Consider the following 51,236-nt stretch of genomic DNA (forward strand, 5'->3'; position numbering starts at 1 on the left):
TGTCGTGGTCGTTCGGCGCGTCGTCAGTGGTTTTGTCCCTGCGGCGCTGGTCAGCCGCTCGGCGAAGGGATCTGGGGTGCTTTCCAGGCTTTTCGCCGTGAACGGAGGACGCAGCGAGTCGGGTGATGTTGGAACATTGCGCGCGATGCTGAGGGCGTTTGACTGCGACGCGAACGGGGATACGGTTCCCCGGGAAGGATCGGCGAACGAAGAGTTGGGGACGGGGGACGCAGTGGTCGCGACGGTCACCAGCCGCTCCGGAGTTGCCGTGGCGGGGCTCGACGAACGGATCGCGACGATACAGATCACAATCACCGCGAATGCCGCCGCGCCCGAATAGAGCATGGGAACCATCGCCAGTCCGCCGATTTTTCGTTCTTTCAGGTTCCAGCTTGCGATCCGCTCGGAGAAACCCCCGCCGCTGGATGTCGCGCTTGTCGTGGCTGCTCTTTCAGAGATGTCGGCGACACGGCCCATGACATTCCCCAGACCGGTTCCCGCGAGCGCCGGCGGAATCCACCGGAACCCGGCGGGCGGCGGGGTCGCCATGGCGCGGACTCCGCGCCGGAGCATCTCCAGCTTCGCGGCGTCGGCGGCGCTATTGGGGTTCATCTCCAGAACCGCCTCAATATGCGCGATCGCCTTCTCATCGTTGCCCTTCTTCTCATAAAGAGTGCCAAGAAGCGAATGTGCGGTGGCGCCGTTCGGATTGATCGTCAGGGCCGCTTCTGCCGCCAGAACGGCGGCGTCCAGATTCCCGACGTCGTTGTGCCAGAACGCCATGTCGAGCAGCTTCGTGAGGCGCTCCTGGCGAATGGGATCGTCGACGCCCGCGAAGTCCTGAGGACTGGGCGTGAGACTGATCGAGGAGACGGGCGCGATAAACGAGCCGCATTCCTTGCAATATTTACTGTCCGCGCTGTTATCAGCGCCGCACTGGCTGCAAAACACGGTCTTAACCTCTTGGGAAAAAGAGAAAAGTGTCTAACTTTTTACGTCTAAAGGATAGCACGCCGGACGTCTTTTGTCAAGCAATAGACCAGGCAAAACCACCCGTTTACGATGGGGCCAGCTTCTGAAATTCCCCGCTGGGGTAGCCAACGACGATCCCCTTATCCTTCAATTCCCGCACCGCCTGCGCCGCCCAATGACCGGGTGGGACGTCTGGGAATGGCTTTGGTTTTGCGAGCGTCGCCAGCTCATTTTTTGCATCTTCCGGATGCTCGCCGAGCTGACGAATCTCGGGAGAAAACGCGTCGACCAGCCGACTGAGCGCCGTGATTGCTTCGGGATGTGAACTCAGTTTTTGCGCCGTCTCCAGTCGGAATTTGATGAAGAAAGGCTCCGACTTTGGACCCGCGTTTGCCGGATGCCGGTGTTTCAGCAGGAACGGGAAAAATCTCACGATCGATTGACCGACTTGAAGCCGGGTCATGATCGGTCTGCCGCCCGTAAAAGCGCCTGAAGGAGCTACTACGATAAGGCCGACGTTCTCCAGAACTTCTTCACTGGCGTATATGGGATCATTCATCAGCACGATCGGCGAATTATCGCTCGCCGACTGCTGCTCTGCGTGAGTCGCGCCTGCCGGCCATCCAACAAGTGCGGCAAGACAAATGGCGGTAGAGATCGGGCGTAGTAAACGACAAGGGGGCATGGGAATGGTCCTCACGATCAGGCTCCGTTCGCATTGGATGATGAATTAGAGACGGAGCGGGGAAGGAAGCTTCACTCACCGGGCGGCAAGTTTCAAAACGATTGCGGCCCGCCGAATAATTCGGCGGGCCGCATTTCTATGTAATCTAATCGCCGGGCGATTAGCGGTAGCGGGCGCGATACTGGCCGTTGCGGTGATACCGCGAGCGCCAGTTGTTCTCCTGGCTCTGCTTTTTGCGCTCATCCTCGTACTTTTTCGCCGAGTAGGCCGCGCCGGCCGCGCCGAGTACGGTCATGGTCGTGTTGTGCTTGGTCGCGCCGTAGATGCCAAGAGCGCCGGCCGCAATGGCGATATTGCGCCAGTTATTCTTGTTCTTCTGCGAGTCCGCGAACGCTGCGGTCGGGACCAGGGACGTGGCCGCCATGGTCGCCAAAGCGGCAATGGTCGTTACTTTTGTTATGTTACGCATCGTTATAAGCTCCCTTGATGTGTTTTTCAAATTAATCCGCTTTGCAGCGGCTCTTATGTATTTATGGACGGGGCGAGCCTCCGAAATGTTCCCGGTGGACCCCAGACAAAAAAAGCCCCCTCGGTCTGTAGCCGAGGGGGCAAGTGTGTCGAGAAAGATTTGCATGAATTCTATACCCGCTCGGTTACATGGTTAAACATGGGGTGGTGGGCCACTACTGATTGAACTTATTCATCGCGGGCTCGATCCCGTCTTTGATCCAGGTCTCGGCGGCGGCGGCGGCGCGGTCGATGGTTTCTTCGACGTCGCGCTGCTCACCTTTGCCGAACTTGCCCAGGACGAAGTCGATCTGCACGGAGGCGTCGCGCGGGGCGCCGACGCCGAAGCGGAGGCGGGGGAATTCCTGGGAGTGGAGGTGAGCGATCAGGGATTTCAGACCGTTGTGACCGCCCGCCGATCCGCCCGCGCGCAGGCGCAGCTTACCGACGGGGAGGGCGATGTCGTCCGTAATCACTAAGATGTCCGTAAGAGCCAGGGGCCGCTGCCGCAGAAACTGCGCGACGGATTCGCCGCTGAGGTTCATGAACGTTTGCGGCTTCAGTAAGAAGATGCGTGTGTCGGCGATCCGTCCGTCACCGATCAGTCCGCGATAATCGCGCTTCGCCACCGTAATATTGTTCACGCGCGCGAGGTGGTCGATGACGTCGAAGCCGATGTTGTGCCGTGTGCCGTCGTAGTCTTTGCCCGGGTTGCCCAGGCCGATGATCAATTTTGTCGGGATATCCATTTCGAGAGTGATTATACCCGAGGTGTACACCTGGCCTTCGCGTAGTCCCTCCCCGTATATGACCCACCCCCGGCCTTCGGCCGCCCCCTCCCGCGACGGGAGTGGGTATTCAGACTGACACCGTAAACGGCTTTCGTCCGAGAATCCCTTTCCAACCCTTCCCTGCTTCAAGGGAGTGGTGGCGCGAAGCGCCGGGGTGGGTTACGCAAGGGGCGTGGAGGCCCCGCGTGGGTCATATGCGGGGGATGAGGGCTTCTCTCAATACCCCAGCGTCACCGTCTTATAAGTCCCGCCGCTGTCTTCAGCGATATGCCTGAGTAAGTCGGCGGCCTCGAAGTCGCTGACGCCGCCCTTGCCGGGGTTGTATCCCGCCAGTCCCACCGTGAAAATCCGGGCGCCGTTTTTGTTGCGCTTTTGGATATCTCGGCGCAGCTTCCCGGTGTTGGTCTCCTTGACGCTCGGAACGCCGTCGGAGATGAGAAAGACGACGTTGACGTCGGGCATGGCGAGCGCGGCGCGCATGGCGTCCTGGACATTGGTGCCGCGCAGAGGCGTTAAGCCGCCGACGAAGTTTCTGGCGCGGGCGATGTTGGCGGGCGTGGCGTCGAGCAGGCCGTCATGGAACTTTTCGACGCTGTCGGAGAAAGCCAGGACGTCGAAGGATTCGCCGGGGCGCAGACCAGCGATCGCCGTATTCAGCTCTTCCTGGACTTTGTCGATGCGTGAGGTCATGCTGCCGGAGACATCGAGCACATAGACGATATGCCGGGGGCCGCTGCCGCCTCCGCCGCCGGGAACGCCGAAGGGGCCGGTGGGCGGACCGTCGTCCGTTCCCACGTCCCCAGATCCTGAATCCTTGCCCTGTCCTGTTCCCTCACCTTTACCTGCCCCGTCTCCCACGCCATGGGCCTGATCGCCCGAACCGTTTTCCGGAGACGGGGTGGGCGAGGCGGCAACATTGTCATGGCCTTCCGTGCTTCCCGATTGCGGTGTGGTTTGTGGAGATGGGGCGGGCGTCGTCAGAACATGCGGGCGTGGTTTGCCCTGGACTTTGCGAATGACAGGCGCTTTGCGGGCGGGCGCGGCGCCGCCAGAGTGGCCGCCGCGCGTGGGGTGGGGCGGCAGGTGCTCAAAGATTTTGGTGATGTGCTGGACGGCGGGCTTCGGGCGCGGCGTCGGGTGCGTCACTTTTGGCGTCGGCGTTGGCGAGGGGACGGCGTGAGGCGTCGGCGGCGTGGGAAGCGCCGCGATGCGCGTGGGTTTGGGTTTTGGCGGCGCGGGGCGCGGGCGTTCCACGATTTGCACCTCGACCGGCTTGCGCGAAGGCGCGGCGGTGCTGGGCGTGCGTGTGAGCCACCAGGCAAGGACACCGAGAACCAGGACGTGCGCCAGGACCGAGACGCCGATGAAAACAGCGTAGCGTCTCCAAGGATTGTTCAATAATCTTCCCCCATAACATGGAATAAGACGGCGATGGGGGCCGTACGGTTCCCGGTGTCTTTGCTTGACTCGGTCGGAGCCCACGGCTATAATAAGGCGTCATCGCTATTCATAAGGAACTTATATTATGTCCGATTCGCCATCCGCCGCCGCCAATGTCGCCGCGCTGATTCTCGCCGCCGGGAAGAGCACCCGGATGAAGTCGAAGACGCCCAAGGCGCTGCACCCGCTGCTGGGCAAGCCGCTGCTGCGCTTCGCGCTGGAGGCCGCCCAGGCGGCCGGCGCGCAACGGACCGTCATTGTTGTCGGCCACCAAAGCGAGATGGTCATGAACTCGCTGGGCGACGATTTTGAATACGTCCTGCAAGCCGAGCAAAAGGGCACGGGGCACGCCGTTCAGATGGCCGAAAAGGCGCTGGAAGACTGGGACGGCCCGGTGCTTGTGATGCCCGGCGATGCGCCCCTGGTGTCCGCCCGTCTTTTGGAATCGCTTCTGGAGCACCATTCCAAGATGCAGGCCGCCGCGACCCTGCTGACCGCCGTTCTGGAAGACGCCGGCGCCTACGGCCGCATCGTTCGCGATCCCGTTACCCAGCAAGTGACGGCGATTGTCGAGGCGAAAGACGCTACTCAAGAGCAGCTGACCATCGGGGAGATCGGCACGTCCGTCTACGTCTTCGATCCTCGCAAGCTCTTCTCCGCGCTTCGTCAAATCAGTCCCAATAACGCGCAGGGCGAATACTATCTTACCGACGCCATTGCGCTGCTCGCGCGACAGGGCGAAGTCGTGGAAGCCGTCATCTCGCCGGATCCAGATATCGTGCGCGGCGTCAACACCCGTGTCGAACTGATGGAGCTGTCGACGATCCTGCGCGAGCGCATCCACCGCGCCCTGCAATTGTCCGGCGTCACCATCGTCGATCCGCTGACGACGCACATCGACGCCGATGTCAAGATCGGCCAGGATACGACGATCCATCCGTTCACCATTCTGTCCGGCGTGACCGATATTGGCGAAGACTGCGAAATCGGTCCCGGCGCGCGAATCAGTGACTCCAAATTGGGGAATAATGTCTCCGTGCGCGATTCTTACATCGTCGCCAGCGAGATCGGCGACGGCACACGCGTCGGCCCTTACGCCAACTTAAGACCCGGTAACGTGGTCGGCAAGAACGTCAAGATCGGCGATTTCGTTGAGCTGAAGCAGGCGACGCTCGCGGATAACGTCTCCGCCGGGCACTTCGCCTATTTGGGCGACGCCGAAGTCGGCGAGCGCACGAACATCGGCGCTGGAACGATTACCTGTAACTACGACGGCAAGAAAAAGCACCGCACCATTATCGGCGCCGACGCCTTCGTCGGCACGCATTCGACATTGGTGGCGCCCGTGACTATCGGCGACGGCGCCTACACGGCGGCTGGCTCGACGATTACGGAAGACGTCCCCGCCCAAGCTCTTGCTATCGGGCGCGGCCGGCAAGTGAATAAAGAGGGGTGGGCGGCGGAGAAGTAAAGAGGCCCTCACCCCCAGCCCCCTCTCCCAATTCTGGGAGAGGGGGAGCTTGAATAAGAGTGAGATTTTGTTCTGATCTGAAACTCAAAAACTCTGACTCCCCTTCTCCCAGAATTGGGAGAAGGGGCCGGGGGATGAGGGCCGCATAATCGCAAGATACGGGCTTCGGTCCGCGACGGGAAGGATCCATCACGATGACTGTAGGCTCCGAAACGCTGCGTGTTTTCACCGGCAACGCCAATCCGATGCTGGCTCGCCGCATCGCTCAGTATCTTGACATGCCGCTTGGCAAGCTCCTGATCACGCGATTCGCCGATGGGGAGATCCGGGTCAAGATCGAGGAAAGCGCACGCGGGATGGATGTCTTCATCGTCCAGCCGACCTGTGCCCCAACCAACGACAGTCTCATGGAGCTGCTGATTTTGGTGGACGCGTTTCGGCGCGCGTCCGCCAAGCGCATTACGCTCGTGATTCCCTACTACGGTTACTCACGCCAGGACAAAAAGGTCGCCCCACGCGAACCCGTCACTGCCCGTCTTGTGGCGGATCTCATTACCACCGCCGGCGCCAACCGCGTGCTGGCCGTCGATCTGCACGCCGGCCAGATCCAGGGCTTCTTCCAGCTTCCCCTCGATCATCTCTACGCTGGCCCTCTGGTCGCCTCCTACTTCGCCGAAAAAGGTCTGATCGACGGCGATACCGTCGTGGTCTCGCCTGATGTCGGCGGCGTCAGCCGCGCGCGGGGCATGGCGGAGATGCTCCATGCCCAGATTGCGATCATCATCAAACGCCGTCCCGAACCGAATAAAGTCGAAGTGATGGAGATCATCGGCGATGTCACCGGTAAGACCTGTATCATGGTTGATGACATGATCGACACCGGCGGCAGCCTCGTCACCGGCGCCAACGCCCTGCTCGCCCGCGGCGCCCGCCGCGTCTTCGCCTGCTGCACCCATCCCGTTCTCTCTGGCGCCGCCCCCGACAATATTCAGAACTCCGGCGTCGAAGAACTCGTGGTCACCGACACCATCCCCGTCAGCGACGAAAAACGCGAGCGCTGCCCCAAAATCACCGTCCTCAGCGTCGCTCCCCTGCTCGCCAGCGCCATCTGCCGTATCCATAAAGACGACAGCGTCAGCGAGCTATTCCAATCCTTTTGGTAGTTGTTATAACTATCAATTACTTTTAATATTAGCATTATTTTCAGTGTCGGGTCTCTAAGACTGCAAGGTGGGTGATTTATGCAAGCAACATCTTCTCGGATCTGCGAAGCATCACAGCGTTTACGGCGACAATGATCGAAGATGCGGACATCAGCAGAGCTGAGACCTCGGGACGAAGCGACCAGCCCCAGCCCCAGGCGTGGTAAAAGACGCCTGCCGCCACAGGAATCGCGGAGAGGTTGTAGATGCTGGCCCACACCAGGTTCTGCTTCATTTTTCGGACGGTCGCCTTTGAGATGACGATGGCGTTCAGAATATCGAGCGGGTCAGACTTCATGAGCACGATCTTGGCCGCTTCAATGGCTACGTCCGTGCCCGCGCCGATGGCGATGCCGATATCCGCCTGGGCGAGAGCGGGGGCGTCATTGACGCCGTCCCCCACCATTGCAACAAACTTCCCTTCCCTTTGAAGTTCCTTGATGTAACCCGCTTTGTTTTCAGGGAGCACTTCGGCAAAGACGCGCTCGATTCCCACTTCCTTCCCCACGGCTTCGGCCACGACTTTATTGTCGCCGCTGATCAGCGCGGTCTGGATACCCAGCTTCTTCAGTTCCGCCACGGCTCGTTTTGCTGATAGCTTGATCGGATCGCTCACCCCCACTACCGCCACCGCTTGGTTATCCACGGCAAGCAGAATGACCGTTTGACCAGCCGCCATGAACTTGTCTAGGCTTGGCTGGATCGGTGCGAGATCAATATTTGATTCCATGAGCAGGCGGCGGTTGCCCACAAGTACATATTGCCCCTCCACTACGGCTTTCATCCCGTGTCCCGCGACGTTTTCGGAACCCGTCACCTGTTCATTCCATGGGAGCCCGCGCCTTTTGGCTTCATCGAGAATCGCAGCGGCAAGAGGATGGCTGGAACTGCGTTCGACCGCCGCGAGAAGGCGCAGTGCTTCTTCCTCCGTTGTTCCCTCCGCCACCGCGACATTCATGACACGCGGCTTCCCTTCGGTCAATGTTCCTGTTTTATCCAGCGCGACTGCCGTGATACGCGATGCGCCTTCCAGCGTCGCCGCGTCCTTGATCAGGATATTGTGCTTTGCCGCAAGTCCCGTTCCGACTGCCACCGCCGTTGGCGTGGCAAGTCCCAAAGCGTCAGGACACGCGATCACGACCGCCGAGATGGAGAACGTCAGTGCGGTCAAGAACGATGCGCCTGCTCCCCATCTCCAGGCAACGAAAGTGATGACGCCCGCGCCGACCGCCAGCACCACCAGATAGGCCGCCGCCTTGTCCGCCAGACGCTGGCCAGGCGCTTTGGAATTTTGCGCCATCTCCACGAGCTTGGCAATGCGCGCCAGTGTTGTTTCCTCGCCGACGCCCGTGGCTGTAAACCTGACCGATCCCACGCCGTTGATCGATCCCGCCACCACCTTGTCGCCAGGTTTCTTTTCCACGGGCAGACTTTCGCCCGTGACCAGCGCCTCATCGACGGACGTTTCGCCGTCCGTGATCTCACCGTCCACGGGAACACGGTCCCCTGGACGCAAAGTAAGCACGTCCCCTTGCACGACTTCCGATGTCGCAACTTCGGTTTCTTCTCCGTCACGGATCACGCGCGCTTTGGGCGGAACCAGTTTGAAGAGCGCCTGCAATGCGTCGGACGTACCTTTACGGGATTTCATCTCCATCCAGTGGCCGAACAGCACAAACGTCACCAGCATTGCCGCCGCTTCGTAGAAAAGGTCGGAAGAACCGATAATCGTCAGATACACGGACGCAAGGTAAGCCGCCAGTACGCCGACTGCGATCAGCACGGACATATCCAGCTTGCGGGACCGCAGCGCATAAAACGCGCCTGAGATAAACATCGAGCCGCACCAGAACACCACAGGCGTCGTCAGCAGCAGAAGCGCCCACGACCTGGTTGCCGCCGAGAGGCTGATCGATATTCCAAACATCTTGCCCATGGGAGAAAGTAAGATAATGGCTGTCGAGAGCACCAGTGCGATCCAGAATTTACGGCGGATGTCCACCTCCATGCCTGCGGCCATTGCGGGATCGCTCATGTCATGGGCCATACCGCTATGCGCGATGGCTTCCATATCGTGACCGTGAGAGGGCGCCATGTCGGACATGCCTTTGCGATCCCTCTGTGGCGTCGAGTGGGAGTGACGTTCGTGGGGATCGTGTTGTGTCGCGCTTTCTTGGACCGCTTTGGGTGTTTTCATTGACATGTCAGGTTCGTCTCCCATCGTTCTGGATATTGGCGGTGCTCATCTCGTAACGACAAAGCTGCAAGTCGAACATTCGTTCAACTCGCAGCTTATTGCCCAATTTCGGTTAGTTCACATGCGCCCCATGGGAAACTACATTTTGACGCCAGTCGTAGAGCCATGTGTTTCCAAATGCGTATGAAGCCCTCCATGAAGGACTTCATGCGCACGCGATACCTCGTTCGCGTTTCCGTGAACGACGACCAGAAACTCGCCTGCCTGCAGTCGTTCTTGATACTTGAGCGCTTGATCTTTTGGAATACCAAGCGCGATAAGGCCATTGATCAGCGCCCCCACGCCCGCGCCGCCGATGGCTCCCGCGATCATCCCAGACAGCGGCCCCATCACCATAAATGCGCCAAGCGCGGGCACGATGAAGAATCCCATGGCCCCCAGCATCAGCCCGAAGATGCCGCCGAACCAAGCGCCGTCGCCTGCTCCCGCAATGGCCGCGTCCGCTGGCCGATAGAATCCTTGAACATCCTCGTGAGACTCAAAGTTGCGTCCGATGATCGAAATTGTTTCCACGGGCAGGCCATCGGCGGCAAGGCGGCGCACCGCCTCCTCCGCGTCGATGTGGCTGCGATAGATCGCCACCACGGATTGGCTGGAGGCGACAGAGTTCGTTTCAGGCAGAGTGCTGGTCATGATGAACTACTCCTCAGCGCTACTTTTTTGTCTTGGTTGGGCTGGACATCATGGTCATGTCGCAATGATAGTTTTGTCCCATCATGGACATCGTCCCGCTCATCTTCATAGGCTTGTGCATCTTCATGCTGTGCATGCCCGTCATGCTGTGGCCCCCCATCCCCTTGGACTTGCCCATAGGCGTCATATCGCACTTCATCATACAGGGCTGGCCGTTCATCATGACATGACCGCTCATATTCATCGGTCCCATCATGCCCTCCGACTTCATCTCGCCCATTGCACTTTTCCCTGGCGCGGGTTTCGTCTGACCGCCCTGGGCGTGGACAACAGCGGCGAGAGCGAGACTTGCTCCTAATAAGCCGACGATAGTCTTGGATTTGGTTGTAGACATTTCTGAACTCCTAATAGTGCGCGCGAACAGAATGTTGTTCGTATTTGATTATAGAAGTTCTCTCGAAAGCGTACATCCCCTAAGTGGCGGATTGTGTTAGCGACAATAGAACTTGTTGAGGGACTCGCTCCATCGAACGATGATATCGGTCAATATCACATTCTCTCAGCCTCGGCGAACTTTCTTCAAACGAAGCGAATTTGAGTAACCTGTGCAGCAACGTTGTAAAACTTCAGATAGGACGAAAGACCTTGGCGGGCCTCGCGCGGCGTTTAGCAATTGGGCCGTCAAAAATTGGCTCGTGAACCGCTCTCTTAAAATGGCTGCCCTGACCTGAGTGGTTGATCTCAGGCACAGCGCTTTTTAATGACGTTGCCGCGCAGTAAATACGGATAAATCTTGTGGTCTGGACTACAGGGTTTGGACAGATTCGGCAGGGAGGACAGATTCGCGGAACAGTAACACACGGATCAAGCGGATTGATATTTTGTCTTGACAGTGAAGAAAGTCCGTGTTATAATCAAGATATATCGTTACCAAAGTGCTGGAGAAGCTCAAAACGATCCGACGAATGGATATTCTAGTCCTTCGTTCGATCAATTCAGCTATATGGACGACCGGCTGATCATACCGACGTCCCATACTAACAGGCAGACCTATTTGACAAACAGACGCACTATTTGGGCAGAAAGGAGCCAATGACAGGGATTGTTTCAATTGCGCCAAAAGCTATAATGCCAAAATTCGATACTCTTCAGGCGGACCATCCTCCCATCCATTTCCGGGAAATGGCGGTGGCGGCCTGGCGGGGCAATTCTTGCTGGAGAGGCCCAGACCATCGCCTAAGAAACGCCAATAGCAATTTGGCGGCAATGGATACATTTTATGTTGACAGAGAATAAAGGCAGTGATATAATCATTGATATATCGTCATCAGGGATAAAACTACCATTGTATGCCTGACTTTTTTGCTCTAATAGCAGAACTATTCACTGATCTTGACCGTTATTTCAGAATTCCCGTAAACAGGGAGTTCTTCTTGCCTGCCAATATTTTGACAGAAACGCACGAAGGAGAAACCGATGAAGAAGTCTATCGTTTGCGTCCGCAACGGCTTTACCTTGATCGAGCTGCTAGTTGTTATTGCTATCATTGCAATACTTTCAGCCATTCTGTTCCCTGTCTTCGCTAAGGCGCGGGAAAAGGCGCGTCAAATCGCATGTCTCTCCAACCAAAAGCAGCTTGCTCTAGGCTATATGCAATATTTGCAGGACTACGACGAAACATACATCTTCTGCCAGCGCTGGGGAGGCGCCGGGACCGGCTGGGCAGGACGTATCTATCCTTATGTCAAGAGCGCGGACGTTTATACCTGTCCAGACGACAGCAAACAGCGCAACCCTTGGTTGACCGCGAAGGTTTCCTACGCCGAAAACTCCATCATCTCATCGGACACGCCCTGGTGGACATGGACGAGCACCCCCGACGGCGGATATACAAATACAAGTACGGCTACCTTGGCGACACTGACTTCTCCGGCGAGCACCGTTCTTATCTATGAAGCTGTCGGCGGCTTGGGCGGAAACGCCAGCTATGCGGAACCGACTTCGAGCCTGGATCCGTCGAATTTCACCTCGATCAACGCCGCTCATGTCAACGACCCGAATGAGACGGACAGCCTTGCCGGCGTCGGGGCAAACTCGACCTGGCAGATCCCAGTCGCGGCGGATCGACACGGCGGCTACGCCGTGTCCGGCTCCTCACTCGTTGGAGGTGCGAACTTCGTTCTGGCCGACGGGCATGCAAAATTCCTCCGAGTTTGTCCGGAGAACGCCGGGCAGGGAGGGGTCGTGTCGGTTGGCGATCCTCAAGGCGCATCGGGAGCCACCTGCGTGTCCGCCGAAAAACTCGGCGGAACAGGATACGTTGCGACATTCTGTCGACAGTAGTACAGAGACTGATAAGTTCCGCTTGGATATCTGCTTGCTGCAGATATCCAAGCGGCGAAAATATGATGTCCAACGGTTTGTGTATCAGAACCGATCACTGCGTTACAGGCGGCCCATGAGAATCCATAAAATACTCTTTCCCATTGTTTTTGCATGCTGCCTTGCGTTCGTCTCGGGATGCAATCGATCTGCGCCGCCAGTATCCGCAAGCGAACGTCAAAAGATCACGGAACAGCAGCGGCAGGCAGCGATCGATAAACAGGTAAGCCAGGTCAATTCAAGCAATCTCGCGCCTGAAGAAAAACAGCGTATCATCAATCAAGTACGGGCGTCTGGCGGACAATAACATGTGAAAGACACAGGCTCAAGGGTCGTTATCAACGGGGAGGATACTCATGCTCAATAGATCACGACGACAAGGGATTTTTGCGTGAAGAAGTCTTTTTTTCGTCAGGCGACGCCCTCCCTCGCAGGCGTATTCCTGGCCGCGCTTTCCATCACAAGTCCTTTCCGCAGCCAGCCGGTCCAGGCCGATCAGGCGCGGAACCCCATTATCTGGGCGGACGCGCCGGACCCGGCGGTTATACGCGTGGGCAACGTGTACTATATGAGCAGCACCACGATGCACCTGAGTCCTGGACTTCCCATCATGAAGTCCAGCGATCTGGTGAATTGGCGCATCGTCAGCTACGCGTATGACACGCTCGCCGACAATGACGCCCTGACGCTTCAAAACGGAAAAAACGCCTACGGCGCAGGGTCCTGGGCCAGCAGCCTCCGCTACCATGACGGCGTGTTCTACGTCTCGACGTTTTCCTCCACAACGGGAAAAACCTACATCTATAAGACGAAGAACATCGAGAAAGGGCCGTGGACGGCGTCCTCGTTCAGTCCCGCGCTGCATGATCACTCGCTGTTCTTCGATGACGACGGGCGCGTGTATATGATCCACGGCGCTGGGAATATTCGGCTGACCGAACTGACCGCGGACGCCTCGGCGATCAAGCCAGGGGGAATAGATCAGGTGATTGTTCCGAACGCCACGCTCGCAGCCGGTCCCAACGCCGGCCTGCCGGCGGAAGGGTCACAGATGCGCAAGATCCATGGGAAATATTACCTGTCCAATATCGCCTGGCCGCGGGGCGGAATGCGCACGCAGCTCATCTTCCGCGCGGACAAGGTCACGGGTCCATATGAAGGCAGGATCGCTCTGAAAGACGAAGGCGTGGCGCAAGGCGGTCTCATCGACACGACGCAAGGAAATTGGTACGCGCTTCTCTTTCAGGATCACGGCGCGGTGGGCCGCACCCCTTACCTTGTGCCGGTGACATGGGAGGATGACTGGCCCGTGATGGGCGTCGGCGGCAAGGCGGCAAAAGCATTGAACCTCCCTCACAATACGATGGGAGCCGGCGGAGCGCAGGGACTCGTGGCTTCCGATGAGTTCAACCGAAAGCCTGCTCAGCCTGTCCTTCCGCTCGCCTGGCAATGGAACCACAACCCGGATAACCGCTGTTGGTCCCTCTCCCAGCGGCCTGGCTTTCTGCGGCTCACTACCGGCAGCATCGCCCCAGACTTCCTTTCGGCGCGCAATTCTCTCACCCAGCGAACCTTTGGCCCCGAATCCTCAGGCGCGGTCTCGATTGACGTGAGCGGCATGAAAGACGGAGACTTCGCGGGCCTGGCGGCATTGCAGAAGATATACGGCTTCGTTGGTGTTAAAATGGTAGGGGACGCCAAATCAATCGTCATGGTCAGCGCCGAGTCCGACTCTCCGGAGGAGAAGCAAAGCGTGCCGCTGACCCAGAAAACCGTCTGGCTGAAGATGGAGTGTGATTACAACAACCGTACGGATAAGACGTATTTCTCTTACAGTCTTGATGCAAAAAAATGGACGCCGATCGGAAAGCCCTTGCAGATGGTTTACACTCTCCCGCATTTCATGGGCTACCGCTTTGCGCTGTTCAACTACGCGACCAACACCACGGGCGGCTTCGTGGATTTCGACTACTTCCATGTGAGCGACAAGATTGCCGCCGTAAACTGAGACCGTAGCTCCGCATTGATAGAAAGGTCTTGTGATGATCGCTCCCCTGAAGATTTCTCGCGCAGGCTTAGGCGTTCCCATCGGCATACTGACGGCGCTTCTTCTGACCACGGGCGCATCGGCGCGGCCCGACAAATCCCCCACGCTCAAGGGGGCCTACAAAGGCCAATTTTATGTCGGCGTCGCCATTAATCGCGCCATCGCGACCGGTGAAACGATGGGATTCGGCAATCGGACGATGGAGCTGATGAAGCAGGATATCGCTCTGACTAAGGAACAATTCAATCAGATCTCTCCGGAAAACGACTTGAAATGGTCCCTCATCCATCCGCGAGAAGGCGCCGACGGCTATGATTTCCGCGCGGCCGACGCCTACGTGAACTTTGGCCTGAAAAATCACATGGTTATCGTCGGCCATACGCTTGTCTGGCATGGACAAACACCCAACTGGGTGTTCGCTGGAACGGCGCCGGAGGCCGATACTCCTGTCCAAACACCCGCTGCTCCGGCCAGAGGTTTCGGTTTCCGTGGGCCGCGCACAACACGCGCGGAGCTGCTCCAGAGGATGCGTGATCACATCCATACAGTTGTCGGCCGATACAAAGGCAAAATCAAGGTTTGGGATGTCGTGAACGAAGCCATCTCCGACGGCGGACCGAATGTCCTGCGGGACTCGCTCTGGGTGCAGATTATCGGGCCGGACTTCATCGACAAAGCCTTTGAATACGCTCACGAAGCCGATCCCGACGCGATACTTCGCTACAACGACTACGGGTTGGAAAACCCGGAAAAACGCCAGAAGCTCATCACGTTGATCAAGGGTTTACAGGCTCGGAAAGTCCCGGTGATGGCGATCGGCACGCAAACGCACGTCAGTGTTTCCTCCCCCAGCGTCGAAGAAGAAGACCGGACGCTGACGGATTTAGAAACGCTGGGTTTACCCATTCACATTACGGAACTCGACGTTAACAGTGCGGAGGGCGGCCAGCGCAGCAACGGGGCGGACGTCGCCAATAACGCCGCGACCACTCAGGGCGGCCTTGTCAATGACGCGGATCAGCGCCTCGCACATCAGTACGCCAATCTCTTCCAAGTATTCCTCAAGCACAAGAAGGCGGTGAAAGTTGTCACCCTGTGGGGGATCAACGATGGTGTTTCCTGGCGCTCCGAAGGCAAACCGCTGTTGTTTGACGGCAACGATCAGCCAAAACCCGCCTTTGACGCGGTCATCCAAGCCGCCAAGAGCAAGTAGCCAAAGGTTATGACCATGAAAACAGTGTTCTTTGTATTAGCCGCATTGCTCTTTTTGAACGTAAGCGCCTCTGCCCAGGATAAGAATTTCTATATTTTCCTGTCCTTTGGGCAGTCGAATATGGAGGGGTATCCAGGCATTGAAGAGCAAGATATGGGCCCCGTGAACGAGCGCTTCCAAGTCTTAACTGCGGTGGATTTCCCCGATCAGCACCGAGAAAAGGGACATTGGTATACGGCCATTCCCCCATTGTCGCGGCCTGGGACGGGCATTGGCCCCTCGGACTACTTCGGCCGGACGATGGCGGCTCACCTTCCAGACAGAATTAAGATCGGCGTGATCAACGTTTCTGTCGCCGGAAGTAAAATTGAACTGTTCGATAAAGACCACTACTCGTCTTATGTGGAGACGGCTCCATCATGGATGAAGAATATCATCGCGTCTTATGGAGGCAATCCCTATCAGCGTCTTGTGGAGATGGCGAAATTGGCTCAAAAGGACGGCGTCATCAAAGGGATGCTCCTGCATCAGGGCGAATCGAACACGAATGACAAAGAATGGCCGAACAAGGTGAAAGTCGTGTATGACAACCTGATCGAAGACTTAAATCTCAAACCTGAAGAGACGCCTCTGCTGGCCGGCGAACTCGTCGGCGCGGACCAAAACGGCGCTTGCGCGAGCATGAACGCCATCATTGACGATTTGCCGAAGACGATCCCCAATTCGTACTCGATTTCATCGGCGGGCTGCGCCGGCCGCCCCGACCATTTACACTTCACTCCGGCCGGCTACCGAGAGCTGGGAGAGCGATATGGAACAAAAATGCTTTCCGTGCTGAAGTTAAATACAGAGGCGTACGGAAAGGAATGATGCGATTGCTTTCGCTCTTGAGCTAGGTAACGATATATCTTTCCGGTATAATGTCTTTTATTCCAAACTACTTGAGCGCTGCGAAGTGGCCGGCGCGGAAGGATATCCGCTATGAAACAAACCGTTCTGTCCGCGATTGGCTTCTTTTGTCTGCTAACGGCGTCCGCGCCCCACTTGAGCGCGCAGCCGCAGGTCGGTGAATCTCTGACACAACCTACGATGAAAGAAACGACGGAATACCGGGATTTATCCTATGTGTCCAACGGTCATCCGAGACAAAAGCTGGATCTCTATCTCCCCCTCCACGCCAAGCATCCCCCTCTGATCGTGATGATTCACGGCGGGGCGTTCCTGTTCGGCGACAAGGGCGATGAAAACGTTGGGAAGTTCATCCATGCGGGATACGGCGTCGCATCAATCAACTATCGTCTGAGCAGCGACGCGATTTTACCCGCGCAAATTGAAGACTGTAAGGCTGCCGTACGCTGGCTGCGCGCAAACGCGGATCATTACGGTTACGATCCTCAGAGGTTCGGCGCCTACGGCGAATCGGCCGGCGGCAACATGGCCGCGATGCTGGGCGTTACCGGCGACATCAAAACCTACGACGTTGGCGAGAACCGATCGGTTTCAAGCCGCGTCCAGGCAGTGGTCGACTACTTCGGACCTACGGACTACCTCCAGATGGATGCTCACGGCCTGCCGGGAGGCTGGAACAACGACGCCCCCGACTCCCCGGCGTCCCGTCTGATCGGCGGGCCGATCCAGGAGAACAAAGACAAAACGAAGAAGGCGAACCCGATTACATATATCTCGCCGAAAGCTTCCCCATTCTTTATCGCGCATGGCGACGCCGATAACATCGTTCCTCATCATCAAAGTGAACTGCTGCTGGCGGCCCTGCAAAAGGCGGGGGGCAGCGCCACACTTTACACGGTGCGCGGCGCGGGCCACGGGTTCCAGGACGCTGAAGCCGACAAGCTCGCGATCGCGTTCTTCGGCAAATATTTGCATCCCGACAGCAGTCTTTAACGATGCGAGGAATATTCCCGCAGCCATGGAAATCATGACAAAAAATCTGACCAGCAAAGGCGCCATCAAGATGAAGGGTTTTGCACAGATGGGTATCGCACTCTCTCTCCTTTCAGCAAGCGGAGTTTACGCCGCGGCCGGCGATCTCTCGACATCCGCGCCCAGCGTGACCAACGTGCGCGAGGCAGAGTACCCCCGCGTCCATCCCGATTTGCGCGTCACGTTCCGCATTAAGGCTCCCGACGCCGCGAAGGTCGAATTCGACCTCGGCAAGCCCTATGCCGCGACCCGCTCCGAGGACGGCTTCTGGACGGCGACCACCGAGCCTCAGGTCCCCGGATTCCACTATTACAGCCTCATGATCGACGGCGTGGCCGTGTGCGATCCGGCCAGTGAAACGTTCTTCGGGGTCGGCAGGCAGTTCAGCGGCGTCGAAATCCCGGAAAAGGGCGTCGATTTCTATCTCCCGAAGGACATTGCCCATGGGGAAGTGAGAGAGCGCCAATACTATTCCAAGACGACACAGGAATGGCGCCGCGTCTTCATTTACACGCCGCCGCAATATGACGCCGATCGAGAAACACACTACCCCGTGCTCTATCTTCAGCATGGCGGAGGCGAGGATGAGCGGGGATGGCCGAACCAGGGACGCGTGAGCGTTATTATGGACAACCTCATCGCCGAGGGAAAGACGAAGCCCATGCTCGTGGTCATGGAGAAGGGCTATGCGCGGAAGCCGGGCGACCCCGCCGTTCCGCTCAAGCCCCCTGCCGAGCTCGCGCCCGGCGCCAAACCTGCGGCGCCCATCCCCCCGGACTTCAGCCGCATGTTCAGCGCCTTTGAGGACGTAATGGTCGATGACCTGATCCCGATGATCGATACGAACTACCGGACCCTTCCGGGACGCGATCATCGGGCGATCGCAGGCCTCTCGATGGGCGGCATGCAGGCGTTCCAGATCGGCCTGGATCATGCCGATACGTTCGGCTATATCGGCGGCTTCAGCGGGGGAGGCGGCGGATTCGGCGGCGCGCCATTCGACGCCAAAACCTATCACCGCGGGGTGATGGCGGACGCCGCTGCGTTTAATAACAGGATGCATCTGGTCTGGCTCGGGATCGGGACTGCGGAACCAACGCGGATGTACGACAGCGTCAAGAACTACCATCAGGCTCTGGAAAAGGCCGGCATCCGAAATGTCTATTACGAATCCCCGGGAACGTCACACGAGTGGCTGACCTGGCGTCGCTGCCTGCACGAGTTCGCCCCCCTTTTGTTTCAGAACAATCCGGAAGGGGCTGGCGCAGCCGCTCCAAACCGCGCGCAGAGGTCGCCCATCACCCTCGCCCCGGATGATAAGCCGGCCTTCCCGCCGGCGCCGGCCGGTTTCGATGTCAAACGGGACGATATCCCTCACGGCAAAACCGAAATGGTCGAGTACCAATCGAGTACTGTCGGCGTCAAACGTCACATGCTCGTCTACACGCCCCCGGGTTATTCCAAGGATAAGAAGTACCCCGTGCTGTATCTGCTGCATGGGATCGGTGGCGACGAGATGGAGTGGAAGCGCAACGGCGCTCCGGACACGATTCTGGACAATCTGTACGCCGACGGTAAGGCGCAGCCGATGGTCGTCGTCTTCCCTAACGGCCGCGCGCAGCCCAACGACCGCGCCGAGGGCGATGTCATGAAGTCCGCGCCGGCGTTCGCGGCCTTCGAATCCGATCTGCTGAAAGACGTCATCCCCTACATGGAGTCGCACTACTCCGTGCGGAATGATCGCGAGCACCGCGCCCTGGCGGGTCTTTCGATGGGAGGCGGCCAATCCCTGAACTTCGGTCTTGCCCATATCGATACGTTTGCCTGGATCGGCGGCTTCTCATCGGCCCCCAACACGCAATCGCCAGAGGCCCTGCTGCCCGACCCCAAGGCCGCCGGCAAGCTAAAATTGCTCTGGATCTCATGCGGCGATCAGGATGGATTGATCAACATCAGCCAGGGCGTGCACCGGTACTTGAAGGCCCACAATACGCCTCACATCTGGCATGTCGATTCTGGTCATCATGACTTCACCGTATGGAAAAATGACCTTTATTTATTCTCTCAGCGGATTTTCCGATGATGCGTTGATCGATCAAGGCAATCAGTAACAGCATTCAACTATCGTCACCCAGGAAACCAGACTTGCCTGCGGGAAGCTGGAAACGGAGACCGATCGTTCATGATACTTTCCCACCATCGCACAGGCATTTGGGCGTTCGCGCTTCTTTTCAACGCTTGGACTCTGTCGGCCGCTGCGGATACCGGCAGCCTGACAATCAAAGTCAACCAGCCGGGAGCGAAGATCAGTCCCCATTTCTACGGTCTGATGACCGAAGAGATCAACCATTCCTATGACGGCGGGCTTTATGGAGAGCTGCTTCAGAACCGCGCGTTTCAGGATAACGCCGCCGCGCCCGCCCACTGGTCAGCGGTGACATCCGGCGAAAGCGCGGCCACGATCTCCCTGGACCGCACGGCGCCGGTTAACCCGTCGCTCGGCGCCAGCCTGCGCCTGGATATCGCGTCGGCGTCCGACAAAAATCCGGCCGGCGTGGCGAACGAAGGCTACTGGGGCGTTCCGGTCAATCCGAAGACTTCCTACAAAGTTTCTTTCTACGCACGCTCGTCGCCAGGCTTCTCCGGGCCGCTCACGGTCGGGATCGAGAGCGCGGATGGGAAAACGACCTATGCGCGCGCCAAGATCACCGGAGTATCATCGCAATGGAAGCAATACACGGCGACGCTGAAGACCGGTCCGGAAGCGCCGGCGACCACGGCGGGGCGGTTCGTCATCGTCGCAAATCGACCGGGAACCATCTGGTTCAGTCTCGTTTCCCTCTTTCCGCCGACTTATAAAAGCCGGACGAACGGCAACCGCATTGATCTGATGGAAAAGCTGGCGGCGATGAACCCAGGCTTCCTGCGCATGCCTGGCGGAAACTACCTGGAAGGCGGAACGATCGCCGAGCGGTTCGATTGGAAGAAGACGATCGGTCCGGTGGAGGGGCGCGCGGGACACCAGGGGCCATGGGGATATCGCTCCACGGACGGCATGGGGCTGCTGGAATTTCTGAACTGGTGTGAAGATCTGAACATGCAGCCGGTCCTGGCGGTCTACGGCGGCTATTCGCTCGGCGGTGAGTATGTGAAGCCTGGTCCTGATCTGGAGCCGTTTGTCCAGGACGCGCTCGACGAAATCGAGTACGTTACTGGAGATAAGAGCACGAAGTGGGGAGCCGAACGCGTGCGCAATGGCCACCCGGCTCCATTCGCGCTGACCTATGTCGAGATCGGCAACGAGGATGGTTTCGACAGATCCCGCAGTTATGACGGGCGCTTCACGCAATTTTACGACGCGATCAAGGCGAAATATCCGAAGATCAAACTGATGGCGACCGACAACGTCAAAACCCGCACGCCGGACTTAATCGACCATCATTACTACCGATCGGCAACGGAAATGGCGCGGGATGCGGCGCATTACGACAGCTACAGCCGCACCGCCCCCAAAGTCTTCGTGGGCGAATGGGCGTCGATCGAGGGCAGTCCCACCCCGACTTTCCACGCCGCGCTCGGCGACGCCGCCTGGCTGACGGGGCTAGAGCGCAACGCCGATGTTGTCGAGATGGAATGCTACGCGCCGCTCCTGGTGAACGTCAACCCCAACGGCCGCCAATGGAGCACGAATCTGATCGGGTATGACGCCCTGACCAGCTTCGGCTCACCATCATATTACGTCCAGGCGATGTTCGGCGCTAACCGGGGAGACGTCGTCCTTCCGGTCGAGGTCCAGGTTGCGGAGACACATGAGGAACTGCCGCCGCCCAGCGGCAAGATCGGGGTCGGCTCCTGGCGCACGCAAGCCGAGTTCAAAGACGTCCAGGTGACGCAAGGCGGCCGAACGCTCTACCAGAAGGACTTTGCTGGCGGCGCCGCCGACTGGCGAGCCGGCCGGGGCGAGTGGAAAACGAGCGGCGGCGTCCTCCGGCAGTCAAGCGGCGATGACAACTGTCAGATGGTGGCGGGCGACGCTTCCTGGACGGATTACACATACCGATTAAAGGCGCGCAAGATCAGCGGAGACGAAGGTTTCGCGATCATGTTCCACTGCAAGGACGCCGATTCTTACCTCTGGTGGAATGTCGGCGGCTGGGGAAACACGCGGACCGCGCTGCAGGAATCGAACGCGGGAGCGATGTATGAGATCGGCAAATCGTCGCCGGTAACCGTGGAGACAGGGCGCTGGTACGATGTTCGGATCGAGCTCCAAGGAAGCCATATCCGATGCTACCTGGATGACAAGCTCGTCCAGGAGATGGACGACACCCCTCCGCCCATCCCGCCGTTATACGCCGCCGCCAGCCGCGATCTCAAATCGGGCGACATCATCGTCAAAGCCGTCAACATCACCGGCGCTCCACAGCGGCTGACCGTCACTCTCCAGGGCGTCTCACAGATCCGCCCCAGCGCGGAATCCTGGGTGCTGACGGGACAGAAAGAGGATGTGAATTCGATCGCATCACCAACGAAGGCGGCGCCTGTCCGCAAGACAATCGAGGGAATCGGCTCCACATTCACCCATGAATTCCCGGCGAGTTCGGTGACGGTGCTGCGGATCAAAGCAAAGGATTAGTTCGAGCTAAGCGCCATGAAATCATTTCCTTTCGGAAACGCCACACTCTGTATTCTGCTGCTCACCCTTCTGTCGGGGCTATGGATCGCCGTCCAGCCGGCTCCGCAAAGGCCCGTGACGCTGACTTACTGGGTCTTCGCGCGGCCGCACTACGATGCGTACCGCCGGGTGATTCCTCAATTCGAGCGAGATCATCCCGGCGTGACCGTGGATCTTCAGCTGGTCTCCAACAGCGCGCTGGCGACGCGCTTACAAGCAGCTTTTCAAGCGGATCTCGACGTTCCCGACCTGTGCGAACTGGAGATCGGCAGCGCGGGAACCATGTTTCGCGGGCCGCTCAAGGATGTCGGCTTCATCAACCTGAAACCGCGTTTGGAGCAGAGCGGCCTCTATGACCGTATCGTACGCGCACGCTTCGCTCCCTACACGAGCCGAGGGGAGATCTTCGGCATGCCGCACGACGTCCATCCCGTGCAGATCGCGTACCGCCGGGACCTCTTTGAAAAGTACGGCGTCGATCCCGGCAAAATCCAAACCTGGGACGACTTTATCGCGGCGGGACGCAAAATCACGATCCCGGGCAAGCAGTATATGATTGAGCTGTCGGACAGCGACAGCGTCAGCCTGGAGTCGTTTCTGCTGCAGCGCGGCGGCGGTTATTTTGATTCCGCCGGCAACGTGATTCTGGACAATGAGGCCGCTGTGAAGACAATGGAGTTCTATGTTCCGCTGGTCGCGGGACCTCATAAGATCGGCAACACCGTGGGAGACATGTATGGCGCTCAGTTCGGCAAGGCGCTGGAGGATGGATACGAGATGAGCTTCCTTTGTCCCGACTGGCGCAGCCGAATGGTCGAGGATAATTATGGACGGCTGTCGGGAAAAATGGCGCTGATGCCGCTGCCGGCTGTCGCGCTCGGTGGGACGCGCACCACCACCTGGGGAGGAACCATGGTCGGAATCACAAAGCGTTGTCATAATCCGGATCTCGCCTGGGCGCTTGTCCAGTACCTCTATACCGACAAAGCGCAGCTGGCGCAGCGTTTCTCGGATACAAATATCCTTCCGCCACTGGAAGCCGCCTGGAAACAGCCCGCGTTTCAGCGGCCCAATCCATTCTGGAGCGGTCAGAGGCTGGGCGCTTCGTATGTCGAGCTCGCGCCGCAAGTTCCGCCGCGCTTTACCGCTCCTGAAATCGATACCGCGCAGGCAAAGCTGAGCGAGGCGCTGGTCACTTGCGCGGCTTACTATAATCGGCATGGCGGCGACTCGGGATTCGACCCATTCGTACGCTCGACCCTGCGTCAGTGCGCCGACCGTGTTCGCGCCGTCAAAGCGAGGAACCCCTATTGAGCGCAACGATCAACCCCGCGCCTTCAAAAGCGCCGCCGGACGCCAAAACGCCGTCGAGGACAACGATCCACCGCCCGAAGGCCAGCTGGTTCTCCGCACAGTACAAATTGGCGCCCTACGTCTTTGTCTCGCCGTTTATTCTGCTCTTCGCGATCTTTGGCGTCTATCCGATCGTGAAGAGCATACTGCTCGCGTTTTATGCGACCAATGGACCCAAGAATCAGGTCTTTGTGGGGCTCAGCAATTTCCATTATATGTTCCATGACCCGGATTTCTGGACGGCGGTCACCAACACGGGGACGTTTGCGCTGTGGTCCGTGTTTCTGCAGCTGCCGCTGTCGCTGGGACTGGCGCTCCTGCTCAACCAGAAATGGCTGCGCGGTCAGAACTTTCTGAGGCTGGCGTTTTTTTCTCCCAACCTGCTGGGCCAGGTGTTCGTCGGCGTCCTGTTCTCTCAGCTCTTCATGGTGCATTACGGCCTGGTGAACCGCATCCTGAACGCTCTGGCGCCCGGCGTCTTTTCGCTCGACACCAAGTGGCTCAGCGATCCGACATATGTAATGCCCGCGATCGTCCTGACCTCGCTCTGGCTGTACTGCGGCTTTAACATGATCTACTTTCTCGCCGGGCTGCAGGCGGTGGACCGCGAGCTTTATGAAGCGGCGCTGGTGGACGGCGCGGGACCATGGCGCCAGTTTCTGCATATCACCCTGCCAGGCATCAAGCCGATTGCGGTGTTTGTGCTGGTCACCAGCACGATCGGTTCTTTCCAGCTATTTGAACTGCCCTATCTCCTGCTGGGCGGCGCTGGCCCGAAGAACTCCGGTCTCACGGTCGTGATGTATCTTTATCAAAATGGATTTCAGACGGGCGATCTGGGATACGCGTCCGCCGTTGGCTGGACACTGGCGATCGGTGTGCTGTTCATCAGCCTCATTCAGATGAGGATTACCGGAGCGTGGAAAGGAACGAAGGGATGAGCAAATCGATAGGATCGAATTTCGCCCGCGTGATGATCGCAATGCTGCTGATCGTATGCGCGTTGATCACCCTGACCCCAATTGTTTGGCTGGTGGCGGCGACACTGAAGAATCCGGACGACATCTTTCACTACACGTTTTTCCCGCCGATCCGCGCGCTGACTCTGGACAACTTTCGCGATCTGTTCCATCTGACGCATTTTGGACGCTTCATGGTGAACAGCGTATTCACGACTGGCGCGACGGTCCTGGTGCAGCTCTTCTTTTCTTCCCTGGCCGGTTTTGCGCTTGCCAAGTACGAGTTCAAGGGAAAATCCGCCGTGACGGGCCTGATGCTGGCCACGCTGATGCTGCCCGCCTCCGTGACAATGGCGCCGCTCTACGACTTACTGTATCATATGCATATGGTCGATCAATACGCCGGTATCATCGTGCCTGGCGCAGTGAGCGTATTCGGCATCTTTCTGTTCCGCCAGGCGATCGTGCAAGTGCCGGACGAACTCCTGCAGGCGGCGCGCCTCGACGGCTGTTCGGAGTTTCGCATCTACTGGGATATCGTCATGCCGGTCTCCCGGCCGATGATCGGGGCGTTTTGCCTCATGAGCTTCATGGGCGCCTGGAACAGTTTCTTATGGCCGCAGATTATCCTGCACCACGACAATCTGTTTACCGTACCGATCGGCCTCAACCAGTTACTCGGCGTATATAGCTCCAAGTATGGAATGCTGATGGCCGGAACACTGGTGGGCGTACTCCCGGTGGCGGCCCTATTTATGCTCCTGCAAAAAGAGTTCGTGGCGGGACTGACCAGCGGAGCGGTGAAGGGATAATTCCCGACACAGGCCAACTTCCATCGATGAGCGCACCAGCCGCATCTTAGGCGAACACCACCTTCTCCCCAGCGGTCCCGCCCTTCGTCATCTGGCGGGACCGCCCAATGAGAACAGTTCAAGTTCTCAGACTTCTCAAAAATAAAGCAAGAAGTTGGACGATTGTGCAAAAGATCACGGACATCGTGCATTGTGCGTCTTCGCGCTATATTTGTATAATAATGCATCAATTCGAAAGAAAGACGGCGCCACGAAAAATTGATGACCTGCTTTAGAGAGCGATAATCCCATGAACCGTTATTTAAAATCTCTTGTCGTCGCCGTTGTTCTTTCCACGCAAGGAATTCCAACTTGTTTTGCGGACAACCCAGTCGTACAGACCAGTTTTACCGCCGACCCTGCTCCAATGGTGTACAAAAACACCGTCTACCTCTACACAAGCCATGATGAAGACGACGCCAAAGGGTGGTCGTTCAAGATGTTTGATTGGAAATGCTATACGACAACAGACATGGCGAACTGGACAGATCATGGAACGATCGCTTCTCTGGGTACATTCAAATGGGCGGGCTACAACGCGTGGGCTCCTCAGTGCATCCCCAGGAACGGTAAGTTCTACCTGTACTGCCCAGTGGGAATGCAGAACGGAGATATGGTGATCGGAGTCGCGGTTTCCGATACTCCTTATGGTCCGTTTACTGATCCTCTCGGCAAACCGCTCGTCTCAGACATGAAAAGTATCATCGACCCCACGGTGTTCATCGACGATGACGGCCAGTCCTATTTATACTGGGGCAATCCCGATCCCTATTACGTGAAGCTAAACGCGGACATGATCTCCTTCTCGGACTCCCCGGTCAAGGTGGACACGAGACCAGCGAATTATCAGGAAGGCCCCTGGGTTTATAAGCGCAAAGGCCACTACTATTTGGCCTACGCCTCAACCTGCTGTCCCGAAGGCATCGGATACGCCATGAGCGACAGCCCCATCGGCCCATGGACATACAAGGGAATAGTCATGGACCCGAACCGATTGTCTTCGGGAAACCATCCGGGGATCATCGATTACAAAGGAAATTCGTATGTGTTTGGATTCAATTACGCCCTGAACAACGCGCTGACGCCCGAACACAACGAACGGCGTTCGGTTTGCGTCGAAAAGTTTGCCTATAACCCGGATGGAACCATTCCCAACGTTCCGTGGTGGAGCGCGGCCGGGCCGCCTCAGATTGGCGTGCTGAACCCATATGTCCGGAATGAGGCGGAAACGATCTGCTGGGAATCGGGCGTGAAAACAGAAGCTTGCAGCGAAGGCGGTATGGATGTCTGCAATATCGGAACAGGAAGCTATATCAAAGTCAAAGGCGTCGATTTCGGCGCCGGCGCAAAAGCGTTCGACGCCAGAGTAGCCTCGGCGGCCGAAGGGGGGAATATTGAGATCCGCCTCGACAGCCCCGCCGGAGATCTGGTGGGCGTCTGCGCCGTTTCCAAGACCGGAGGCTGGCAGACCTGGAGCACAAAGTCCTGTGCGATTGCCAAAGCCAAAGGAGTGCATGACCTCTACTTCCGATTTACGGGCGGGGCCGGTCCTCTTGTCAATATCAACTGGTGGAAATTCCAACGCTAGAAGCCGGACCAGTCAGTGATCGCTTCGAGGGTAATCATACGCGATCCTTGGGTAACGACTATAGTCCAAATGGATACCGTTGATGCGGTCCGTCCTCATCACCTTCAATATCATGCACAGGAAAGAGCATATATTGACTTACTGCCGATCCGATAACGTACAGGCGTTCAGTTGATTAGTTCAATTAACTGGTCATAAGAAGCACCGCAGCGCAGAACGTTGAGCTTGCCCGTTGTTGAATCGACAGTAAGTCAATACGATAACGGATTTGTCCATATTTTATGCGATTTCGTGAATTGAATTTTCTGATACCGTTCCTCTATAATTGTGATTAGCACACCGCGCGCCTCGAATCCATAAATTTGTTCTGCTGGCGATAGCTTTTCTTGGCGGGAGCGTCTTGTTATGATAGAGAGGGTTTCATTAGTGTTGACAAGCGCATTTTCAAATCGGCTCCGGCAAACTTTAGGAGCCATCTCAATCCTTGTGTCGATATCGTCGGCGTCCGCTTGGGCGGCATCGCCGGTCTCCGTGGCCAGTCCCAACGGCAAAATCCATATTGAAATAGAGACGGACGCCAATGGCCGGCTCCTGTGGTCCGTTCGTCGCCAAAGTCGCACAGTGCTGTCGCCAGCGCACCTGGGCCTTACAATCGATGGTAAGGACTTGGGGGAGAACGTTACACTGGGAAAACCGCGCATCCGTGTCATAAACCAGACATATCCCATATTTGGAAACCATTCCAAGGCTGCCGATCATTCCCAGGAAGCCATCGTTCCCGCCGAAAGCGGCGGGGTGAAATATGAAGTACAGGTGCGGGCGTTCAATGATGGGGCAGCGGTCCGATTGCATGCCGGTCTCGATGACGCGTCCCACACCATCTCAGGAGAGACAATCGCTTTAGCGCCTCCCCAAAACGCTTCTTACTGGTGGGCGGGTTATGATTACAGCTATGAGAGCGCGTACCAACCCGGCCCATTGGCCTCCCTCCCCTCGCAAGCTCCTGTGTCTCCCCCGTTGACGTTGAAGGATCGTGATCTTTATATCTCTCTGACGGACGCCGACAATGAATCCTTTCCAGACATGGCGCTTTCACGTGACGGCGATGTTTTCAAAACCTGCTTTCCAGCTTCCCCCAATGGTTGGCGACAGAATGGACCTGTCACCACTCCCTGGTCTGTCGCCATTATCTCTCAGGACCTCAATGGGCTGGTCAACAGCGACATCGTAACCAATCTCTGTCCTCCCCCATCACCCGAACTCGCACGAGCGAATTGGATTCGTCCTGGAAAATCGCTATGGCAGTGGTGGAGCATCGGCGCTCCTCACCTGGACGATCAGAAACAGTGGGTCGATGCAGCCAAGACGTTGGGTTTTGAGTATTATATGATCGATGAGGGCTGGTCATCGTGGAGCGCCCCCGGAAAGGACGCATGGCAGTGCCTCAAAGAGGTGATCGACTACGGTAAGTCACAAGGCGTGAGATGCCTGGTGTGGGTAAACTCCGGAGACATCTGGGCCGCTGGGGCGCGGCGCGCCTACCTGGAGAAGATTGCCGCCACCGGCGCCGCCGGCATCAAGATCGACTTTTTTCCGCCATGCACAGCAGAAGTCACGCGCTGGTATGAAGACGCTCTCAAGGATACGGCCGATCTCCATTTGCTGTGCAACTTTCATGGAGCCGTCAAGCCTACTGGCCTCCGGCGCACTTGGCCGCACGAATTGACACGGGAAGCGGTCCGTGGCCTTGAGTACCAGATGACTCGATACCGCCGCGTGCTTCCCGCCGAACATGATGAGATCCTTCCGTTCACCCGGTTCGTCGCCGGTCCGGCGGACTACACGCCCACCACATTCGACCCGCACGAACTGGTCAGCGGTTACACCTGGGGACATATGCTGGCCCAGTCCGTTGTCATGACATCGCCGCTTCTGCATTTTGGCGGCGGCTACAAAGACTTCATCGGCAATCCGGCGGAGAACTTCCTGCGTCATTTGCCGAGCACATGGGATGAAACGATTGTGCTGCCTGGAAGCGAAATCGGCAAAATCGCAGGATTTGCGCGTCGGCGCGGCCGAGACTGGTACATCGGCGTGCTCAACGGAGCGGACGCCGCTACGATGAAGGTGGACCTTGCGTTCCTGGGCAAAGGCCGCTGGCGTGCGGAGGTTTTTGGCGACGACTCCGCCGCCACGGCGGCTTTTCGCAGGGAAAGCAAATCAGTCACATCCAAAGATGCGATCACTGCCTTAATGAGCCCGCGCGGCGGCGCCGTCGTTTGGATTACGAAGCAAGTTCCATAAGCACATTCTACTCGGAACAAACCGCCACCTCACGCTCGAACGCTTTACGCAAAGCGCCGGGGCTCGCCCCCGTGGCGGCCTTGATGTGGCGGCTGAGGTGGCTGGCCGAGTGAAAGCCGGACCGATCGGCGATCGCTTCGAGGGTCATGGGGGAATGGTGCAGCAGCCCCAGCGCATGGCGCAGGCGAACCCCCAGCAGGTAGTCCGGCGGAGACTGGCCGCGCAGTTGACAGAAATGGGAGTACAGCGACGAGCGTGAGACGCCGATCTCGGCGGCAAGCGCTCCCATGGTGATCTTCAGACGGTACCGCTCCTCCATCAACTGCATCGCCTCCGCCACCAGCCTCTGTCCCGATGTCAGTTCCTGCTCCTCCCGTGCTCGCTGCAGCAGGATATCCAGCTCGGCGGTCAGCAGGAGCCGCATCCGATCGCTCCCATTGTCTACCCCCTGAAACTCACGGTAAAGCGCCTCACAGACGCGGCTAATACTCTGGCGGCGATCGTCGTGGCATAGCCTGGGCCATTGCGGCGCATGCGTGGCGTCGAAATGCAGGTAGATCAGCTCATAATGCGCCGAATAAATATCGGCGTGATCGACCCCGGGCGAATGAACGATGATCATCCCCGGGCTCATCGTGAAGAGAGCGCCGCCTTGCCGCGTCTTCACATGTCCCGCGCGCTGGTAGATCACCTCCCACATGTCGTGGTGATGCAGCGGGAAGTCGGAACAGCCGTCGTGGATGCCTGCATATCGCAGGCTTATTGGACAATCATGCAAAAAACTATCGAGGCGATGCATTGTGCATTCTAGACCAATCCCTTACAATAGTGCAATAGTTTAGACCGCGCGGTGAGAAATATAAACGCATGAATCCCAAAATCCATTTCCCCCTTTTGTTAACCCTTGCCCTAGCCGGGCAGACCGCCGGCGCGGCGCCGCTGGCCGGCGTCAACGCCATGGGCCAGCTTGTCCCGGCGGGCAAGGCCGCTCCCGCCGGGCAGGGCTTCGCGTACGCAAAACTGCAGTGCGGCGTCCAAATCCAGGTGAACGGCGTGACGAAGAATATCCTCTTCTACGGCTCGGGCATCGTGCGCGTGAACGCTAATCTTGGCCGGACTTACACCGCGCAGCCAAGCCTTGTCGTCGTGAAGCCGCCAACGCCAACGCCGTTTACGGTCACGCAGTCGGCGGACGCGCTAAAAATTGCTTCCGTGGCGCTGCACATCCTGGTGGATAAGAAGACTGGAGCGCTGACCTTTTTGCGGCCGAACGGAACAATCATCACGCGTGAGGATGCGTCTCGTCCGGCGGAAATCAAAGAAGTCACGATCTCGGACGCGCCGACTTATGAGGTGAAGCAGACCTTCACTCTCTCCCCAAACGAATCGCTGTACGGCCTCGGCCAATATAACCAGCGCTATATGGACTACCGGGGCAAGGAAGTGCTGCTGGTGCAGACCAACATCGGAAGCGTCGTCCCCCTGCTCGTCTCGACTCGTCGCTACGGCGTGATGTGGGATATCTACTCCAAAAGCATCTTCAAGGATGACGCTCAGGGCGCCTCCTTCTGGGCGGAAAGCGCGCCGGCGGGCGTGGATTACTACTTCATCGCCGGGCAGGACATGGACGGCGTCATTCGCGGTTATCGCAATCTCACGGGAAGAGCGCCGATGTTCCCCAAATCGGCGTACGGCCTCTGGATGAGCAAGGAGCGTTATCAGACTCAGCAGCGCCTGATCGACGTCACGCGAAATTTCCGAAAAGACGGCTTCCCGCTTGACAACATCGTTCAGGACTGGCAGTACTGGGGAGGAGCCGATGGAACGTGGAGCGGCATGACATGGGATAAAACGCGCTATCCCGATCCCGTCGCTCTGACAAAGACTTTGCATAACGACCTGCACGTCAAGCTCATGAACTCGATCTGGCCCTCCGTCGGCAACGATACGGCGCTGGCGCATGAACTGGACGCCCATGGGCTGCGCCACGAACCACTGCACTGGATCTCCAAAAAAGCCCGCATCTACGACGCCTACAGCCCCGAAGGACGAGCGATCTACTTCAAACACATCAAAAAGGGACTGCTCGACGCCGGCGTGGACGCGCTGTGGATGGACGGCACCGAGGTAGAGGTCGGCGGCGCCTGTCACGATCCGCAAGCCGTGGAAGCGGATATCAAGAGATTGGGGAAGAATGCGCTGGGCGACTACACGCGCTATCTGAATACCTACACCCTGGTCACCACCAAGGGAACCTACGAAGGCCAGCGCGCCACGAGCAACAAGCGAGTCTTCACGCTGACCCGCTCCTCGTTTACCGGGCAGCAGCGCTACGCCGCCCTGCCCTGGTCGGGCGACACCACGGCCAGCTGGGAGACTCTGCGAAGCCAGATTTCCGGCGGCGTAAACATCGCCATGGCCGGTCAGCCGTACTGGACACAAGACACTGGCGGCTTTTTCGTGAACTATCCGGGCGGTGAGAACAACCCGGAATACCGTGAGCTTTACGCCCGCTGGAATCAGTTCGGCGCGTTTAACCCGATCTATCGTATCCACGGAACCAATATTGAGCGAGAGCCTTATCTGTTTCACAAATCGGACCTGGAGACGTATAATTCCCTTCTGGACGCCGCCAAGCTGCGCTATCGCTTGATGCCGTATATCTACAGCCTGGCTTGGCAGAGCACGAGCCAGGGTGGGACGATTATGCGCGGCCTGCCGATGGACTTTCCTGACGACCGCGCGGCGCGCAAAATCGACGACCAGTTCCTCTTCGGCCGATCGTTCCTCGTGCATCCCATCACGCGCGCCATGTACCACGCTCCCGCGCCGCCGCCAAGCACGATTCCCACCGAGGCGCTCACCACTCCCGACGGACGCCCCGGTCTGGCCGTCCAGTATTTCTCCGGACGAAACTTTGAACAGGCGGCGGGGAAAACAATCGACGCCACGGTGGATCATCAGTGGCCTGGCCCGCCCCTCGCCGATCCGCCTCCCGGCCTGACGGGATTCAACGATTTTTCGGCGCGCTGGGAAGGCTTCATCACGATGCCGGAGGACGGCGAATACGAAATCGGCGGTGAAGGCGATGACGGCATCCGCATGTGGCTCGACGACAAGCAGATTGTGGACGATTGGAGCGAACACGCCATGCGCTGGGTTGGACAAAAGCTGTCTTTCCACAAGGGGCAAAAAGTGGCCGTGAAGATCGAATATTTCCAGGGTGGGCTGGAGCGCGGAGTCCGTCTCGGCTGGCGAACGCCCAGCCAGATCGCCGGAGCCGTCTCGTCCTCGAAGATCGATAACGTCACCGGAACTTACCTGCCGCGCGGCGCGAGCTGGGTGGATTTCTGGACGAACCAGCGGTTCGCGGGCGGACAAACGGTCAAAAAGGCCGTCCCTCTCAACCTGATTCCGCTTTATATCCGCGCCGGCTCCATCGTTCCGATGGGCCCAGTGATGCAGTACGCCACGGAAAAGCCGGGCGCGCCTTATGAGATCCGCGTCTATCCCGGCGCCGACGCTCGGTTCACCCTCTATGAAGACGACAACGAGACATACAACTACGAAAAAGGCCAGTACGCCACCGTCGAATTGATCTGGAGCGACGCCGCCCGGACACTGACCGTCGGCAAGCGCTCCGGCTCATTCCCCGGCATGATCGCATCACGCAAACTCAATATCGTTGTCGCGCGCCCCGGTCAGAATCCGGGCATTGCGGAAGGGCGGTCATCGGCTCGCGCCATCAATTACACAGGCGCCAAATCGGTGGTGAAATTCTAAGGGACACAGTTGCGTCAAGTAGTCCCGCCGATACGGAGCGCGCCGGGAATGACTGTTTGTTCGGGGATATCCCCGCCGCGCACGCGCTCGATCAGTAGGCCCACGCATGTCTCCGCAATCTGTTCCCAGTCGACCACGACAGTTGTGAGCAGTCGGTTTTCAGGAAATTCAGGCCAGGAAAAACCGTCATAACCAGTGAGCGCGACGTCCTCCGGCGCCCGGATTCCCTCCTGAGCGCAAAAGCGCATCACTTGAGCCGCAGAAGCGTCGTGCCAGCAGGCGATCGCGGTGATCCCAGCGGGACCGCCATGAGCGCGAATGATCGCCTCTTCCTCTGGAGTGAGACGGTCGAAACGGTCTGCGGGATTCGTCGCCCGCAAGATCATCCCACGCTCGGCGGCGACCTCCGTAAAGGCCTGAAAACGGGCGGCTTCCGAGTCCAAAAGCTCGACGCCGCGGCGGTACAGCACGAACCGATGCCCGCTGTCGGCCAGATGCTCCGCCAGCAAACGCGCGCCTACGGCGTCATCCGTCACTACTCCGGGAACTCCTGGGTAAGAACTGGCGAACTGAATAGCCGGCTTCGCTGCTTCACCCAGCAATTGGATCAATTCGGCGTCGCGGGGAACCGGCCAGATCACGACCCCATCCGCCTTGTTGCTGCGCAGTTTCATCAGCACTTCGGCTTGGTCCTGCAAATGCAAGCCATTGTAAAGCAAAAGGTGATTGCGAAACGAAGCACAGGCGGATTGCAGACCAAGGAAGATCGTCGGCGCGAATGGATCCATCAGATCGATATAGCCATGGCCGTTATAAAAACCAATCGTGTCGGTGCGCTGCAAGCGAAGCGAGCGAGCAGTGACATCCGGTTGATAGCCTAGATCCGTGGCGGCTTTGAGGATGCGCGCGCGCGTCGTCTGCGAAACGCGCACGGTGGACAGGCTGTTATTCAGCACCGTGGAAACGGCCATTCGGCTCACGCCCGCAAGTTCGGCCACGTCCTTCAATGTGGGAGGGTTCTTGCTCATAGTTACATACTATGATACCCCTGCTCTCACCGCGAATAAGATTGACGATGGATCGTCTTTTCATAGAATTTGATTGACAGATGACTGGAGAGGAACTATAATTAGGAATTGATATATCGATACCAATCTACCGATTGGGGTTAGAAAGAAAAGAGGATGAACTCATGTCCAGCGCAAAGACGGTATTGCCCTCCGCGCCAAATCTTCTCTCGCAAACGCAGATTGACGATTTCATTTCGGACGGCTATATTACTGTCCAAAACGTCTTTTCCGCGAACACTGCGGAGGCGATCCGGGAAGCGCTATGGGATGAACTCACCGCCATCGGGGTAACCCGCCACGACCCTGCAACATGGACAAAGCCTGTCGTGCATTTGACAAAGACCTTTACAGGAGAGCCGTTCGCCAGCGCATGGACTGAGAGGCTATACGCCGCGCTCGACGACGTCATGGGCGTCGGACGTTATCTCGCTCCCGTTGGCCTGGGGTGGTGGCCAGTAAGCTTTCCCAATCTCGATCCGAAGCCGTGGGTCCCGCCGACGATAGGATGGCATATCGACGGTATTCAGTTCCATCACCATATTCACTCACCGGATCAAGGGCTGCTCCCTCTCTTTCTCCTATCGGATATTCAGCCTTACGGCGGAGGCACGGCTGTGAGCGTCGGATCACACCGGACGACCGCACGTATCCTCGCTGAAGCGGAGCCGGATGGATTGAGCGCTCAGGAACTTACGGAGCGTGTCCTGGCGCACCCGATCGCCAACGTGCGAGAACTCACGGGAAAGGCGGGCGATGTGGTCCTCGTCCATCCATTCCTCCTGCATGCGCGCAGTCCAAACACAGGCAATTCTGTTCGCTTCATTTGCAATCCATGCATCCCTTTGCGACAGCCAATGAATTTAGCCCGCGCATACACTCATGAATACAGCCTGGTCGAACTCGCGATTGTACTCGCACTCGCCGATGACGCGGAGATGAGGATATCGACCGGATCACGTTAGCACATTCAGAAAATATTATCGAGGCGTCCATTGCAAAACATCTTCTATAACGCGCATCACGCGCCTGTGGGGGCATTCGCCAGTTTCACGCTGGGCTTCCCAGGCGCATCGGGAGGCCTGGGCCTGGAGCTTGGCCGACCCGCCAATCAAAATGTCTATATCGGGGCCGAGAGCGCCGACCGATCATGCTATGAATTGTTTCCATTTTATCAGGCGGAGACGTCGCACGAAAGTGAGCGTTATGAAGCCGACGCCGCCAATGCCAAGCCGACCGGAGTTCATTTAGAGAGCTTCGCCAGAGATAAGATCCGCCGCGACTTTCAATTGGGTACGGACACGTGGTCCGCCGGCGACATCGACTTTCGCATCTACACCCACTCGCCAGAAATCCCCGATCCCAGGACGACGACGGCGGCCGAGATGCGGCGTGCGCTCGTTCCGGCGGTGCTTTGCGAATTGTCGGTCGACAATACGAAGGGAGACTCGCCCAGGCGAGCGTTTTTTGGATTCCAGGGCGACGATCCCTGCTCCGCGATGCGCTTATTGGAGACAGGAGCGGTGCGCGGGGTGGGGCAGGGGCGTCATATCGCCATCGCCGCCAGCGCTTCGGATGTTCAGTGCGGTCTCGGGTTCAGTCTGACGGATATTCTTGAGGAGCGGCCGGAGAATTACGATTTTGGCCTTGGAGTCGTCGGAGCTCTGCTGATGAACGTCCCCGCCGGCGAGCGGCGAACGTTTCGGTTTGCCGCCTGTTTCTATCGGGCCGGCGTCGTCACGTCGGGAATGGATTGCTCCTACTTCTACACCCATCTGTTTTCCGACATTGAAGACGTCGCCGCATACGCGCTGGAACATACGGACGAAATGATCGGCGCCTCCGAGAATGCGAACGCGCTGCTCGCGCATAGCTCCCTTTCGGACGACCAGCGCTTCATGCTGGCGCACGCCATTCATAGTTACTATGGAAATACCGAGATGCTGGATCGAGACGGCGAAGCGCTATGGATCGTCAATGAAGGCGAGTACCGCATGATGAACACCTTCGATCTCACGGTGGACCATCTTTTCTTCGAGCTGAAGAAGAATCCCTGGGTCGTGTGCAACGTGCTGGACCAGTTCGTCGATTCCTATAGTTATCGAGATGAAACGCACTTTCCGGGCGCCGCCGCCCGATACCCGGGCGGTCTCAGTTTCACGCACGATATGGGCATCGCCAATGTCTTCTCCCGCCCCGGCCGCTCCTGTTACGAGAAGAGCGGGCTGACGGGATGCTTTTCGCACATGACCCACGAGCAGCTGGTCAACTGGCTCTGCTGCGCCGCCACCTATGTCGAGTACACGGACGATCAAATATGGCTTCTGCGTCGCTTCCCGATCTTTGAGGAGTGCCTGCAAAGCCTTTTGAACCGCGATCATCCCGATCCCGAACAGCGCAACGGTCTGATGGGTTTGGACAGCAGCCGTACAGGGAACGGGGCCGAGATCACGACCTATGACAGTCTGGACGAATCACTTGGTCAGGCGCGCAACAATGTCTACATGGGTGTAAAAACCTGGGCGGCTTATGTGGCGCTGGAACGCCTCTTCGAGACGCAGGGACGCGCCGACCTGGCCAGAAGCGCGGGAGAACAGGCCGATCGGTGCGCGCGCACGATTGCCCGGTCAATGGACGACGGCTATATACCGGCGGTGATCAGCGAGGGGAATACCGCACGGATTATCCCCGCGATTGAAGGTCTGGTCTTCCCCTTTGTCTCCGGAAACCGTTCCGCTCTGGATCCTCAGGGGCGATATCGCGCCCTGATCGGCGCGCTCAAGGACCACTTCGAAAATGTGCTTCAGCCCGGCATCTGCCTCTTTCCCGAGGGTGGATGGAAACTCTCCTCCACCAGCGACAACTCGTGGCTGAGCAAGACCTACCTTGCGCAGCATGTCGCTCGGAGTGTGCTGGGACTGGACAGCGCCGCGATCACTGCGGACGCGGACGCCGCGCATGTGAAATGGCTGCTCCATCCGGAACTCAGCTACTGGGCTTGGAGCGATCAGATGATCGCCGGGCGCGCCATGGCGAGCCGGTATTACCCACGCGGCGTGACCGCCATACTATGGCTCAATGAAGAACGCCCCGCAGCCGAGATGCTACAAAGATAACCCAAGAGACTCATAAATGACAAAATCTCTGAGCAGGATCGCCACCGCCCTGTTATTCTCAGCGCTGGGAATATCGGCGTGCTTCGCGGATAACCCCATTATCCAAACTCGCTATACTGCGGATCCCGCGCCGATGGTGTATCACAACAAAGTCTATCTTTATACCGGTCACGATGAAGATGGCTCCACCTGGTTTACCATGAACAACTGGCGAGTTTTTTCCTCGTCCGACATGGTCAATTGGACGGATTGCGGATCGCCGCTGTCCTATCAAACATTCGCCTGGGCCAAAGGCGATGCATGGGCGGGCCAGTGCATCGAACGAACCGGTAAGTTTTACTGGTATGTCCCCGTCAAAATAGCCTCCGGCAGTATGGCGATCGGCGTCGCCGTCTCGGATAGACCGACGGGACCATTTAAAGACGCGCTCGGACATCCCTTGGTCGCTCATAGCTGGGGCGATATCGACCCGACTGTGTTTATCGACAATGACGGACAAGCCTATCTCTACTGGGGTAATCCCGCGCTTTATTATGTGAAGCTCAACAAGGACATGACGTCCTATGATGAAACCGTGGGCGTTGTCGCGGTTCCGCTGACACAAGAAAGCTTTGGGAAACGCACGGGAAACAAAGATAAGGCTACTTTGTATGAAGAGGGACCATGGTTTTACAAGCGAAACGGCCTGTACGCCATGGTCTACGCCGCCAGCGGTATCCCCGAGAATATCGCTTACGCCACCAGCCCCGGCCCGACGGGGCCCTGGACGTACAAAGGAATCATCATGCCGACCGAAGGCGGAAGCTTCACGAATCACCCCGGCGTCATCGACTTCAAAGGCAATTCCTACTTCTTTTATCACAACGGCGCCCTGCCGCGAGGAGGAGGCTTTACCCGTTCCGTATGCGTGGAGCAGTTCCAATATCACGGCGATGGTTCGTTCCCGACGATCAAAATGACAGGCGCCGGTGTCGTCCACGGCGTTGGTCATCTCGATCCTTATGTTCGAACGGAGTCGGAGACGATGGGCTGGGAAACCGGCGTGGAAACCGAGGATTGCAGCGAGGGCGGCGTTGATGTCTGCTCCATCGACAATGGCGACTCTATCAAGGTCAACAGCGTCAATTTTGGCTCCGGGGCAAAATCGTTCAGCGCCAGCGTCGCTTCCGAGACCAATGGGGGGACCATTGAAATCCACCTTGACAGTCTCACGGGGCCACTGGCGGGCGCCTGCGCCGTTTCCAGCACGGACGGCGCACAGAAATGGGTCACAAAATCCTGCAAAGTCAGCGGCGTCAAGGGAGTGCATGACCTGTATTTCAAGTTTACGGGTGACAGCGGCTCCCTGTTTCACTTCGATTGGTGGAAATTCAGCAAGAGATAAGGACTTAGACCCGATCTGCCATGGGCGTTTGCCGTAATGGGTACAATATTACTGCCGCAACGCCGATGCCGCCGTCATAATGTCAAAGAAAATCCCAACAATCAAAGATGTCGCAGCTCATGCCGGAGTAGGTATGATGACCGTCTCCCGTGTCTGCAACCCAAAGACAAACGGAACGGTTTCCGATGCGATGCGGCAAAGGGTTTTGCAGGCAATTAACGACCTTGGATATCAGCCCGATGTCCTAGCGCGATCACTCAGGCAGCGGCGTGTGGACACCATCGGCTTTTATAACGGTTATCGTGACATTTTCTCATTAACAGACGCCTTCGCGCGCGCTCTGTTTATTGGCTTACAAGACGCCTCCACAGAGCTCAAACAAGACTTATTAATATTCCATCCCTCCAAAACGCCGCAATCGCCAGCGGATATTGTCCGCGAGTTGAATACAAGCAAGGTAGACGGCGTAATTTTTCTGCCCGGCGACGAAGACGTGATACTTTCACAGTTGCTGAAAGCGTCACACCAGAATATTGTGACCATTGGCGAGGTTCTGCCTGGACTGCCGGCGATTACATCTCAGGATGAGATAGGCAGTCGTATGATCGCAGAACATCTTCATGAGAGAGGCCATCGCCATGTGCTCTACCGGCATCGGCGCGATCCCCTGCCGTCAGCGATACGCCGATATCATGGATTTTGTGCGACCGCCAAGGAACTCGCCCTACAAGTCACCACGACGCAAACGACTCTTCTGAATGATGAGGTGGATGCGAAGGAACAAGACCTCATCCGGAACGCCCATCGGCTAGGCGTCACGGCCATTGTCGGATGGCACGACTTCTCAGCCATGGCCGCTCTTTTGTTCTGCCGTCATATTGGTTTCAATATCCCCAGCGACATCGCCATCGCGGGATTCGACGCTCTGCCCCTCTCCGCTTGTCCCAGCGATGTCTCCTTAACCACAATCGATGCGGATTGGTCCGGGATTGCTCGCAGGGCAGTTGCATTTGTTGCGCAGGGTCAGTCCGCGGCCCTCTCTGACACGAGAGACACAGTGATTGACCATGATGGACAAGAGGAGATTCGCGTTGCTGGTCGCCTTCGCATCGGCAATACAGCATGACGCGACAATTGCGACCATCGGCCCAGGTGTAAATCGCCGGGACGGCGGCAGGCGTCTGCCCAGACACCATGGACGTTTTATTCCTTCCGCCGCTCCCACCCAAAACAATGGACAGGAGGATTGAATGTACTGCTTTTCAAGGACAATGTGCTTTCCGATCAAATCAGTATGCGCGGCGGGGAAATCCCATTCATCACACAAGTGATGGCGGTCGCCGACCCCTAGGGCGCGCTGACCACGGATCGCCTCTACCGTGAGGGGATGGGGATCGCCAAAGGCCATTGAGAATTTGGGCGAATGGGGATGGAACGCAATGGGATATCCAGTGCGTCGATGCGTTTATCCGCCCCTAACATAATGACGCCTCCATCGCTTCACGCGACCTACCGCCGCCGAGAGAAGAAAGAAGTTGACTGGAATATGATGATCGCGTGTCCGAACTGCGGTCGCCGCGACAAACAGGTAAAGGCCGGTATCGCAGGAGATGCCCAGCGATACAAGTGTGTATCGTGCGGCCGTCGATACGCCCTGAACGTCAGGCCCCGAAAGTATCCGAAGGCTATTCAGGATCGGGCGCTGGAGCTTCATGTAAGCGGCAAGTCGAACCGACAGATTGCCCGCGAGTTGTCGGTGAGCGCTCAGACCGTCGGGAACTGGATTCTCAATGCTCCGCCAGCGAACACGGCCACACCAGCGCCGCCTCCTACAGAGCCCGTAGTCAAATCGCGGGTCACAATTGCAGACGTCGCCCGGCATGCAGGCGTGTCAACGTCGACGATATCCAACTATCTTAACGACAAAGGCCGAATGAGTCCGACGACGCGACTTCGTATCGAAGACGCAATGAAGGAACTATACTTCACACCCAATGCGCTTGTCCGAGCAATTCGAGATCGACGCACGCACACGCTTGGCTTGGTGACTTACGGGATTTACGACTTAGAGCACCACGTTGAGAGGTCCATCGTTGCTCCAATGCTTGGAGCAATCAACCGAGCTGCGGACAATGCAGGTTATGACGTTCTTCTTTATACGGGCTGGCCGCACCGCTCGCGCAGCCATACTGGCTCTGATTTTGTCAACGGGCAGATCGATGGCCTGCTGTGGATGTCGCCACCGCCATATCATCCGCAAATTCGATTTGCGGCGGCCTCTGGCCTGCCGGTGATCGCGATAATGTCGCGAAGAGTGCCAAACGGCGTCGGCTATGTGGTAGCCGACAACGCCTACGGCATGCACGAAACCATAAATTACTTGTTGGGTCGCGGACACACTCGAATCGCTTACCTGGGAGCAAAGGGAATATCGGACTTTATCGACCGTGGCGCCGGCTATCGCGAGGGACTGGCGACTGCGGGCATCGCCTATGATCCTGAGATCGAAGCGAGCGAGCTTAAGTGGGAGCAATGGTCAGTGGAGGCCGTCGCCTTAGTGCTACAGCGATGGATGCAGATGAAAGAACGTCCAACCGCTATTGTAACAGTCGACGACCTCCTCGCCGAATACGCAATCGACTGGATACGCGGATACGGCTTGAGAGTGCCGGAGGACATTGCTGTCACCGGTTTCAACGGACTACCGACCACCGAGACACTCTGCGGGGGAATAACAACAGTACGGCAGCCGTTTAGCGAAATCGGCAGGATCGCAGTGGAGCGCCTTAATGCGATGATCTCAGGCGCACCGGTGTCCGAATGCCGAATCACGGTTCCCGTCAGCTTGGTGATTCGCTCTTCGACGGAACGGCAAACCGAACATCCATAGCCATTCGCCTCTTTTCGCATTATATCCCTAATTAGCCACCCATAATCCCTCCGTCTCCTTAATTTGATTCCTTGGGGCTAAAAACGTCTTCTGGCTTCGGCTGCTGCCCCCCGTCAATCAGAGTGCTGATTGATTAGTTCAGCCGGCAACGCCGGAGAATGGGGCGTCCGTGTGGCGAAACAGCCTATCTCTATATCCTTATCTAGACATTCCAAAGTCGTGTGTGTCCATAAAATGACACTCTTGCACTGTCAAACCCACCTAATTATGCTCTTGCACTCTCGCAAACGATTACCACACTCATCCCAAAAAGAGTAGATTAAGGCTGTTAGACAGTAGCGAGCTTCTGAACTCCTCCCGTTTATCAGATTTCTCCAAGCCTATTGACAAGTTGAGAGCCTCGTGATATACTGACCCCAGAGTTGATTAACTTGATACACCAAAGTCTACGGCAAAAGGGATGGAGGTGTATATAAAAGGAGCCCCCGGTACTATACCGGTCCTTTTTATATTCTAATGGATACTTTTGCAATATACTGGATACTTTTACAAGGAAAAAGCTAAATGAAGAAAAATTCATTCCAATCAGGTTTCACCCTGATCGAACTGCTCGTTGTCATAGCAATCATCGCTATTCTTGCCGCGATCCTGTTCCCCGTCTTCGCTCAAGCACGTGAGAAGGCCCGGCAGGCGTCCTGCCTCTCCAACATGAAGCAGCTTGGCCTTGCCACCATGCAATACGTCCAAGACAACGACGAAGCGTATCCACTGGCCGTCATGCCCGATGGCACTAGCTGGACATTGACTATCCTGCCTTATATCAAGACGTTGAACGTATTTATGTGCCCCGACGACTCAAAGGCGGGACGGGCTCCTGCGGCACAAAGCTGGCAAGGCGTTTGGTCTTCATATGGAGCCAATACGTTTCTTACCTTTCCTTCGGGGAAAGCAACGAACGCCGGTGTGTTTGCGAAAACCGATTGGTGGGGGCCAGTTCAAAGTAACCCTGTTATACTAAGCCTTATTACAAGTCCATCGTCGACGATTATGATCTACGAGGCCCATGCCGACGTTTTGGATAATGCGGGTTACATCCCAAACGCATCGTCGTTCGGCTATTGCTCATATATGGACGGGTTTTCGTGGGATGCAAACGGTGGCACGCTTCCAGGATCATGCGTCGCGGCCTCGAACTGCACCGGCAAATACCCCAACACACCTAACGGAGCGGTCACACCAACGCACGCAGACAGGGCGAATTTCCTCTATTGCGATGGGCATGTTAAGGCGGTGCTTCCGATCAAGACCACCGATCCGTCGAACCCGAACAACCTCAATAATTTGAACCAATGGTACAATCAGCAGTAGAAGTAGACCGATCTTTGCCGTCGATGACCTGGTCATCGGCGGCAATTTGGAAAAATGAAATGATCAAAATTGTCAATATTGTTGCTGTCGTAATGATGCTTGCGTCGTTGATTTCCATGTGTGCAGGCTGCTCGAAATCCGGCTCGCAGGATCAGGGCGATTTAACCAAGCAGTCATTTTATGGCCGTAAACCGACCGCGGCCGAATTGGCGGCAACGCGTGTGGGCAGTCCTCCTCCGGCGTCCGCACAAGCCGAAATTGACGCCGCCAGAGCCAGGGCGGATGCACAGCGACCTCAGCCGCCAGCGGGAAACCGGTAATGGGCGTCGCGGTGATTGGCGAGCTTGAACGCCAGTCGACAAATCTGCTATTCGAGTTCTAAACATCGGCGCAATCGAGCAATATCGGGGGCAGGCGGGCGCAAAGCATACCGAGTGATGACAGGAAAGCCATGAAACGTATTGTTGAAACCCGCGCCTCCGTAGGTTCTGTCGCCAAAGTCGTATTCCGTCGGGCAGTCACTCTGCATCAAGTCATCTCCCGGCGCACGACGATCGTCATCGTACGCCGAGGAACGATGGAAGTCGCACACAATGGCAAAATGTGCTGCGCCCGCCATGAGCATATGATCGTCATTCCCGCCGGCATGGCTTTCGACATTACCTACCGGCCAGACGAGGATTCTCGGTTTGCCGCCGATTGGCTGATTCCCTATCTGGCGGAGGATCAGGACAATGCGCCGCCAGAGGATATGGCGGCGTCGCAATGGCTGCCCCGTCCGATTGATGCTGGCGGGACCCAGTTCCGGCAGTCTCTCGACTGTGTGATCAAGGCCATCAAGGAGCCGAAGGAATTGCCGGATGTGATTGCGATCCATCACGTGCAGGAACTCATGCTCTGGATCAAGCTGAATGGCGGATGCGTCCGCGCGGCGCCTGCCAGTTCAGAATCGTCCCGGATCTGGTATATTCTCGCTGCTGATCCCATGCGAGACTGGAACCCTTTTGAGGTCGCGGATCGGATCGGGATGTCGCCGTCTTGTCTGCGGATCCGGCTCTTTGAGGAAAGAACGTCATTCGTACGACTGCTTCACGAGGTTCGAATGGGGCATGCGCTATCGGAGATTGTCGCGACTAACCGACCAATCCACACGATTGCAAGCGAGATCGGTTATCGATGCACAGCCCATTTCAGCGGCCGTTTTTATGAGCGTTATGGCCTCCGTCCCGGAGATGCGCGAGGCCACGATCGTTCGCTTCGATCGGGAGCCGCTTCTTCGCGAAGGATTCCCGCACCGGCTCTCGTCCTAAGCGGGACGCATCAAGCTGGAGTCGCTGGGCGCGATGGGGCGCTGGCGCCAACGTGAATGTAGCGCGCTGCGGCCAGAATAATTCACTCTTTCAGGTACTCTTTAATCCGAGAGCTAGGCGTCAAATATTACTCGGGTTATTGGGAAAAGTGAAGCAATGAAGTTTTGTTCTATCAGCACGCGCAACCTCCGCCCCTTGATCGCAGCCGGCAGTGCGATTTCGGGACTTCTGATGCCTTCCACCGCGTTCGCACAGTTGCCGACGCCGACTTATGGGTGGAATCTCGGAAATACGATGGAGCCGCCCTGCGGCGTCGGCTGCTGGGGTGGAACGCCCAGCCAGGGGCTGATCAATGCGGTCGGGAATGCTGGGTTCAACACCGTTCGCATTCCGTGCGCGTGGGACAGTCACGCCGATCAAAAGACCTATCAGATCGACGCCGCCTATATGGCGCAGGTCAAGCAGGTGGTCGATTGGTGTTATGCCCGAGGGCTGACCGTCATCGTCAACGATCACTGGGATGGCGGATGGCTGGAAAACCATCTGACGGGCGCGGTGGATCCCAAGATCAACGCCAAGATGAAGTCCTACTGGACACAGATCGCGGCCACCTTCGCCGGTTATGATCACCGGCTGCTGTTTGCCGCCGCCAATGAGCCGAGTGTGAAGACCGCCGAGCAAATGTCCGAATTGATGACCTATTACCAGACGTTCGTCGACGCGGTTCGCGCCGGAGGTAGCAATAACAATGCTCGCTGGCTTGTGGTTCAGGGGCCGACCGCCGATATTGATGCGACCAGTTCGTTGATGAATACCCTGCCGAAGGACCCGACGCCTCGCCGTCTGATGGTGGAAATACACTTTTACGGCCCGTATCAGTTCTGCCTGATGGATAGCGATCAGTCCTGGGGCAAGATGTTCTACTTCTGGGGGCAGGGCTATCATTCCGCCACGCTTCCCTCGCGCAACGCCACCTGGGGTGAAGAAGCTGTTGTAGACGCGCAGTTCCAAAAAATGTACGATAAGTTCGCCAGCAAGGGCATCCCTGTCATCGTGGGCGAACTCCGCGCCGAACCGCGCAAAGCAAACCAGGAGCTGGACGGAGCGAACTTGGAGCTGAACCATGCCGCGACGACGTACTGGAACAAGTACGTCGTCGATTCCGCACAGAGCCACGGACTGTCTCCGATCTGCTGGGACACTCCTGGATCGATTTTCGATTTCAAAAACGGCGTGGTCCTTGACCCAGCCGCCGCACGCTCAATGACGGGGGGCTCCGCTGTTCCACCTCCCGGCGGGGACGGCGCGCAGTATTGTTTTGAACTGAGCAAGCAGGGAGTGACATCGAGCGGGAAGTCAATCACGGACATCGCCCTGTCTACCGCACGTAAGTACGCTGGTTCGCAGTCGCTGGCGTTGAGCTTCAGTGGCGCCGCAAGCTCGTCGTCAGTCTCGGTCGCAGCGCCGTCTACGCCGGCAGGCAAAAAGATCACGTTCCGTGTCTGGATCCCGAAGGGGAGCAAGATCAGTGCGGTCCAGCCGTATGCGATAGACCGCAACCGGGTTCGGACGGGAACCTCGAAGCCGATCAAAAACCTTAAGACAAACGCCTGGAACACCCTCACCGTAACCGTGCCGTCGAAGGCCGCCACGCCGCTTCAGCAATGCGGCGTGCAGTTCACTGCCAGCGCGCAATGGACAGGAACCTGCTATGTCGATTCGATCAGCTGGTAACTCGCCAGCTGATCGAGTCGATATCGCAACCGAGAAGACCCATTACGGATTTTACAATTTATTCTAAAAGAAATTATCGCAATGCTAGTAACACATACCGCGTGCCCGCCAACGTCATCACTCTCGGTGGAGCACCGGACGGCGCTGGCTGGTGACCGGAGAAAGGAGATTGGAGCATTCCCTAGTGGCAAATCTGGCAGGTTAACGATGTCAAGAACATCTTGATGTTCTTCCGAAACCAGCAGCTCCCCAGCAATGATGTGGGCCTGCTGGCGATCATGAACTGGCGCAATTCGCACGGACTGTTGCAAAACGTCAGCTTCAGGATCTTCTCGTTTCGTGTCGAGGTCACTTCTATCGGCAGAAGGCAGCCACTATGTCTACGGTACATGGACGTATCGGCGGACGCCTTACCCAGCGAATCCTCGAACACATTTACTAGATCAAAGTTTACGCGGACCTTTTTGTGAGGTCATCGGTTGAACTGAAATTAGAAAGCTGTCTATGAAGACCTGCACACTCAAATCTAAAATTGCATCTGTTGCTACAATTGCAGTATTGATAACTGTTCCGACTGCCGCATTCGCGCAGCTGCCAAATCCGAGCTACGGATGGAATCTCGGCAATACGATGGAAGCGACCTGCGGGGTCGGCTGCTGGAGCCCTCAGCCGACACAGGCGCTGATCAACTCCGTGGGAAACGCTGGGTTCAACACCGTCCGCATCCCCTGCGCCTGGGACACGCACGCCAACCAGTCCACTTACCAGATTGACGCCACCTATATGGCGCAAGTCAAGCAAGTCGTCGATTGGTGCTACGCCCGGGGGCTGACCGTCATCATCAACGATCACTGGGACGGCGGCTGGCTGGAAAACCACTTAACAGGAACGGTGAATTCCACGCTCAACGCCAAGATGAATTCGTACTGGGGGCAGATCGCGACCACCTTCGCTGGTTATGACAGTCATCTACTCTTTGCCGCCGCCAACGAACCCAGTGTCGGCAATGCCGCCCAGATGTCCGAACTGATGACCTACTATCAGACGTTCGTCAACGTGGTTCGCAGCAAGGGCGGCAACAACAGCTCTCGCTGGCTGGTCGTCCAGGGACCGAGCACCGACATCGATACGACCGACACGCTGATGAACTCGCTGCCGTCAGACCCGACTCCTGGCCGCATGATAGTGGAAGTCCACTTCTACTCGCCCTTCCAATTCTGCCTGATGACCAGCGATGAGTGGTGGGGCAACATGTTCTACTTCTGGGGACAGGGCTATCACTCCACCACAAATACCGCACACAACGCGACTTCGGGTGAAGAAAGTTATTTGGACGCCGAGTTCCAGAAGATGCAGAACAAGTTCACCAGCAGGGGTGTTCCCGTAATCATCGGCGAGTTCCGCGCCTCGCTCAGAAGCGGTTTATCCGAGCCGGACAAGAGCCTCAATCGCGCCTCGTCGACGTACTGGGATAAGTATGTCGTGACTTCCGCCCACCGCCACGGCATGGCGCCTATCTGCTGGGATACTCCAGGGCAGCTCTTCGACTGGACCACGGGCGCCGTTCAGGACCAAGGCCAGGCCAGCGCGCTGACGGGCGGATTGGCGCTTCCGCCTCCGACCAACACCCTGATCCCGAACGGAACCTACACCATTGTCGGCGTCCAGAGCGGCAAGGCTCTCGACGATCCGGGATGGTCCACAACGAATGGGACGCAGATGGACATATGGGCCGTCAACGGCGGCAACAATCAGAAGTGGACCCTCACCAATCTGGGCAACAACGTCGTCAAGTTGATCAACGTCTTCAGTGGCCAGGCTCTCGAGGTCAATGGATGGTCTGGTTCGGACGGCGGGGTGGTTGATCAGTGGACATCGAGCGGTCAAGCGAACCAGCAGTGGGTCGTATGCCCCTTTACCCCGGGCGTCTACAACCTGAAGAACGTTAACAGCGGCAAAGTCCTGGAAGTGTACGGCGCCAGTACCGCCAATGGCGCGAATGTCGACCAGTGGACCGTAGGCGAGGGCGCGCACCAGCAGTGGAAGTTCCAGTAGATTGGAGCAGGCTCTTCAAAAGCGGGTAGACATATAATTGTCGAGAAAGCCCCATATGGATGCGGCGGCGCACATCGGCATTCGCGCCATCCGAGCGGCGTTGAAATCTATCGAGATGAGGAATGAATAATACGAGGGGGAGGGAATATTAAAGTCTATTGGCTTCAATTGAAATACAGATAAAAATGGGTTTCAGTGTGTTATAGAGCAGCCCAAATCGCTCGCTGTAACATGCTTCACAAGAGGAGATGCTTAATGAAATTCGCCGAGTTCAAGGTCTCAACCTTCCCCCAAGCGCCCTCTCCGACTCACGGACCACTGGCTGTGCCGGGTGGTCGGCAGACCGGCTCGAAGTAATAGTACGCGTGGGAGTTTAAACGCTAGTAATGCCATACAGAATGGCGTTTCAAGGTGCGGTGTTCCGGAATTGGCCGGCGCCGTTGTTTCGAAGATCCAAAGAGGACAATGATGTTGAAGATGAATTTGCGGTCTGTTTGTGGGGCGATTCCCCTCGTGGCGGCCATGGTGAGCATGGCGGCTCCGGCGCATGCCTGGAACTACTCTTCTAGCGGGCAGTGGGCCAGCGTCAACTATGGGAGCTGGACCGTGTACCAGAATGAGTGGGGATCTTCGGCTTCCTGCATGTTGTACGCCAACAACGCCAATAACTGGGCTTCCGCCGCAAGCTACTCGGGTGGCGGCACCAAAGGCTACCCACATGTACAATCACAGGTTATTAACCAGGATATTTACAGCAGTTGGTTTGTATCCGGATTTAATGTAAGCCCCCCAACATCCGGCGTCAACCTGTATACTTACATGTATGACATGTGGACAAGTAACCTGCAAGACGAGCTCATTGTCGTTGAGCATTCCACCAATAGTGGAAACTGGGGAACCCAGATCGCTTCCAATCAAACCATTGGGGGCAGATTTTACTCATCTGTTTGGCAAGCAAGTAACGGCGCTAACAATGTGATTATTTTTAGCGGCGCCAGCAGCCGAGATAGCGGCAATGAAGACTGTAACGCTTACTTCAAGTGGGCTTCCCAGGCCGGTAAGTTGCACAACAACACTCTGCGGGAAGTCTCCTTTGGAGTCGAACCGACATCGACGAATGGATGGCAGCAGTTCACTACTAATAGTTTCTGGGGCAGCTGGGGCCATAATTAGCGGCCTGAGCACCCGAGACGCCTACTTCTGGCGCTGCTGCCGTTAACCGGCGGCAGCAGCGGATATAGTCCTCGCACGGCGCTTGGGACTCCATTTCCAAGCGCCGCGCATCCGTTCCGTAGATCTCCGCAATGATGATCGGCTGCCGGAGCCGAAGGGATTAGTACTGTTGAGAAATGCAACCTTGGCCGCGAGATCCGCGGTAATTGCCGTCGCGTCGTTATGTGCCGTCGCGGCCGCCGGCGCCCTTATTAAGCACGAGTTCGTCTCCAAGCGACACGCCGCATCCATTCGCTCAGAGGGCGCCCGCCCTTCCGGGGTAGCGGCGACTGTCGATGGCGAAAACATCTTACTGTCGAATGTCGCCGATGTGGCCATGCGCAAGTCCGGCCCGGCGATACTCGACCAACTGATTGGCAACGCCCTGATCGACCAGGAGGCGCGGAAGGACAATATCGCGGTCTCCCAAGCAGACATCGATGCCCGAGTCGCCAATGTGCGCGCCATGATGAAGCCCCGGATCCTTGAGGATGAACTGAAACAGCATGACATGTCTCTGGGCGCCATGCGCGACGATTTACGGATCGAAATGGAAGCCGAAAGACTCGCATCGAGCCTCCTGCCGCATGTGAAGATGCGCCACGTCCGCGAGATACTGGTACGGGTTCGGCCTCAAGGCGCCGCGCCGAGCCAGGGAGATTCGATGCATAGCGCGGCCGAGGCGAAAGGGATCGTTGTGGCAATAGAGCGGGACTTGAAAGCCGGGACCAGGTTCGAGGATCTCGCGAAGCGATACTCCGACGACGCCGCAAACAAACAAAAAGGCGGCGACATCGGCGTCGTGGCCGATGTTCCGAATTCGGCCAGCGATTCCTCCGCCCAAATGTTGTGCGCCCAACCGGCCGTGTTTCGCGCCATGTTCGCTCTCAAGCCAGGAACTGTGACCTTGCCGCCCGTAACCAGTGCATTCGGATACCATTTCCTGCTGGTTGTCAGCTCCGCCGAGGCTCATTCGGCGTCTGAGAAGGAGCTGTATGCCGTGGCGACGGCCCGGGTTAGAGAGGGGCAGTTCAAGGTTTATACTCCCAAGTTCGTTCAGTCACTTAAAGACAAGGCTAATGTCGAGACCTATCTCGGGACGTACGAGTCCGGGCCGCCTGGAATTGCCGCCTCCGTGAACGGCCAGAACATCACGGTATCGCAAGTATCGGATCTGGCGACGCGGCTCGCCGGACCACCCGTGCTCGACGATATGGTCACCAACGTCGTGGTGCAGCACGAGGCCGCAAAGCAGAATGTCGTGGTCGCGCCCGCCGAAGTCGACGCCGCCCTGAGTGAAATACGCAACAACATCAAGCCGAGAACGCTGAGTGATCTCCTCAACCAGAGCCATGAGACGATGGCTGAGTTTCGAACGTCTCAAATGTACCGGCTGCTCGCCGGCAAGCTGCTTGTGAAATCGATTGGCCCCCAGACGTCGGCGCATGCCAAACAAATCCTCATCTTGACGCGAGGCGCGGCGGCGTCGCGCATACCGGGCGCCAGGCCGCATACCGAATCGGACGCGCTCGCCATTGTGGCGAAAATCCAGGAGAGGCTCGGAAACGGCAGGACGTTCGAAGATCTGGCAAGGCAATACTCCGAAGATCCGGCTTCCAAGAAGGCCGGTGGCGACCTCGGGATCATCCAACAATCCAACTGCGCCTTCGGGCCGAACGTACTCGCGGCGGCGCAGGCATTGAAGCCGGGTGGGATTACGGCTAGCCCGGTGAAATCGGATTATGGCTTCCATCTCATCAAGGCCGTATCGACGAGATCGAGCCATCCCCAGGCCGAGAACGGACTGTATGCGGCCGCGCAAAAGAGCTTTGAGGAGGCCGAGATGCAAATGTTCCTGCACGGATATCTCAAGTCATTGCGCGGGCGTAGCAAGGTGATCAATTACTTGCAGCCCGATCAGTGACAACTCCACGCTGATAAATCAGCGGGCTTCTACGCTTCCACGGAAGCGAGGCTCTGTTGTCCCAGAGCCAAAATATTGACAGCGGCATTGGTATCGCGATCCAAGGAAAGTCCGCACATCGG

At 57.4% G+C, this 51,236-nt stretch carries 37 protein-coding genes; 27 read left to right on the top strand and 10 right to left on the bottom strand.

All coding sequences use genetic code 11. From position 1 onward, the window contains the following. From ABIZ35_RS04425 to ABIZ35_RS04445, 5 genes are all read right to left on the bottom strand, one after another. Positions 1-951: tetratricopeptide repeat protein (locus ABIZ35_RS04425; RefSeq protein ID WP_348218658.1), on the bottom strand; the 951-nt coding region annotated here is incomplete at its 3' end. A gap of 106 nt (positions 952-1,057) precedes the next feature. Beyond that, positions 1,058-1,657: an S-layer homology domain-containing protein gene (locus ABIZ35_RS04430; protein ID WP_348218659.1), complete on the bottom strand. Its 600-nt coding sequence runs from the start codon at positions 1,655-1,657 to the stop codon at positions 1,058-1,060. Positions 1,658-1,817: 160 nt separating this feature from the next. After that, positions 1,818-2,126: a hypothetical protein gene (locus ABIZ35_RS04435; protein ID WP_348218660.1), complete on the bottom strand. Its 309-nt coding sequence runs from the start codon at positions 2,124-2,126 to the stop codon at positions 1,818-1,820. Between the two features lie 214 nt (positions 2,127-2,340). Continuing rightward, complete coding sequence (pth, locus tag ABIZ35_RS04440; protein WP_348218661.1) at positions 2,341-2,913, bottom strand: aminoacyl-tRNA hydrolase; 573 nt, start codon at positions 2,911-2,913, stop codon at positions 2,341-2,343. A gap of 258 nt (positions 2,914-3,171) precedes the next feature. Then, positions 3,172-4,353: a VWA domain-containing protein gene (locus ABIZ35_RS04445; RefSeq protein WP_348218662.1), complete on the bottom strand. Its 1,182-nt coding sequence runs from the start codon at positions 4,351-4,353 to the stop codon at positions 3,172-3,174. Positions 4,354-4,480: 127 nt separating this feature from the next. Here ABIZ35_RS04445 and glmU point away from each other — a divergent pair, with 127 nt between their 5' ends. Both glmU and ABIZ35_RS04455 read left to right on the top strand, forming a co-directional pair. Next, positions 4,481-5,866 carry a bifunctional UDP-N-acetylglucosamine diphosphorylase/glucosamine-1-phosphate N-acetyltransferase GlmU gene (gene glmU / locus ABIZ35_RS04450; RefSeq protein WP_348218663.1) on the top strand — a complete coding sequence of 462 codons (1,386 nt, stop codon included), beginning with the start codon at positions 4,481-4,483 and terminating at the stop codon, positions 5,864-5,866. A 194-nt stretch (positions 5,867-6,060) separates the two neighbouring features. Then, the gene (locus ABIZ35_RS04455) at positions 6,061-7,029 is read left to right on the top strand and encodes a ribose-phosphate pyrophosphokinase (protein ID WP_348218664.1); all 969 of its coding nucleotides are present in this window, start codon (positions 6,061-6,063) and stop codon (positions 7,027-7,029) included. A gap of 76 nt (positions 7,030-7,105) precedes the next feature. Here ABIZ35_RS04455 and ABIZ35_RS04460 read toward each other — a convergent pair whose 3' ends face one another. From ABIZ35_RS04460 to ABIZ35_RS04470, 3 genes are all read right to left on the bottom strand, one after another. Continuing rightward, the gene (locus ABIZ35_RS04460; RefSeq protein WP_348218665.1) at positions 7,106-9,271 is read right to left on the bottom strand and encodes a copper-translocating P-type ATPase; all 2,166 of its coding nucleotides are present in this window, start codon (positions 9,269-9,271) and stop codon (positions 7,106-7,108) included. Between the two features lie 132 nt (positions 9,272-9,403). Further along, a complete protein-coding gene (locus ABIZ35_RS04465; RefSeq protein ID WP_348218666.1) occupies positions 9,404-9,958 on the bottom strand; it encodes a general stress protein in 555 nt (184 codons plus the stop codon). A 19-nt stretch (positions 9,959-9,977) separates the two neighbouring features. Next, complete coding sequence (locus ABIZ35_RS04470; RefSeq protein ID WP_348218667.1) at positions 9,978-10,352, bottom strand: hypothetical protein; 375 nt, start codon at positions 10,350-10,352, stop codon at positions 9,978-9,980. Positions 10,353-11,434: 1,082 nt separating this feature from the next. Between ABIZ35_RS04470 and ABIZ35_RS04475 the strand changes: the two genes are divergently transcribed. The 12 genes from ABIZ35_RS04475 to ABIZ35_RS04530 all read left to right on the top strand — a co-directional run bounded on the left by ABIZ35_RS04475 (position 11,435) and on the right by ABIZ35_RS04530 (position 29,271). Beyond that, complete coding sequence (locus ABIZ35_RS04475) at positions 11,435-12,301, top strand: DUF1559 domain-containing protein (protein ID WP_348218668.1); 867 nt, start codon at positions 11,435-11,437, stop codon at positions 12,299-12,301. A gap of 496 nt (positions 12,302-12,797) precedes the next feature. After that, positions 12,798-14,348, top strand: coding sequence for a glycoside hydrolase 43 family protein (locus ABIZ35_RS04480; protein WP_348218692.1), 1,551 nt, complete (start codon positions 12,798-12,800; stop codon positions 14,346-14,348). Positions 14,349-14,382: 34 nt separating this feature from the next. Continuing rightward, positions 14,383-15,600 carry an endo-1,4-beta-xylanase gene (locus tag ABIZ35_RS04485; RefSeq protein ID WP_348218693.1) on the top strand — a complete coding sequence of 406 codons (1,218 nt, stop codon included), beginning with the start codon at positions 14,383-14,385 and terminating at the stop codon, positions 15,598-15,600. A 9-nt stretch (positions 15,601-15,609) separates the two neighbouring features. Next, complete coding sequence (locus tag ABIZ35_RS04490; protein WP_348218669.1) at positions 15,610-16,470, top strand: sialate O-acetylesterase; 861 nt, start codon at positions 15,610-15,612, stop codon at positions 16,468-16,470. Positions 16,471-16,581: 111 nt separating this feature from the next. Next, the gene (locus ABIZ35_RS04495) at positions 16,582-17,502 is read left to right on the top strand and encodes an alpha/beta hydrolase (RefSeq protein WP_348218670.1); all 921 of its coding nucleotides are present in this window, start codon (positions 16,582-16,584) and stop codon (positions 17,500-17,502) included. Positions 17,503-17,527: 25 nt separating this feature from the next. After that, positions 17,528-19,624: an alpha/beta hydrolase-fold protein gene (locus ABIZ35_RS04500; protein WP_348218671.1), complete on the top strand. Its 2,097-nt coding sequence runs from the start codon at positions 17,528-17,530 to the stop codon at positions 19,622-19,624. A 99-nt stretch (positions 19,625-19,723) separates the two neighbouring features. Next, complete coding sequence (locus ABIZ35_RS04505; RefSeq protein ID WP_348218672.1) at positions 19,724-22,177, top strand: alpha-L-arabinofuranosidase C-terminal domain-containing protein; 2,454 nt, start codon at positions 19,724-19,726, stop codon at positions 22,175-22,177. 15 nt (positions 22,178-22,192) lie between these two features. Then, positions 22,193-23,530, top strand: a complete 1,338-nt coding sequence (locus ABIZ35_RS04510; RefSeq protein ID WP_348218673.1) for an extracellular solute-binding protein — start codon at positions 22,193-22,195, stop codon at positions 23,528-23,530. Continuing rightward, entirely contained in the window at positions 23,527-24,510 is a 984-nt protein-coding gene (locus ABIZ35_RS04515; protein ID WP_348218674.1) for a sugar ABC transporter permease, read from the top strand. The genes ABIZ35_RS04510 and ABIZ35_RS04515 overlap by 4 nt, the downstream gene beginning before the upstream one ends. Further along, positions 24,507-25,340 (top strand): carbohydrate ABC transporter permease, encoded by an 834-nt coding sequence (locus tag ABIZ35_RS04520; protein ID WP_348218675.1) that lies wholly within the window; start codon positions 24,507-24,509, stop codon positions 25,338-25,340. The genes ABIZ35_RS04515 and ABIZ35_RS04520 overlap by 4 nt, the downstream gene beginning before the upstream one ends. Positions 25,341-25,629: 289 nt before the next feature. After that, positions 25,630-26,967 carry a glycoside hydrolase family 43 protein gene (locus ABIZ35_RS04525; protein ID WP_348218676.1) on the top strand — a complete coding sequence of 446 codons (1,338 nt, stop codon included), beginning with the start codon at positions 25,630-25,632 and terminating at the stop codon, positions 26,965-26,967. Positions 26,968-27,453: 486 nt separating this feature from the next. After that, positions 27,454-29,271: a glycoside hydrolase family 97 catalytic domain-containing protein gene (locus ABIZ35_RS04530; protein WP_348218677.1), complete on the top strand. Its 1,818-nt coding sequence runs from the start codon at positions 27,454-27,456 to the stop codon at positions 29,269-29,271. 7 nt (positions 29,272-29,278) lie between these two features. On the opposite strand, the gene ABIZ35_RS04535 is transcribed toward ABIZ35_RS04530, so the two are convergent. Continuing rightward, positions 29,279-30,070, bottom strand: a complete 792-nt coding sequence (locus ABIZ35_RS04535; RefSeq protein WP_348218678.1) for an AraC family transcriptional regulator — start codon at positions 30,068-30,070, stop codon at positions 29,279-29,281. 68 nt (positions 30,071-30,138) lie between these two features. Between ABIZ35_RS04535 and ABIZ35_RS04540 the strand changes: the two genes are divergently transcribed. After that, positions 30,139-33,054: a TIM-barrel domain-containing protein gene (locus ABIZ35_RS04540; protein ID WP_348218679.1), complete on the top strand. Its 2,916-nt coding sequence runs from the start codon at positions 30,139-30,141 to the stop codon at positions 33,052-33,054. A 14-nt stretch (positions 33,055-33,068) separates the two neighbouring features. On the opposite strand, the gene ABIZ35_RS04545 is transcribed toward ABIZ35_RS04540, so the two are convergent. After that, complete coding sequence (locus tag ABIZ35_RS04545) at positions 33,069-34,082, bottom strand: LacI family DNA-binding transcriptional regulator (protein WP_348218680.1); 1,014 nt, start codon at positions 34,080-34,082, stop codon at positions 33,069-33,071. A 164-nt stretch (positions 34,083-34,246) separates the two neighbouring features. On the opposite strand from ABIZ35_RS04545, the gene ABIZ35_RS04550 reads away from it, so the two are divergent. The 12 genes from ABIZ35_RS04550 (at position 34,247) to ABIZ35_RS04605 (ending at position 51,114) form a co-directional block, all read left to right on the top strand. Next, entirely contained in the window at positions 34,247-35,086 is an 840-nt protein-coding gene (locus ABIZ35_RS04550; RefSeq protein ID WP_348218681.1) for a phytanoyl-CoA dioxygenase family protein, read from the top strand. 30 nt (positions 35,087-35,116) lie between these two features. Continuing rightward, positions 35,117-37,237 carry a glycoside hydrolase family 52 protein gene (locus tag ABIZ35_RS04555; RefSeq protein ID WP_348218682.1) on the top strand — a complete coding sequence of 707 codons (2,121 nt, stop codon included), beginning with the start codon at positions 35,117-35,119 and terminating at the stop codon, positions 37,235-37,237. Positions 37,238-37,253: 16 nt separating this feature from the next. Further along, positions 37,254-38,621, top strand: coding sequence for a glycoside hydrolase family 43 protein (locus tag ABIZ35_RS04560; protein WP_348218683.1), 1,368 nt, complete (start codon positions 37,254-37,256; stop codon positions 38,619-38,621). 79 nt (positions 38,622-38,700) lie between these two features. Further along, positions 38,701-39,747, top strand: coding sequence for a LacI family DNA-binding transcriptional regulator (locus ABIZ35_RS04565; RefSeq protein WP_348218684.1), 1,047 nt, complete (start codon positions 38,701-38,703; stop codon positions 39,745-39,747). A 423-nt stretch (positions 39,748-40,170) separates the two neighbouring features. Continuing rightward, a complete protein-coding gene (locus tag ABIZ35_RS04570; protein WP_348218694.1) occupies positions 40,171-41,511 on the top strand; it encodes a substrate-binding domain-containing protein in 1,341 nt (446 codons plus the stop codon). A 564-nt stretch (positions 41,512-42,075) separates the two neighbouring features. Further along, positions 42,076-42,879 (top strand): DUF1559 domain-containing protein, encoded by an 804-nt coding sequence (locus ABIZ35_RS04575; RefSeq protein WP_348218685.1) that lies wholly within the window; start codon positions 42,076-42,078, stop codon positions 42,877-42,879. Between the two features lie 14 nt (positions 42,880-42,893). Continuing rightward, positions 42,894-43,199, top strand: coding sequence for a hypothetical protein (locus tag ABIZ35_RS04580; protein WP_348218686.1), 306 nt, complete (start codon positions 42,894-42,896; stop codon positions 43,197-43,199). Between the two features lie 131 nt (positions 43,200-43,330). Further along, complete coding sequence (locus ABIZ35_RS04585; RefSeq protein ID WP_348218687.1) at positions 43,331-44,245, top strand: helix-turn-helix transcriptional regulator; 915 nt, start codon at positions 43,331-43,333, stop codon at positions 44,243-44,245. Between the two features lie 100 nt (positions 44,246-44,345). After that, the gene (locus tag ABIZ35_RS04590) at positions 44,346-45,923 is read left to right on the top strand and encodes a glycoside hydrolase family 5 protein (RefSeq protein ID WP_348218688.1); all 1,578 of its coding nucleotides are present in this window, start codon (positions 44,346-44,348) and stop codon (positions 45,921-45,923) included. 558 nt (positions 45,924-46,481) lie between these two features. Beyond that, positions 46,482-47,978 (top strand): cellulase family glycosylhydrolase, encoded by a 1,497-nt coding sequence (locus tag ABIZ35_RS04595; protein WP_348218689.1) that lies wholly within the window; start codon positions 46,482-46,484, stop codon positions 47,976-47,978. Positions 47,979-48,443: 465 nt separating this feature from the next. After that, the gene (locus ABIZ35_RS04600; RefSeq protein WP_348218690.1) at positions 48,444-49,151 is read left to right on the top strand and encodes a hypothetical protein; all 708 of its coding nucleotides are present in this window, start codon (positions 48,444-48,446) and stop codon (positions 49,149-49,151) included. Positions 49,152-49,335: 184 nt separating this feature from the next. Beyond that, the gene (locus tag ABIZ35_RS04605) at positions 49,336-51,114 is read left to right on the top strand and encodes a peptidylprolyl isomerase (protein WP_348218691.1); all 1,779 of its coding nucleotides are present in this window, start codon (positions 49,336-49,338) and stop codon (positions 51,112-51,114) included. The last annotated feature ends 122 nt before the right edge of the window (positions 51,115-51,236 follow it).

Origin of the sequence: Capsulimonas sp., assembly GCF_039929585.1 — a bacterium.
Lineage (GTDB): Bacteria > Armatimonadota > Armatimonadia > Armatimonadales > Capsulimonadaceae > Capsulimonas.

Bases quoted from the DNA above. Each gene is read 5' to 3' on its own strand.
- ABIZ35_RS04600 (WP_348218690.1), top strand. From the start codon at position 48,444: ATGATGTTGAAGATGAATTTGCGGTCTGTTTGTGGGGCGATTCCCCTC.
- ABIZ35_RS04510 (WP_348218673.1), top strand. From the start codon at position 22,193: ATGAAATCATTTCCTTTCGGAAACGCCACACTCTGTATTCTGCTGCTC.
- ABIZ35_RS04570 (WP_348218694.1), top strand. From the start codon at position 40,171: ATGATCGCGTGTCCGAACTGCGGTCGCCGCGACAAACAGGTAAAGGCC.
- ABIZ35_RS04525 (WP_348218676.1), top strand. From the start codon at position 25,630: ATGAACCGTTATTTAAAATCTCTTGTCGTCGCCGTTGTTCTTTCCACG.
- ABIZ35_RS04575 (WP_348218685.1), top strand. From the start codon at position 42,076: ATGAAGAAAAATTCATTCCAATCAGGTTTCACCCTGATCGAACTGCTC.
- ABIZ35_RS04490 (WP_348218669.1), top strand. From the start codon at position 15,610: ATGACCATGAAAACAGTGTTCTTTGTATTAGCCGCATTGCTCTTTTTG.
- ABIZ35_RS04500 (WP_348218671.1), top strand. From the start codon at position 17,528: ATGGAAATCATGACAAAAAATCTGACCAGCAAAGGCGCCATCAAGATG.
- ABIZ35_RS04465 (WP_348218666.1), bottom strand. From the start codon at position 9,958: ATGACCAGCACTCTGCCTGAAACGAACTCTGTCGCCTCCAGCCAATCC.
- ABIZ35_RS04585 (WP_348218687.1), top strand. From the start codon at position 43,331: ATGAAACGTATTGTTGAAACCCGCGCCTCCGTAGGTTCTGTCGCCAAA.
- ABIZ35_RS04520 (WP_348218675.1), top strand. From the start codon at position 24,507: ATGAGCAAATCGATAGGATCGAATTTCGCCCGCGTGATGATCGCAATG.
- ABIZ35_RS04560 (WP_348218683.1), top strand. From the start codon at position 37,254: ATGACAAAATCTCTGAGCAGGATCGCCACCGCCCTGTTATTCTCAGCG.
- pth (WP_348218661.1), bottom strand. From the start codon at position 2,913: ATGGATATCCCGACAAAATTGATCATCGGCCTGGGCAACCCGGGCAAA.
- ABIZ35_RS04535 (WP_348218678.1), bottom strand. From the start codon at position 30,070: ATGCATCGCCTCGATAGTTTTTTGCATGATTGTCCAATAAGCCTGCGA.
- ABIZ35_RS04455 (WP_348218664.1), top strand. From the start codon at position 6,061: ATGACTGTAGGCTCCGAAACGCTGCGTGTTTTCACCGGCAACGCCAAT.
- ABIZ35_RS04470 (WP_348218667.1), bottom strand. From the start codon at position 10,352: ATGTCTACAACCAAATCCAAGACTATCGTCGGCTTATTAGGAGCAAGT.
- ABIZ35_RS04540 (WP_348218679.1), top strand. From the start codon at position 30,139: ATGAATCCCAAAATCCATTTCCCCCTTTTGTTAACCCTTGCCCTAGCC.
- ABIZ35_RS04550 (WP_348218681.1), top strand. From the start codon at position 34,247: ATGTCCAGCGCAAAGACGGTATTGCCCTCCGCGCCAAATCTTCTCTCG.
- ABIZ35_RS04485 (WP_348218693.1), top strand. From the start codon at position 14,383: ATGATCGCTCCCCTGAAGATTTCTCGCGCAGGCTTAGGCGTTCCCATC.
- ABIZ35_RS04590 (WP_348218688.1), top strand. From the start codon at position 44,346: ATGAAGTTTTGTTCTATCAGCACGCGCAACCTCCGCCCCTTGATCGCA.
- ABIZ35_RS04495 (WP_348218670.1), top strand. From the start codon at position 16,582: ATGAAACAAACCGTTCTGTCCGCGATTGGCTTCTTTTGTCTGCTAACG.
- ABIZ35_RS04505 (WP_348218672.1), top strand. From the start codon at position 19,724: ATGATACTTTCCCACCATCGCACAGGCATTTGGGCGTTCGCGCTTCTT.
- ABIZ35_RS04430 (WP_348218659.1), bottom strand. From the start codon at position 1,657: ATGCCCCCTTGTCGTTTACTACGCCCGATCTCTACCGCCATTTGTCTT.
- ABIZ35_RS04475 (WP_348218668.1), top strand. From the start codon at position 11,435: ATGAAGAAGTCTATCGTTTGCGTCCGCAACGGCTTTACCTTGATCGAG.
- ABIZ35_RS04460 (WP_348218665.1), bottom strand. From the start codon at position 9,271: ATGTCAATGAAAACACCCAAAGCGGTCCAAGAAAGCGCGACACAACAC.
- ABIZ35_RS04565 (WP_348218684.1), top strand. From the start codon at position 38,701: ATGTCAAAGAAAATCCCAACAATCAAAGATGTCGCAGCTCATGCCGGA.
- ABIZ35_RS04545 (WP_348218680.1), bottom strand. From the start codon at position 34,082: ATGAGCAAGAACCCTCCCACATTGAAGGACGTGGCCGAACTTGCGGGC.
- ABIZ35_RS04435 (WP_348218660.1), bottom strand. From the start codon at position 2,126: ATGCGTAACATAACAAAAGTAACGACCATTGCCGCTTTGGCGACCATG.
- glmU (WP_348218663.1), top strand. From the start codon at position 4,481: ATGTCCGATTCGCCATCCGCCGCCGCCAATGTCGCCGCGCTGATTCTC.